General features: G+C 59.2%; 51 protein-coding genes (2 of these 51 only partly in view). 20 read left to right on the top strand and 31 right to left on the bottom strand.

The features are described 5' to 3' along the window. A protein-coding gene (locus CFA77_RS14745; protein ID WP_034810507.1) for a 2-isopropylmalate synthase crosses the window boundary here: on the bottom strand, window positions 1-219 show its start. It extends 1323 nt beyond the left edge of the window; 219 of the gene's 1542 nt are visible here — the first part of the coding sequence; the start codon lies at window positions 217-219; the stop codon falls past the left edge of the window. A gap of 153 nt (window positions 220-372) precedes the next feature. Then, window positions 373-1116, bottom strand: coding sequence for a TVP38/TMEM64 family protein (locus CFA77_RS14740; RefSeq protein ID WP_206991336.1), 744 nt, complete (start codon window positions 1114-1116; stop codon window positions 373-375). A 140-nt stretch (window positions 1117-1256) separates the two neighbouring features. Here CFA77_RS14740 and bioB point away from each other — a divergent pair, with 140 nt between their 5' ends. Beyond that, window positions 1257-2258, top strand: a complete 1002-nt coding sequence (bioB, locus tag CFA77_RS14735) for a biotin synthase BioB (protein ID WP_034810509.1) — start codon at window positions 1257-1259, stop codon at window positions 2256-2258. A gap of 3 nt (window positions 2259-2261) precedes the next feature. Here bioB and CFA77_RS14730 read toward each other — a convergent pair whose 3' ends face one another. From CFA77_RS14730 to CFA77_RS14720, 3 genes are all read right to left on the bottom strand, one after another. Beyond that, window positions 2262-3035, bottom strand: coding sequence for an SDR family NAD(P)-dependent oxidoreductase (locus CFA77_RS14730; protein WP_206991335.1), 774 nt, complete (start codon window positions 3033-3035; stop codon window positions 2262-2264). Window positions 3036-3141: 106 nt separating this feature from the next. Then, entirely contained in the window at window positions 3142-3732 is a 591-nt protein-coding gene (locus tag CFA77_RS14725) for a fatty acid desaturase CarF family protein (protein WP_206991334.1), read from the bottom strand. 140 nt (window positions 3733-3872) lie between these two features. Continuing rightward, window positions 3873-4235, bottom strand: coding sequence for a YbaN family protein (locus tag CFA77_RS14720; RefSeq protein WP_206991333.1), 363 nt, complete (start codon window positions 4233-4235; stop codon window positions 3873-3875). A 170-nt stretch (window positions 4236-4405) separates the two neighbouring features. Between CFA77_RS14720 and CFA77_RS14715 the strand changes: the two genes are divergently transcribed. From CFA77_RS14715 to msrA, 3 genes are all read left to right on the top strand, one after another. Continuing rightward, complete coding sequence (locus CFA77_RS14715; RefSeq protein WP_206991332.1) at window positions 4406-9379, top strand: alpha-2-macroglobulin; 4974 nt, start codon at window positions 4406-4408, stop codon at window positions 9377-9379. 3 nt (window positions 9380-9382) lie between these two features. Then, window positions 9383-11440 carry a penicillin-binding protein 1C gene (gene pbpC / locus CFA77_RS14710; protein ID WP_206991331.1) on the top strand — a complete coding sequence of 686 codons (2058 nt, stop codon included), beginning with the start codon at window positions 9383-9385 and terminating at the stop codon, window positions 11438-11440. Between the two features lie 173 nt (window positions 11441-11613). Next, entirely contained in the window at window positions 11614-12264 is a 651-nt protein-coding gene (gene msrA, locus CFA77_RS14705) for a peptide-methionine (S)-S-oxide reductase MsrA (RefSeq protein ID WP_206991330.1), read from the top strand. Here the strand turns inward: msrA and CFA77_RS17155 are convergent. After that, entirely contained in the window at window positions 12258-13979 is a 1722-nt protein-coding gene (locus tag CFA77_RS17155; RefSeq protein ID WP_242517393.1) for a glycosyltransferase family 39 protein, read from the bottom strand. The two genes, msrA and CFA77_RS17155, sit on opposite strands and share 7 nt — an antisense overlap. 263 nt (window positions 13980-14242) lie before the next feature. On the opposite strand from CFA77_RS17155, the gene CFA77_RS14695 reads away from it, so the two are divergent. The 3 genes from CFA77_RS14695 to aguB all read left to right on the top strand — a co-directional run bounded on the left by CFA77_RS14695 (window position 14243) and on the right by aguB (window position 19249). Further along, on the top strand, window positions 14243-17314 hold the full coding sequence (locus CFA77_RS14695) for a TonB-dependent receptor (RefSeq protein WP_206991329.1): 3072 nt from the start codon (window positions 14243-14245) through the stop codon (window positions 17312-17314). A gap of 101 nt (window positions 17315-17415) precedes the next feature. Next, the gene (locus CFA77_RS14690; RefSeq protein WP_242517392.1) at window positions 17416-18390 is read left to right on the top strand and encodes an agmatine deiminase family protein; all 975 of its coding nucleotides are present in this window, start codon (window positions 17416-17418) and stop codon (window positions 18388-18390) included. A gap of 16 nt (window positions 18391-18406) precedes the next feature. Continuing rightward, window positions 18407-19249, top strand: coding sequence for an N-carbamoylputrescine amidase (aguB, locus tag CFA77_RS14685; RefSeq protein ID WP_206991327.1), 843 nt, complete (start codon window positions 18407-18409; stop codon window positions 19247-19249). Here the strand turns inward: aguB and CFA77_RS14680 are convergent. Beyond that, window positions 19246-19797, bottom strand: a complete 552-nt coding sequence (locus tag CFA77_RS14680; protein ID WP_206991326.1) for an EF-hand domain-containing protein — start codon at window positions 19795-19797, stop codon at window positions 19246-19248. The two genes, aguB and CFA77_RS14680, sit on opposite strands and share 4 nt — an antisense overlap. Before the next feature lie 199 nt (window positions 19798-19996). Here CFA77_RS14680 and CFA77_RS14675 point away from each other — a divergent pair, with 199 nt between their 5' ends. Further along, complete coding sequence (locus CFA77_RS14675) at window positions 19997-22447, top strand: PAS domain-containing sensor histidine kinase (protein ID WP_242517391.1); 2451 nt, start codon at window positions 19997-19999, stop codon at window positions 22445-22447. A 104-nt stretch (window positions 22448-22551) separates the two neighbouring features. Beyond that, a complete protein-coding gene (gene yghU, locus CFA77_RS14670; RefSeq protein WP_206991325.1) occupies window positions 22552-23430 on the top strand; it encodes a glutathione-dependent disulfide-bond oxidoreductase in 879 nt (292 codons plus the stop codon). 12 nt (window positions 23431-23442) lie between these two features. Here yghU and CFA77_RS14665 read toward each other — a convergent pair whose 3' ends face one another. Together CFA77_RS14665 and CFA77_RS14660 are read right to left on the bottom strand one after the other, a co-directional pair. After that, window positions 23443-24153 carry a class I SAM-dependent methyltransferase gene (locus CFA77_RS14665; protein WP_206991324.1) on the bottom strand — a complete coding sequence of 237 codons (711 nt, stop codon included), beginning with the start codon at window positions 24151-24153 and terminating at the stop codon, window positions 23443-23445. A gap of 100 nt (window positions 24154-24253) precedes the next feature. Next, window positions 24254-25225, bottom strand: a complete 972-nt coding sequence (locus CFA77_RS14660) for an oxidoreductase (RefSeq protein WP_206991323.1) — start codon at window positions 25223-25225, stop codon at window positions 24254-24256. A 154-nt stretch (window positions 25226-25379) separates the two neighbouring features. Between CFA77_RS14660 and CFA77_RS14655 the strand changes: the two genes are divergently transcribed. Continuing rightward, the gene (locus CFA77_RS14655) at window positions 25380-25979 is read left to right on the top strand and encodes a tetratricopeptide repeat protein (RefSeq protein ID WP_206991322.1); all 600 of its coding nucleotides are present in this window, start codon (window positions 25380-25382) and stop codon (window positions 25977-25979) included. Here CFA77_RS14655 and CFA77_RS14650 read toward each other — a convergent pair. Further along, window positions 25973-26488, bottom strand: a complete 516-nt coding sequence (locus CFA77_RS14650) for a polymer-forming cytoskeletal protein (RefSeq protein ID WP_034810523.1) — start codon at window positions 26486-26488, stop codon at window positions 25973-25975. The two genes, CFA77_RS14655 and CFA77_RS14650, sit on opposite strands and share 7 nt — an antisense overlap. Window positions 26489-26670: 182 nt before the next feature. Between CFA77_RS14650 and CFA77_RS14645 the strand changes: the two genes are divergently transcribed. Continuing rightward, window positions 26671-27372: a GH25 family lysozyme gene (locus CFA77_RS14645; protein ID WP_206991321.1), complete on the top strand. Its 702-nt coding sequence runs from the start codon at window positions 26671-26673 to the stop codon at window positions 27370-27372. 3 nt (window positions 27373-27375) lie between these two features. Here CFA77_RS14645 and ilvC read toward each other — a convergent pair whose 3' ends face one another. From ilvC to miaA, 6 genes are all read right to left on the bottom strand, one after another. Beyond that, entirely contained in the window at window positions 27376-28395 is a 1020-nt protein-coding gene (gene ilvC / locus CFA77_RS14640; RefSeq protein ID WP_034810525.1) for a ketol-acid reductoisomerase, read from the bottom strand. A 53-nt stretch (window positions 28396-28448) separates the two neighbouring features. Further along, complete coding sequence (locus CFA77_RS14635) at window positions 28449-29102, bottom strand: hypothetical protein (RefSeq protein WP_206991320.1); 654 nt, start codon at window positions 29100-29102, stop codon at window positions 28449-28451. Then, the gene (gene ilvN, locus CFA77_RS14630; protein ID WP_051607411.1) at window positions 29099-29671 is read right to left on the bottom strand and encodes an acetolactate synthase small subunit; all 573 of its coding nucleotides are present in this window, start codon (window positions 29669-29671) and stop codon (window positions 29099-29101) included. Before ilvN ends, CFA77_RS14635 begins: the two co-directional genes overlap by 4 nt. Then, window positions 29668-30366, bottom strand: a complete 699-nt coding sequence (locus CFA77_RS14625) for a hypothetical protein (RefSeq protein WP_206991319.1) — start codon at window positions 30364-30366, stop codon at window positions 29668-29670. Before CFA77_RS14625 ends, ilvN begins: the two co-directional genes overlap by 4 nt. A 38-nt stretch (window positions 30367-30404) precedes the next feature. Beyond that, entirely contained in the window at window positions 30405-32183 is a 1779-nt protein-coding gene (locus CFA77_RS14620; RefSeq protein WP_206991318.1) for an acetolactate synthase 3 large subunit, read from the bottom strand. A gap of 169 nt (window positions 32184-32352) precedes the next feature. Continuing rightward, window positions 32353-33303 carry a tRNA (adenosine(37)-N6)-dimethylallyltransferase MiaA gene (gene miaA, locus CFA77_RS14615; RefSeq protein ID WP_206991317.1) on the bottom strand — a complete coding sequence of 317 codons (951 nt, stop codon included), beginning with the start codon at window positions 33301-33303 and terminating at the stop codon, window positions 32353-32355. 53 nt (window positions 33304-33356) lie between these two features. Here miaA and serB point away from each other — a divergent pair, with 53 nt between their 5' ends. Further along, a complete protein-coding gene (serB, locus tag CFA77_RS14610) occupies window positions 33357-34277 on the top strand; it encodes a phosphoserine phosphatase SerB (RefSeq protein WP_242517390.1) in 921 nt (306 codons plus the stop codon). A gap of 9 nt (window positions 34278-34286) precedes the next feature. On the opposite strand, the gene CFA77_RS14605 is transcribed toward serB, so the two are convergent. The 4 genes from CFA77_RS14605 to hflK form a co-directional block, all read right to left on the bottom strand. Then, window positions 34287-35744, bottom strand: a complete 1458-nt coding sequence (locus tag CFA77_RS14605; protein ID WP_206991316.1) for a Do family serine endopeptidase — start codon at window positions 35742-35744, stop codon at window positions 34287-34289. 81 nt (window positions 35745-35825) lie between these two features. After that, window positions 35826-36023 carry a DUF2065 domain-containing protein gene (locus CFA77_RS14600; protein WP_206991315.1) on the bottom strand — a complete coding sequence of 66 codons (198 nt, stop codon included), beginning with the start codon at window positions 36021-36023 and terminating at the stop codon, window positions 35826-35828. 12 nt (window positions 36024-36035) lie between these two features. After that, a complete protein-coding gene (hflC, locus tag CFA77_RS14595; RefSeq protein WP_206991314.1) occupies window positions 36036-36932 on the bottom strand; it encodes a protease modulator HflC in 897 nt (298 codons plus the stop codon). After that, entirely contained in the window at window positions 36932-38065 is a 1134-nt protein-coding gene (gene hflK / locus CFA77_RS14590; RefSeq protein ID WP_206991313.1) for an FtsH protease activity modulator HflK, read from the bottom strand. Before hflK ends, hflC begins: the two co-directional genes overlap by 1 nt. A gap of 98 nt (window positions 38066-38163) precedes the next feature. Between hflK and CFA77_RS14585 the strand changes: the two genes are divergently transcribed. After that, on the top strand, window positions 38164-39339 hold the full coding sequence (locus CFA77_RS14585; protein WP_206991312.1) for an Mrp/NBP35 family ATP-binding protein: 1176 nt from the start codon (window positions 38164-38166) through the stop codon (window positions 39337-39339). Here CFA77_RS14585 and CFA77_RS14580 read toward each other — a convergent pair. From CFA77_RS14580 to CFA77_RS14565, 4 genes are all read right to left on the bottom strand, one after another. Then, window positions 39336-40430, bottom strand: a complete 1095-nt coding sequence (locus CFA77_RS14580) for a serine hydrolase (RefSeq protein WP_206991311.1) — start codon at window positions 40428-40430, stop codon at window positions 39336-39338. The genes CFA77_RS14585 and CFA77_RS14580 overlap by 4 nt on opposite strands. Window positions 40431-40533: 103 nt before the next feature. Further along, complete coding sequence (locus CFA77_RS14575) at window positions 40534-41610, bottom strand: MBL fold metallo-hydrolase (RefSeq protein ID WP_206991310.1); 1077 nt, start codon at window positions 41608-41610, stop codon at window positions 40534-40536. A 23-nt stretch (window positions 41611-41633) separates the two neighbouring features. Continuing rightward, window positions 41634-42542: an SMP-30/gluconolactonase/LRE family protein gene (locus tag CFA77_RS14570; RefSeq protein ID WP_206991309.1), complete on the bottom strand. Its 909-nt coding sequence runs from the start codon at window positions 42540-42542 to the stop codon at window positions 41634-41636. A gap of 70 nt (window positions 42543-42612) precedes the next feature. Continuing rightward, the gene (locus tag CFA77_RS14565; RefSeq protein ID WP_206991308.1) at window positions 42613-43149 is read right to left on the bottom strand and encodes a dihydrofolate reductase; all 537 of its coding nucleotides are present in this window, start codon (window positions 43147-43149) and stop codon (window positions 42613-42615) included. 159 nt (window positions 43150-43308) lie between these two features. Here CFA77_RS14565 and CFA77_RS14560 point away from each other — a divergent pair, with 159 nt between their 5' ends. Both CFA77_RS14560 and CFA77_RS14555 read left to right on the top strand, forming a co-directional pair. Then, on the top strand, window positions 43309-43977 hold the full coding sequence (locus CFA77_RS14560) for a hypothetical protein (RefSeq protein WP_034810545.1): 669 nt from the start codon (window positions 43309-43311) through the stop codon (window positions 43975-43977). 81 nt (window positions 43978-44058) lie between these two features. After that, on the top strand, window positions 44059-44415 hold the full coding sequence (locus tag CFA77_RS14555) for a carboxymuconolactone decarboxylase family protein (protein ID WP_206991307.1): 357 nt from the start codon (window positions 44059-44061) through the stop codon (window positions 44413-44415). On the opposite strand, the gene CFA77_RS14550 is transcribed toward CFA77_RS14555, so the two are convergent. Then, window positions 44412-45206, bottom strand: coding sequence for a thymidylate synthase (locus tag CFA77_RS14550; RefSeq protein WP_206991306.1), 795 nt, complete (start codon window positions 45204-45206; stop codon window positions 44412-44414). The genes CFA77_RS14555 and CFA77_RS14550 overlap by 4 nt on opposite strands. A gap of 226 nt (window positions 45207-45432) precedes the next feature. Between CFA77_RS14550 and CFA77_RS14545 the strand changes: the two genes are divergently transcribed. Next, a complete protein-coding gene (locus CFA77_RS14545; protein ID WP_206991305.1) occupies window positions 45433-46974 on the top strand; it encodes a pilus assembly protein in 1542 nt (513 codons plus the stop codon). Here the strand turns inward: CFA77_RS14545 and recF are convergent. The 6 genes from recF to CFA77_RS14515 form a co-directional block, all read right to left on the bottom strand. Then, window positions 46971-48083 (bottom strand): DNA replication/repair protein RecF, encoded by a 1113-nt coding sequence (gene recF, locus CFA77_RS14540; RefSeq protein WP_206991304.1) that lies wholly within the window; start codon window positions 48081-48083, stop codon window positions 46971-46973. The two genes, CFA77_RS14545 and recF, sit on opposite strands and share 4 nt — an antisense overlap. Before the next feature lie 25 nt (window positions 48084-48108). Continuing rightward, entirely contained in the window at window positions 48109-48498 is a 390-nt protein-coding gene (locus CFA77_RS14535) for a putative quinol monooxygenase (RefSeq protein ID WP_242517388.1), read from the bottom strand. 7 nt (window positions 48499-48505) lie between these two features. Next, window positions 48506-49627, bottom strand: coding sequence for a DNA polymerase III subunit beta (gene dnaN / locus CFA77_RS14530; protein WP_206991303.1), 1122 nt, complete (start codon window positions 49625-49627; stop codon window positions 48506-48508). 192 nt (window positions 49628-49819) lie between these two features. After that, window positions 49820-51277 (bottom strand): DnaA ATPase domain-containing protein, encoded by a 1458-nt coding sequence (locus tag CFA77_RS14525; RefSeq protein WP_206991302.1) that lies wholly within the window; start codon window positions 51275-51277, stop codon window positions 49820-49822. Window positions 51278-51821: 544 nt separating this feature from the next. Next, entirely contained in the window at window positions 51822-52085 is a 264-nt protein-coding gene (rpsT, locus tag CFA77_RS14520) for a 30S ribosomal protein S20 (RefSeq protein ID WP_034810557.1), read from the bottom strand. Between the two features lie 129 nt (window positions 52086-52214). Continuing rightward, window positions 52215-52997, bottom strand: coding sequence for an enoyl-CoA hydratase-related protein (locus CFA77_RS14515; RefSeq protein WP_206991301.1), 783 nt, complete (start codon window positions 52995-52997; stop codon window positions 52215-52217). A gap of 260 nt (window positions 52998-53257) precedes the next feature. Here CFA77_RS14515 and CFA77_RS14510 point away from each other — a divergent pair, with 260 nt between their 5' ends. The 4 genes from CFA77_RS14510 to CFA77_RS14495 all read left to right on the top strand — a co-directional run. Further along, a complete protein-coding gene (locus CFA77_RS14510) occupies window positions 53258-54622 on the top strand; it encodes an AarF/ABC1/UbiB kinase family protein (protein ID WP_206991300.1) in 1365 nt (454 codons plus the stop codon). A 60-nt stretch (window positions 54623-54682) separates the two neighbouring features. Continuing rightward, entirely contained in the window at window positions 54683-55156 is a 474-nt protein-coding gene (locus CFA77_RS14505; RefSeq protein WP_206991299.1) for a PaaI family thioesterase, read from the top strand. 262 nt (window positions 55157-55418) lie between these two features. Further along, the gene (hisS, locus tag CFA77_RS14500) at window positions 55419-56903 is read left to right on the top strand and encodes a histidine--tRNA ligase (protein WP_371822993.1); all 1485 of its coding nucleotides are present in this window, start codon (window positions 55419-55421) and stop codon (window positions 56901-56903) included. Next, a protein-coding gene (locus CFA77_RS14495) for an ATP phosphoribosyltransferase regulatory subunit (protein ID WP_206991297.1) crosses the window boundary here: on the top strand, window positions 56900-57522 show its 5' portion. It continues 508 nt past the right edge of the window; 623 of the gene's 1131 nt are visible here — the first part of the coding sequence; the start codon lies at window positions 56900-56902; its stop codon lies off the right edge, out of view. The genes hisS and CFA77_RS14495 overlap by 4 nt, the downstream gene beginning before the upstream one ends.

Genomic DNA, 57522 nt, shown 5'->3' with positions numbered 1-57522 from the left:
GATGGCTGACTTCGACTGTTCGGCAATGGCGCTGACGGCGGCAAAGTCGCCTTCGGAGGCGGCAGGAAAACCGGCTTCGATCACATCAACGCCCATCGTCTCCATCAACTCGGCGAGTTCGAGCTTTTCATTATGGGTCATGGATGCGCCGGGTGATTGCTCACCGTCGCGCAGGGTCGTGTCGAAAATACGGATATGAGGATTGGATGACGTGGACATTTTGGAGCTACCGGGTCTGGGAATGGGAAATAAGGCTGGTGATCACCCCTGACCGCGCGGCTGCCCTGGCTGACCTAGGCAGACATCACCGGCCAGGGGCCGGTAAGCAGTAGCTGAAGAGGCATTTTATTCCACATGGGGTGTTACATCGGCCTATGGGGCGGCGGTGTCAACCTCGTTTTGCGGGATCAGGGCAACAGATTGCCCGGTTTTGCGCATCCGGGCACGGGCATAGGCGGCGATGGCAATATAAACGCCGACGGCGGCAGCGGCCGCTGCAATAGCAACCAGTGGATTCCCCGTGAAGGCGGCGAACAGGCTTTGACCGGCGAAGGCGATCAGGGCGATCTTGGGAATGATCCCCACCCCCATGCCGGCCCAGTAATGGAGAAATTTCGCATGACTCACGCCGAAAGCCATATTGACCAGCAGGGCAGGGCCCGCAGGCACATTGCGTACGATCGCGCTCGTCATCATGGCATTGCGACCAACGAACGTGGATAGCTTGTTGGCGGTTTCACCCGCATACCGGCGAAACGCTTTTTCGCCTGCAAGGCGCCCGGCATAGAAGGTGGCGGCGCCTGCCACCATGTTGGCGATCCAACCAAACATCGCGCCGAGCCAGGGGCCAAACATGGCAATCGCGATGGCCAGCAATGCAAATTGGGGAATGCCGAGAAAGGCGCCGACCACAAATAGCAGGATCAAAGCTGGCAGGGCCCACGGGCTGGAGGCGATATCCTGCATGAGGGCCTGCAAGGTGGCGATGTCCAGCAGATTGGTCGTCTTGCCGATTGCGAACAGCAAGATGATTACAGCCAGCGCGATACCGCCAATAATGGCGCCGCGACGGGCATTGGCATCCAGGACTTTCTTGGGGGCGGGCCGAGTATCCATGACAGGGGGCTTTCAAGCTCGAGCCGATTTACGTCAATCCGCCGCCTGCCGCAAAGTTAATTTCAGCAGTGGTTGATCCCGTTGGTCCCCCCGGATACGTACTCCGCCGAACACTAGTGTCGCTTAAAAGGATTCCGCGCATGACAGACCTCTCCCCTCGCCATGACTGGACCCGAGACGATATCGCGAATCTCTACGCCTTGCCGTTGGACACGCTGATGGCGCACGCATTGACGGTGAAGCAGGCCAACTGGCCGGATGGGAAAGTTCAGAAGTCTCAACTGCTATCGATCAAGACGGGCGGCTGTGCTGAGGATTGCGGCTATTGCAGCCAGTCAGCCCATTTCGATACCGGGCTCGATGCCTCGAAACTGATGCCGCTGGATGAGGTGGTCACCGCCGCGCGCAGAGCCAAGGAAAATGGCGCGGACCGGTTCTGCATGGGAGCGGCCTGGCGCAGCCTGAAGGATCGCGATGTCCCCAAAGTTGCCGCCATGATCGAAGCCGTGAAGGCCGAAGGCCTGGAAACCTGCGTCACGCTGGGCATGCTGGATGACGGCCAAGCCGAAGCGCTGAAATCGGCCGGGCTCGATTACTATAATCACAACCTGGACACTTCACCGGAATATTACGGCAAGGTCGTCTCCACTCGCACCTATGATGATCGGCTTGAAACGCTGGGGCGTGCGCGAACGGCTGGCCTGAAGCTCTGTTGTGGTGGCATTCTGGGAATGGGTGAAAGCCGAGAGGACCGGATTGGCCTGATCCATGAATTATCCAAACTGACGCCGCACCCGGAAAGCGTTCCGGTGAACATGCTGGTGCCGATTGAAGGCACGCCGCTCGGCCACAGTCCGGCCATTTCGGTCATCGAGATGGCGCGGGCCATTGCCGTCTGCCGGGTCGTGTTCCCACAAAGCTGGGTACGTCTGTCCGCGGGCCGCGAAGGCATGACGGAAGAGGGGCAGGCACTTTGCCTGCTGGCGGGTGCGAACTCGATTTTTGTCGGCGACCGCCTTCTGACAACCGACAATCCGGAAATCGACGAGGATGATGCGCTGATGGGTCAGATGGGCCTGGAGGCCGCCGGCCGGGCAGAAATGGAAGCCCCGGCGCGGCGGACCACGCTGATCGGCAGCTGATCCCTATCGGGTCTGCCCACCGTCCACAGGCACGATGGCACCGGTGATGAAGCTGGCCACCGGGCTGAGCAGGAAGGCTGCCGCTGAGCCGATCTCTTCAGGCTTGCCGAAGCGCTGGAGCGGGACTTCGCGCTTGATCCAGCGGTTCCAGGCGTCTCCACGCTCACCATTGATGCGTTCTTCCCATTCTCCATCCGGGAAGATGATGTTTCCAGGGGCGATGGCGTTGATGCGCACATTGTTGCGGCCGGATACCCGGGCGAGTTCCTTGGTCAGATGGTTCATCGCGGCTTTTGACGTGCCATAGGTCAGCGGCGTGCCGAGGCCGGTAAGGCCTGCAATCGAAGAGATCATCAGGATGGCGCCTTCACCACGCGGGTCCATGCGACGCAAGGCTGACCGGGCAAGGAAGAAGGCGGAATCGAGGTTTTGCGAAATGCCGGCATCCCAGGTGGCATCGTCGACTTCAAATCCGGGCGGGCAAGGGTGCAGGCCGACATTGGCGACCGCGCCCCAAAGCTCGCCGAGTTCGTTCTCGATCGTGTCGATCATGGTCTCGACCGTGCGGGAATCGCGCAAGTCTCCGGCGCGGGCCCAGACATTCTCCTCGCCATACTGGGCGGCGAGCCGCGCACGTTCCTGTTCCAGCTTCTCTTCCCCACGAGCGGCGAGGGCGACTTTCGCGCCTTCTGCGAGGCAGGCCTCTACGATGCCAAGGCCAATGCCCCGGCTGGCGCCTGCAACGAAGATGGTTTTTCCCTTTAGGCCCAGATCCATGTGCGTTTCTCCCTTTTGGTTATGCCCAGCAGACTAGACGCCGCGTCGACAAAAGAAATCCCCGCCCTCAGGGAAGGCGGGGAAGGATGAGGTGCGTATCTCAGGATCAGGCCGCCTTGCGATAGCGTTCATTGACGCTTTCATCGAGACGTGGGGACCGGCCGGTAGCGATTTTGACAAGGCGTTCCAGGGCCGGGAAGAACCGGGCGCGTTCCAGGACCGGATTGGTGTAGTTGGTAATGACGCAATAATGGGTGTCCTTGCCCATGCGGTGATGGGCGGCGTGATGCTGGAAGGACTGGGCGAAGCCGGTTTTCTGCAGGGCGTTGATCAAACGGCCATTCTCCTTCGGGCTGCGATGGGCAGCGCGATGGAACTCATTGGCGAAGACGCCGAACAGGACAGCCGAACCGGTGAACAGGTTCAGCGTGCCCGTGGCCCAGAAGCCGGCGAGGAACAAGGCGCCAAGCACGAAGACTTCCTTGTTGCGCGACAGGAATGAGCCAGCCAGAAATGCACGCGGTTTGAAATGGTGTTCCTGATTGGCGCGGATCGTATGGCCCAGCACAGGCCATTTCGGATTTCCGTACCGGTCTTCAAACCAGTGGATGAGGCCTGAAATGAAATCGGCCAGAAACAAGCCTCCGAAAACGGACGCGGCGGTTTTAAGGGCAGTCGCGACAATCGTGACCGGCATGGGGTCATCTCCTTCTTGCTGTCGAACACTCTTGTGAGGTTAGTATGTGATCATTTGCTCGCAAAAGAGGGCGAAATTGTGGCAAGTGAGAGATCAATCACTCGATTCCTGTGCGGGTCTGAGAGCAGCAGGAGAGGGATCTATTCGTCGCGCAGGGGTTTGCGCGTGATCACATAGACAGCACCGACGGCGATGAGACCGAGGCCTGAGCCCAGTACCCACGGCTTATGATAAGCAAACGCGGTGACAATCAATGCGGCCAGGCCCATACCGCAAACAGCGGCGATTTTCGCTTCACGCGCCATGGCGCCCGTTTCGAGGAAGGCCTTGATTGCCGGGCCGACGCCCGGCTGACGATAGATCCAATCCGCCCAGCTGGGATTGGATTTGGCAAAGGCCAAAGCGGCGACAATCCAGAAAATGGTCGTGGGCCACACCGGTAAGGCAAGGCCTATCGCGCCGAGCGCGAATGCCACAACTCCGACTGCTCGCCAAAACCACATGAGAAACCCATTCCGCGCTGTGGGGTGGCTGGCAACCCCCAAAGCAGGCCACCTCAGCTGAATGCGGCTGAAATTTGCAAGAATTTCTTTGATTTGACCCATTCACGCCCTGTTCGCGCCGTGGCGAAGATGTGTAAGGGTTGTAAGAAAGCTCAAAGGAGAGGGTTTCCATGTCGCACTTCATATCGGGCACGCGGGGAATTGGTCGGACACTGGTCACAGCCATGATGATCGCCGTGCTCGCGGCGTGTGGAGGCAACAAGGAAGACCGACAATCTGATACTGCCAGTGATGAAGGCACGATTGTCACGCGCTCCGCCGCTGACAATGTGGCTGCTCGCCAGCGCGAACGCCGTCGTCAGGCCGCGATTGACGAGGTTGAGCAGGATTTCTCCTATTTCCGCTACCGTATCGATACCGCCACCGAACAGCCGCTGGCGTGTTTCGTCTTTTCTGCGCCGCTTGATCCGGAAGCGGATTACTCGCCGTATCTCGAATTCCGTCCCGCTTTCCGACCTGCGCTCAGTGTTGAGGGACGCGAGCTGTGTGTTGGCGGTCTGACTTTTGGGTCGGAACGGTCTGCAACACTGCTTTCCGGCCTGCCTTCGGCTGATGGCCGCACATTGAAGAATGAGGAAGTTGTTCCGATCGATTTCGCCGACCGGCCACCTTATGTCGGCTTCAAGGGAGCAGGCGTGATCCTGCCGCGCGAAGATGCAGATGGCCTTCCGATTGAAACGGTGAATGTCGACGAAGTTGAAGTAACCGTGTCGCGCGTCAATGATCGCGCGCTGGCCTTCAAGTCCATTACTGAAGGCCAAACCAATGCCCAAGGCCGCTATGCCTATACATGGGGTGAAGACAATCCTGAGGATGTTCAGGAAATTCTCTTCAAGGGACGGATGGACGTGGCCAGCGAGCAGAATGCGCCCGTAGTGTCGGTCTTCCCCTTGCAGGACGTCGTCGGCCCGCTGGAGCCGGGCGCGTATTATGTTTCGGTCAAGGACGCCGCAGACCTGGATAGCGCCGAGCAGCCGCCAGCCTCTTCCAGCCGGTGGATCATGATGACCGATCTGGCCATCACCGCCTATGAAGGTGGCAATGGACTCGATGTCACGCTGCGCTCACTGCAGGACGGTCGCCCAGTGCCCGATACAACCGTGCAGCTGGTCGCGCGCAACAATGACATTCTTGCCGAAGGCCGCACAAATGAAGTTGGCCGGGTGGCCTTTGATGCGCCAATCACGAATGGCCAGGGCAACATGGAGCCCAAATTGATCATGGCCTACAGCGCCAAGGGCGAACTCGCTGTGCTGGACCTGACCCGTGCGCCGGTGGACCTCTCAGAATATGCCGTAGGTGGCCGCCGGGTCTCCGGGGACATCGATGCCTTCATGTATACAGAGCGTGGCATCTACCGCCCCGGCGAAACGGTACAATTGACCGCGCTGCTGCGTGATCATACCGGCAAGGCTATTGAAGACCGTGCCGGCAATATCGTCATCTATCGTCCGAATGGGCTGGTGGCCGGGAAGATACGGTTCGATGATCCTGAAGCATCTGCAGTTGTTGAGGGCTATGAACTTACCAAGGGTGCATCTCGTGGCCAGTGGCGTGCGACGGTGGAAGTGGACGGTGTGTCGGGCGCATCCGGATCAGTCAACTTCGCAGTCGAGGATTTCGTGCCGCAGCGGATTGCTGTTGACCTCGACACCGACAAGGACACGCCCGTCTTGTTGGGTGAGAGCCGCAGTGTCGAAGTTGCCTCGCGTTTCCTTTATGGCGCACCAGGCGCGGGTCTGACGGTGAAATCCGAAGCCCGCATTGAGGCGGCGCCGACCCCATTCCCGCAATACAAGGGATTCAAGTTCGGCAGGCATGATGAGAGTTTTCGTGAACGCATCCTTGAAATGGATGATACGACTACGGACGGAGCCGGGATCGCGACGGTCACGCTCGCGCCGGGAAATGCCGGCAGTAATGCTGGGCGGCCACTGCGCATCAATGCTGTGGTTAGCGTACTTGAACCCGGCGGACGCGCGGTCACAGAAAGCGTGCGCATCCCGTATCGTCCGGAACGCCTTTATGTCGGTCTGAAACCCGGTTTCGAATATTCGGTCGAAGAAGGCCAGGATGCGGCCTACGAAGTCGTGGCCATGAACGAGAAGGGCCAGGCGATCGCGCAGCGGCTCAACTGGAAACTGCTTGCCATCGACTATCATTACGACTGGTACCGGGACGGTGACCAATGGCGTTGGCGCCGGTCTCGCACGGTGACCAAGGTCAATGAAGGCATCGTGACGACGCCGGAAGGCGGCAGCACCGAGATTCGCGTTTCCGGTCTGGATTGGGGCAGCCATGAACTGGTTGTCGAAGGCAGCGATGCGAATGCGTCCGCCGCGTCCAGTGACGATTTCTATGTCGGCTGGGGCGGAGGTGTCTCAGAGGATGGTGCCGAAGCGCCAGACCGTGTCCGCATCATCGGACCTGAGAAAGCCCCCTCTGCAGGTCAGAGCGCCGATATCACCATTGTGCCGCCTTATGAGGGCCAGGCGCAGATCGTTGTGGCTACCGATCGCATTCTGTCGGTCCAGAATTTGTCCGTTAGTGCACAGGGCACCAATGTGACCCTGCCGGTAACCGATGAATGGGGAGAGGGCGCCTATGTGATGGTGTCGGTCTATACAGAGCGCGACCCGATTCTGCGGGCAAAGCCGCGCCGTGCGGTTGGTGTGACACATGTGCCCGTCGATATGGGTTCGCGGACGTTCGAGTTGACGCTCAATGCGCCCGATATTGCCCGACCCGTTGGGGAGCAGGTGATTGAGGTCGAGTTTGATGGCGGCCCACGTGAGCCGGTCTTCCTGACACTGGCCGCTGTCGATGAAGGCATCTTGCGCCTCACCAAATTCGAGAGCCCTGACCCTGTCAGCTACTATTATGGCAAGAAGGCGCTCGGTGTTGAAATGTACGACGATTACGGTCGGTTGCTTGACCCGAATATGGGATTGCCAGCCGAAGTCCGCTCAGGGGGAGACCAACTTGGCGGTGAAGGGCTGTCGGTCGTCCCGGTGAAATCGGTCGCGCTCTTCTCTGGCTTGGTTGATGTCGGCCGGTCGGGTAAGGCAAAAGTTCGCCTTGAACTGCCGGAATTCAATGGTGAGCTGCGCTTGATGGCCGTGGCCTGGTCGCGATCTGGTCTGGGGTCAGCGGAGTCCAGCATGATCGTGCGCGAGAAAGCACCGTCGGATCTGATCATGCCGCGCTTCATGGCGCCTGGCGATGAAGCTCAAATTACTGCCAGTATCGACAATGTCGAAGTCGGGCCTGGAGCGTTCACAGCCGAGATTTCAGCGGACGGCCCGATTGATGTTGCGGATGGCAAGCTGACGCGTTCGCTTGCAACGGGCGCGCGCGCGGATGTGCCAGTTCGGATTGGTGCGGATTCAGAAGGTATCGCAACGGTCAGGTTGGCGGTGACGGGGCCAAATGATTTCGAAACGGACCGGACTTACCAGATACAGACCCGTTCGCCCTATCTGCCGGTAACAAAGATCAGTCGGCAATTGATGGAACCGGGCGAAAGCTATTCTGTTGACGCTGATCTGCTGGAGGGCCTTGTGCCGGGGTCTGCTGCGATCAGTGTCGGCTATTCGACGCTGCCAATGGATCCGGCGACGCTCTATGCTTCGCTCGACCGCTACCCTTATGGATGCACCGAGCAGACCACTAGCCGGGCCTTGCCATTGCTCTACTCCGAACAGCTGATTGCAATGGGGGCTCCAGAACGTCGCGATGATCCGAAGATGCGGATTCAGACTGCGGTGAACACGCTGCTCAACCGTCAGGGATCTGACGGAGCGTTCGGCCTGTGGCGGGAAGGGGATGGCTACGCATCCCCCTGGCTTGGTGCCTATGTGACGGACTTTGTCTATCGCGCGAAACAGGCTGGCTTCTCTGTGCCGGACGAATCGTTGGAGCGGGCCTATGGCGCTCTGCGGCAGGTTTCGACTGGCGATGCATGGCGCGTTTATGGGTACGACACGGATGTCTATGAGAGCCGCTATTCCAACGATACGGCAGAGAAGCTGATGCAGCGCTCGTCGGCCTATGCACTTTACGTGCTCGCAAAGGCGGGCAAGGCCGACATTTCTCGCCTGCGCTACCTGCATGACCGCGAACTCGATTCCATCGATAGCCCGTTGGCACGCGCCCATATCGGCGCAGGCCTTGCCATGCTGGGTGATCGGGCGCGGGCTGCCTCGGCCTTCAAGGCAGCGGAAGACGCGCTCGGTTATGAGAATACCGGCGATTACTACCAGACCCCGCTTCGCGATGAGGCGGCCATCCTGGCCCTCGCATCCGAAGCGGACATGCTGGATGTGGTAGAGCGTCTTGCCGCCAAGCTGGGCGAGGATGCGCCAGACCCGACCGGATTGACAACGCAGGAAAAGGCTTTCGCGCTGCTGGCTGTGGACTCCCTGAACAAGGGGGCTGAAGGCTTCCGGCTCACCGTCGAAGGGCTTGGCCGTGGTAATAATAATGACCGGCAATATGCCCTGACCGAAGCGCAGGCCACGGAAGGTGTGACGTTCACGCTGGAAGGCAAGGCGCCGATGTTCCGGACAGTTATGGTCAGCGGTTCGCCAGAAACGGCGCCGCCCGCTGCGACATCCAAGATGGGCGTCGACAAGACATTCTTTACACTGACCGGTGGTCGTGTGAATCTGTCCCGGGTCAGCCAGGGGGACCAGCTGATCGTGCGCTTGACGGTGTCGCCACATGAGCGCCGCCTGAACCCTGTGATCGTGGCGGACCTGCTGCCCGCCGGCTTCGAGATTGAATCGGTGCTGCGCCCTGCAGATGGCAGGCGTGAATATGGCGGATCGGGCGCGTTTGCCTATCTCGGCCAGATTGCGAATGCACAGACTGCCGAGGCACAGGATGATCGGTTTGTGGCCGCCGTCGATGTCCATGCGCAGCCGGTCACGCTTGCCTATGTCGTCAGAGCGGTAACGCCGGGCGATTTCGCAATGCCGGGTGTGGTGGCCGAGGATATGTATCGTCCGGAAGTGTTCGCCCGGTCCAAGCCTGGCCGCGTCACGATCAGCGCAGCGCCCGGAACGATGGGAGGCGGTCAGTAAGCCATGCTGACGCCTCGGCGTATCGTCATCGGGATAGCCGCAGTGTTTGCTGCGGTTATCCTGATGGACTGGGTACTGCCGCCGCCAATTGACCGCGCGGGAGAAATCTCCGCGCTGGTGACCGACCGGGAGGGCAAGCCCCTGAGGGCCTTTCCGACCGAAGACGGACGGTGGCGGTTCCGCGGAGATCTCGACAAGATCGATCCAGAGTTCATCGAGGCGCTGCTTCGGGTCGAAGACAAACGTTTCTATAGCCATCGCGGGACAGATTGGACGGGGCTGGGCCGGGCTGTGGCAGACTCGGCGCGGGCCGGGCGGATCGTATCTGGGGGCTCCACGATCACGATGCAGACTGCGCGCCTGCTGGAACCTCGGGACCGCAATGTCGGGTCCAAGCTGATCGAGATCGCGCGCGCCTGGCAGATCGAACGTCGCTTGTCGAAAGATGAGATCCTCGAACTCTACCTTACGCTGACGCCCTATGGCGGCAACCTTGAAGGCGTGCGGGCAGCGAGCTGGAGTTATTTCGGGCACGAGGCTGACCGCTTGTCCGCTGACGAGATCGCACTGCTGATCGCCCTGCCGCAATCGCCCGAAGTGCGCCGCCCGGATCGTCGGCCACACCAGGCGCAAAAGGCGCGCGATTGGGTTGCAACCAAGCTCGGTTGGTATGGTGTTTTCAGCAAGGCTGATGTGGAGGATGTAGCTACATCGCCGGTCCCGACGCGGCGGCGTGATTTTCCGATGCGTGCCTGGCACGGCACAGAGAAAGCGCTGGCGAGCGGATCGCGCGAGGATGTGCGAGCCACGCTGGATGCGGGTCTTCAGGCTGAACTCGAATCCATGGCCTTGCGCAAGGCTGAGGCGGAAGGCCCTGACGTTCAGGTCTCGGCGATTGTGGTTCACATTCCGACACGTGGTGTGCGCGCTCTGGTCGGATCTGCCTCGCGCGACCGGGCAGGGGGCTGGCTCGACCTGACCGCGCAAGCCCGCTCGCCGGGCTCCACCTTGAAACCGTTCATTTACGCCATGGCGTTCGATGACGGGCAGGCCGCACCGGATACGCGCATTTCCGATCTGCCCAAACGGTTTGCGTCCTATCAGCCGGAAAATTTCGACCGGATGTTTCGCGGTGATGTGCGGGTTTCGGATGCTTTGCAGCATTCGCTCAATGTGCCGGCGGTGCTTATGCTGGATCGGGTCGGGCCAGAGCGGTTTGCGGCGCAGTTGGCGCTGGCGGGCGCGCGACCACGCATTGGCGGCGGCGCAAATCACGACGCTGGCCTTGCCCTCGCGCTGGGCGGTGCAGGCCTGACAGCGCGCGAATTGGCTGTCCTCTATGCTGCACTGGGCGATGAGGGTGTGGCCAAGCCTCTGGTCTGGCGCGCCAGTCAAGAAGCTGCAAGTTATGAACGGATGGGACGGCGGCTGGTCAGCGCCGAGAGTGCGTCAGATATCGTCCGTATCCTGCAAAATGGTCCCATGCCGGAAGGCCGCATGCCAGGGCGCCTGACTGCGGGCGCGCCACAAGTTGCTTTCAAGACCGGCACGTCGTACGGCTTCCGCGACAGCTGGGCAGCCGCAGTTTCCGGCGAACATGCCATTGTCGTCTGGGTTGGCAGGGCCGATGGCGCGCCGCGGCCTGGCAAGACCGGCCGGGTGACCGCATTGCCCTTCCTGTTCGAGATTGCTGATCGAACTGCCCATCATTTACGAGATGAAGGCGAAGCTCGCACACGCCTGACCACGCAGCGCAAAATCGAAACACGCGGCGCGCTACATGACTTTTCGCCTGAAGCGCCGCCCGTAATCCTGTTTCCACCCGCGAGCGCGGAATTGTGGGCCGGCAGTGTTGATGGCAAGTCGGCCCGGCCCTTTGTATTGGCTGGACGCGGGGAGGGGCGCGTCTCTTGGTATATCGACGGAAAGCCCAGCCAGATCGATGATGCCGGTGCGCCGGTCTGGCAGCCGACGCAGGCGGGATTTTACACGATTACGGCCGTCGATCAGAGCGGGCGGTCCAGCCGGGTCAGGGTCCGTGTGCTGATGGGGCCGTCCTGACATACTTCCCGCCATGCCAATCAGCCTCATTGCTGACGCAGTTTGGCAACACGCAGGCAACACATTTATGTTAGGACTGACTTTCTGGACTTCACGGCGGACGGGAGACCGCCATATGACGGACAGAACGCAGCGTGTGTTTGCTGCGACTGTATAGAGTATCGGGAACTGCCATGCGTATGCCATCCGCCCCCACCTTCACCATCGCCGCTGGCTTGGCCGCCATGGCGCTTGCGTTCTTCTCGAATGCGGGCGCGCAGGACCAAACCCTGGCAGAAACGGCCCCCAAGCGGCTGTCTTCGGCCATTTTTGCGGGCGGGTGTTTCTGGTGCGTTGAGTCTGATTTCGACAAGGTTGATGGCGTGATCGAAACCGTGTCCGGCTATACGGGCGGTGAAATCGCCAATCCGACTTACAAGCAGGTCTCCAAGGAGAACACCGGCCATTACGAGGCCGTAAAGGTTACCTACGACCCGGATCTGGTCAGCTATGACACATTGGTCGAGTATTTTTTCCGGCACGTGGATCCCACAGATCCCTATGGTCAGTTCTGCGACAAGGGCGACAGTTATCGTACCGCGATCTTCGTCAACACTGATGACGAGCGCGCGGTGGCTGAAGCCGAGATTGCCGAGATCGAGACGTCAGGCGTGCTGAAGGACCCCGTCGTGACGCGGGTGATTCAGGCCGAAACATTCTGGCCCGCTGAAGATTATCATCAGAATTATTACAAGAAGAACCCGCTCAAATATCGCTACTATCGCGCTTCATGTGGCCGGGATGGCCGGGTCGAAGATCTTTGGGACGAGTCAGTCGGTCATTGATCGGTTGGTGATGGGCAGGGCTCAGGCTTGAATTCCGTCTGTCCATCAAAACGTTCCTCCCATTCGGGTGTCCGGTCCTGACGGTCATATCCGGTACCCAGATAAAGTTGGAATTCCCGCACGATCGGGCATCCATTGCTGCGAGTTCCAAGCGGAATTGAGATCACGCCCACATGGTCGAAGGACTGGAAATCGCTTCGCAGTTTCGGGCGCATGCCGGGATGTAGCGACGCGATGAGTACGCGATCAGCCAAACCGCCCTCAAGTGGCTGGGCCTCTGAAAAACTCTTCGGTCCGGCATAGCGGCGCCATGAAATCATCGGCGTGGTGCGCTCGCGTGCGTAATAGTCCAGGCCGTGCCAGGCTTCTCGCTCATCCACGAGCACTGAGGTTGCGCCAAGTGCATCGGCGCGCGCAAACAATTGCTCAGCGGCGCTATCCCAGCCACGAGTGCGTTTGAGGGCGTTGTCGAAACCAAGCGAGGTCGACAGGGAGGCGGGCAGTAGCGCGAGGGTCAGCAGGGCCAGCATCAGAGCAGCGTGCAGAGACAAACTGGTCCAGAGCAGGCCGGACGGGGAATGGCGCACAAAATGGCCGTAACTCAGAATGGCTGCTGCGACTAAGGCACCAATCAACAGGCGCGTGGCGAATGACACATCCGGCGCGAGCAGGAAAGCGACGAAGCTGACCGCTGCAATGATGTACCAAAGATTGCGATTTGGCTTTGCGCGGGCGAGCCATGAGGCCACCAGCACGCTCGCGGCCGGATAGGCAGTTGCAGCCCAATTGGCATTGGCGCGCGACAGGACCGCTTGTGCCATGATGATCAGCAAGACCGGTAGGATAAAGCAGAGCAGCCAGCGGTCCCGGCCCATGATGCCGTCATCCTCGCTACGCATCACAAAGATGCCGAAGACGAGCGCCAGGAAACTGATTGGCCCGAACACGCCAAGCTGATCGACCAGGAAGGTGAGGGCGTTCTCAGGATTGATAAGGTCGCCGCCAAGATTGGCATTGTCGACCGTGTGGCTCACCGTCTTGAAATCATTCGCGGCATTCCAGGCAAGATGTGGCGCAAAGATCGCTGCTGCCACGGCCAAGGCTGCGAGGCCTTTCCAACTCAGCAGGGCACGGCGACTCTGTGCGTCAATCAACAGGACCAGCACGACGCCGATCGCGAAATATAGCATTGCGTATTTCGACAGGAAGCCGAGTCCGACCGCGACGCCGAGACCCAGCGCGCTGACCCATGCGCCTTGCCCACTGCGCAGGCGCCACAGAGCCCAAAGGGCGGCGCACCAGAAGGGGATGAGTACGCCATCTGTGGAGATCACGACAGAAGACAGTATGACAGCCGGCATCAGTGCATAGCCAAGGCTGGCAAACATGCCGACACGTGCACCATACATGTCTCGCGCAAGGAAATAGATGAAGGTGGCACCGGCCGTGTGCAGGAAGGCCGCGGGAAGCCGTACGGCCCATTCTGCATCACCCAATACAGCTGTCACAGCATGGATGACCCACGCAATCATGGGAGGCTTGGAATAATAGCCCCATTCCAGCGTATCGCCCCATCGCCAGTACTGCGCTTCATCTGCATATAGGTTCAGAGGCGAAATGCCTGTGAATACAACCCTCAGTACAAGCAGCATTGCCAGCGCGGTGAGTGTGATGGTCTGCCAGCGGCCAGGCGATTCGGATTCCTCGACGGTCATGGGGTGCTATTCCTTCTCAACTTGAGACTTATGCCGCCCCACCGAGGCAGAATATACCCTGAACCGCACGCAATCTGCGCATGTCCGCCTCCAAACCGTGTCTTTTTTGCATCGCAACATATCGATCCACCGTGATCGCAGCCTTATGTGCTGAACCTTCAAGATCTTGTCACTAATCTGTCATCCGGTGTCGTTATCCGACCCGCAGTACCGGCGACCCGCAAGGGGCGGTTGTCGGCGCATCACCGACTAGGGGAATAGTCATGACAAATTGGACCACTTTCGGGCGTGGGGCAGCAGTATCTGCCATTGCGCTGAGCATGGCCGGCGTCGCTATGGCGCAGGTTACAACTTCAGCCGTCCGCGGCGCAGTGACCGATGATGACGGCCAGGCCGTATCCGGTGCGCTGGTTACCATCACCGATCCTTCCACAGGGCTGACACGGACTGCGACGACCAACCAGACCGGTCTGTACAGCATCCGCAACCTGCCTGTTTCCAGCGGCTATGTCGTTACGGTGACTTCGTCAGAGTTCCAGGGCCAGTTCATCGAAGATGTGGGCCTGAACCTCGGCGATGCGACCCAGGTCGACTTCACGCTCACCAATGATGGTGAAGCGCGTCAGGAAACGATCGTTGTTACGGCTTCCGTCTCCGATCTCGCACCGACTGCTGCTGGTCCTTCGGCGACCTTCGGCCTGGAGACGCTGCAGAGGGCCCCGGCCATCAACCGCAACATCACGGATGTCCTGCGCCTCGACCCACGCATCTATGTTGACGAATCCCGTGGTGATATCAACGCAGTCCAGTGTGGCGGTAAGAACTCCCGCTTCAACTCGCTGACCGTTGACGGCATTCGCATGAATGACAATTTCGGCCTGAATTCGAATGGTTACCCAACCGAGCGCATCCCATTTTCTTATGATGCCATTGAGCAGGTTGCGGTCGAACTGGCTCCCTTCGATGTGCAGTATGGTGGCTTCTCCGCCTGTAACATCAACGCGGTCACGAAATCCGGTACGAATGAATTCCACGGCTACCTCTTCGGCGACTACACAAATGACGGCCTGCGCGCCGACAGCCTCGAAGGCGACGACATCACGACGGGTGAGTACGACGAAACCCGCTACGGCTTCGGCGTCGGTGGTCCGATCATCAAGGACAAGCTGTTCTTCTTCGCGGCCTACGAGAAACTTGACGGCGTGAACCTGTTTGACCGCGGCGCGATCGGCTCCGGCGCTGTCAACGAAGTGAACATCACTCAGGCCGAAGTCGATGAGATCCGCAACATCGCCATGGAACTCTATGGCTATGATCCGGGCACGATCCCGAGCAGCGCTGATAACTCCGACGAGAAGATCCTGGTCAAGCTCGACTGGAACATCAGCAACGATCACCGCGCATCCTTCACCTATAACTGGAATGATGGTTTCAACATCGCCCAGTCGGACGGTGACTCCGATGAGCTGGAATTCTCCAACCACCTCTATGAGCGTGGCGCGGAACTGACGTCCTATGCCGGTTCGCTCTATTCTGACTGGACGGACAATTTCTCCACTGAAGTCCGTCTTGCCTATTCCGAACTGGACAATCGTCAGATTTCTGTCGGCGGTACCGATTTCGGTGAGATCACGATCGAGACCGACGATGTTGATGTCTACCTCGGTGGCGACGACTCCCGCCAAGCAAACAAGCTGTACTACGAGACCCTCAGCCTCGCGCTGAAAGGTTACTACACGACGGGCAACCACAATTTCAGCTTCGGCTATGAGCGTGAAGCCCTCGACGTGTTCAACATGTTCGTCCAGCACGTCGAAACCGAAATCGACTTCGATGGCAATCCGTCCTCTGGCGGAGCATTCGACGATGCGATTGAGAACTTCCGTCTCGGCATCGCCGACAACGTGAACTACAACAACTCCCCAACAGGCGATCCGAACAATGCGGCTGCTGACTGGGGATATGAGATCAACACGCTGTACGCCCAGGACGAAATTGACTTCGGCAACGGTATCGTGGTGATCGGTGGCCTGCGCTACGACTGGTACACAACCGACGACGCACCTGAAACCAATGCAGACTTCCTGGCTGACTATGGCTTCACAAATGGTGAGACGCTGGATGGTGAAGGTCTGCTTCAGCCACGTCTCGGCTTCGAGTGGGACTTCTCCGACAATCTCGACCTGCGTGGTGGTGTCGGCCTCTACTCCGGTGGCAACCCGAACGTGTGGCTGTCCAACACCTACTCAGCAAACAACGTGCTGCAGTTCGGTTCGGACGGTGGTGCATTCGGTCTTGAAAATGGCGTGACATCGCTCTTCGACATTGACTACGGTCTTTGTGAAGACGGCGTGCCGACGGGACCGGGCTACTGTGTGCCACAAGACATGATCGACGCTGTCGCAGCTGGCGAAGGCTCGAACTTCGAGATCAACTACCTTGATCCGAACTTCGAAATTCCATCTGAGCTGAAATTTGCTTTCGGCGGTACATACTATGCTGACGCGCCTGGGCTCGGCGGCGAGTATGTCCTCTCGGGCGACATTCTGTACACCGTTGCTCAAGATAGCGCTGTCTGGATCCGCGGTGATCTCGAGCAGACTGGCACAACCACAGTCGATGGTCGCGAATACCCGACCTACAGCAGCGTTCGTGAGGCAGCCTTCGTGCTGACCAATGCGAAAGAAGACGCCAAGTCTCTGCTGGTTTCCGGCTCGATCTCGAAGTCCTATGACTTCGGTCTCGACTGGGCCCTGGGTTACGCCTACACGGATGCAGAAGACGTGCACCCGATGACGTCCTCGGTGGCCTTCTCGAACTACGTCAACCGCGCATTCGGCGACCCGCAGGATGTCAGCGCTTCGACGTCTGACTACAACACCAAGCACCGCTTCACGGCACTTACCAATTATGAGCGCGCTTTCTTCGGCGACAACATGACCACGTTCTCGGCCTTCGGCCAGGCTGTGTCGGGTCGTCCATACAGCGTGGTTTACGGTGGTAGCGCGAACGGTATCAGTGGCTTCAACCCTTACCTCGAAGGCAACCCGTACCTGGCTGCTGGTGCAGAGCGTAACGGCGAAGAAGGTTCCTGGTGGGGCAAGGTCGACATCAAGCTTGAGCAGGAATTCCCTGGCTTCCTTGATCACAAGGCTTCCGGCTTCATTGTTGTCGACAACTTCACAAATCTGCTGAACGACGAGTGGGGCGTACTGCGTGAGCCTGGCTTCCCAGCGGTTTGTGCGGTTGACGACTTCCAGGCTGGTGATTGTGAATCTCGTCAGGGCGACGCGTCGCGCTACGAAATTCGCTTCGGCCTGCGCTACGAGTTCTAGTCACTCGGAACTCCGAAACTGAAAATCGGGAAGGGCGGCTCTGAGAAGAGCCGCCCTTTTCCTTTGGAACAAGGTGTGGCATGGCGCGCTCAATGTCTGACATGAAACCTCATCTCCTGCCCGAATGGGCCCCTCATGCTGCTCTCTGGGTTGGCTGGCCGCGTCTTCTTGAAGAGTGGGGCGGCAACCTTGAAGGTCCACGCAAAGATATCTCCGGATTCATCCGCGCTGCATCAGACTATGTGCCGATCCGGGTCGCGGTAGGGTCAGATGAAGCCGAGGCAACGGCGGGTGCAGCCGTAGGTGATTGCGCTGAGGTCTGCCGAATTCCGACCGGTGACATCTGGATGCGCGACACCGGGCCAATCATTACAGGAACGGGCGATGCGCGCCGCGCGCAGGCCTTCCGCTTCAATGGCTGGGGCGGAAAATACCTGATGCCAGGCGACACGGAAACGGCGACGGCCATTGCGCAGCACGAAGGCATTCCGGTTTCGCAGCACGAGATGGTTCTGGAAGGCGGGGGCATTGATGCGGACGGCACAGGCCGCCTGCTGACAACCGGACAATGCCTGCTCAATCCAAACCGAAATCCGGGTATGGATCAGGCCGAGATCGAGATGGCGATTGCCGAGGCGCTCGGCGTACTGGAATTCATTTGGCTCGGCGACGGCTTGCTCAATGACCATACAGATGGCCATGTCGACAATATCGCTCGTTTCATCGCGCCGGGACATGCGATCTGCCAGCATCCATCGGGCGCAGACGACCCGAATGCTGATACGCTGCAGGAGATTGAAACAACGCTCCGCAGGGCTGGGCTCGAGGTTACCACCATTCCCTCACCCGGGCTTGTGAAGGACGAGGATGGAATTCCAATTCCGGCAAGCCATATGAATTTTACAATCACGAACGGCGCGGTCCTCGTGCCCGTTTACGAAGACCGTTACAGCCTTGTGGCGCAGGCCGAACTGAGCGCTCTGTTCGAAGGTCGCAAGGTGATCGGCCTGCCGGCACGCAATATTCTCAATGGCGGGGGCAGCTTCCACTGCATGACCCGCGAAATTCCAGCTTGATTTCCAGGAGCGAGCCATGCCCCGTACCCTAACGCTTGCCTGCATCCAGTTTACGCCATCAGACGATGTGCAGGACAATATCGACCGCGTGGCGGAGCGTGTGCGCGAGGCCGCAGAGCAGGGGGCCGACGTTGTGCTGCCGCCGGAACTCTTCACGGGGTACTATTTCTGCAAGACACAGGAAGAAGAGCATTTCGCGCGCGCCTATCCCTGGCGCGAGCATCCGGCTGTCGAGCAACTGTCGGCGCTGGCCGAGGAACTTGGCGTCGTCATCCCCGTCTCAATCTATGAGAAGGACGGTCCGCTCTATTACAATTCTCTGGTCATGATCGACGCGGATGGGTCGCCTCTGGGCGTATATCGCAAGAGCCACATTCCGGACGGGCCGGGCTATCAGGAAAAATACTATTTCCGCCCAGGCGATACCGGGTTTCGCGTATGGGACACAATGAAAGGCCGGATTGGTGTGGGAATCTGCTGGGACCAATGGTTCCCGGAAGCTGCGCGCGCCATGGCGCTAATGGGCGCGGATGCGTTGCTGTACCCCACAGCGATTGGCGCTGAGCCGCAGGATGCGGGCCTTGATACGGCCGCCCGCTGGCGCCGCGCGATGCAGGGCCATGCTGTCTCAAACACCATCCCGGTCGTCGCGGCAAACCGTGTGGGCGACGAGGAAGGGCAGGTCTTCTACGGAACCAGCTTCATCGCGGACCCAACCGGCGAGATCGTGATTGATTTCGGTCGTACCGAACAGGGCGTGCTGGTGGCAGAATTCGATCTGGATGAAATTGAACGCGAACGGGCCGCCTGGGGGTTTTTCCGGGATCGGCGGACCGACCTCTACAATATTCTCACCTAATTTCGACGAAGCGGCGGGTCATTGCGGACAAAGCGGGTCTCTTCCCGTTTTTCAGGCTTGGGCGCTTTCAGGTCGGCCACGTGAATGATGCCGGAATCCGAGGCGTAGTCTGCGGCGAGGCTGGTGAGAACCGTGTCGAATTCGTCGAAACTGGCGCGCCGATCCAGATTTGGGTCGAAGCGAGCCGGATTTCCCAGCGTGTCGTCGCGGGTCGGCTGGCTTTCGGCCCATGAGAGCTGTTCGAGCGGGCTGAGATAGCCGTCCTTATTGGAATCGGCCTCAAGGAAGGCAGCCTCAATGCCCGTGGCGAGTTCTTCCGGGGTGACATTGCCATCCAGGTTGGCATCGAAACTGACAATCAATCCACCTCCCGCCACAAGGCGTTCTGGGACATGTCCATTCGCTTTGGCACCGCGTCTTGTCGGGCCGGGATAAGACTGCCCCGGCAGGCGCACAAGATCGTCGCCCTCATCTTCGGCACCGGCAGATGCAGGTGCACCAAGACAAACGAGTGCCGCCGCGGAAAGGGCAAGGGCCAGATTACGCATGAAGAGACTCCCAGAAGGTTCGAGGGATCAGACTATGTCGGTGTGGCGTTTTTGCAACATGACGTTTCAGTTATCTTGTCTGGACATCGGTCTGGCATTAGCGTCTCGTTAACGCCGCCTTAACGCAAAGGGAGCAATCCGTTAACCAGTTGCGGCCGCCGACCGGTGGTCGATTCGTGCGATTTGGATTGAAGACACTATGGCAATCACGGCGGACCAGGTCCCTATCATCATGTCTGCTGGTGCGACCGCGCTGGGCCTAGCCGCCTTGCTATGGGCGCTGCGCGTGTCGGATGGGGCACGTGGCGCGGCGCGCAAATACAAAGACCGGTCGTCCGATCTCGAGACTCTTCTGGCAGAGCACCGCTCAATCCTTGGTGCTCACCCGGGCGTGATCCTGGTCTGGCAGGGTGAGGCGCTTGAGCCCGATAGTGAAGAAATGACCCCGCCGGAGCTTTACGGTTCGCCGGTGGCATTGGCTGGCCTGCTCAGCTTCACCGACGATGCGATTTCGCCCGATCCGGCAGTGCGCATCATCGAAGGCCTTGCCGACCTCGAAGCGCGTGACAGTTCCGGACAGGACACGACGCTGCGGATTCGCATGCGCGAGCTGCGCGATACTGGACAGGCTTTCTCGCTCACCATCATCGGGCCGTCTGGCCGCTTCCTTGAGGCGGACGGGCGGACGGCTGGCGCGCGGGCGGTCGTCTGGGTCACCGACACCACCATCAAGGGACTGGAAGAAAGCTCCGCCCGCGGCAAGCTGGAAGAGGCGCGCCAGGTTATCGCGCGCGATCCGACAGCCTTCCTTGACATGCTGGGTAAGGCGCCGTTCCCGGCCTGGCGCGTATCCGGCATGGGCAAGCTGCAGTGGGTGAACCCATCTTACATTGAGGCAGTCGATGGGGTGAACCTCGACCGCGTCCTGGATCGCCAAATCATGCTGGACCAAGCTTCAGCTGACCAAGCCCGCAAGACTATTTCTGAAGGTGCCGATATCGACGAGACGCGCCACATGGTCGTGAATGGAGAGCGGCGCGCCATGCGTGTGCTGACCTTCCCTCTATCCGGCGGGGCAGGGGCGATGGCGTTCGATGTGACCGCCCAGGAAAATGCGCGCGAGGAACTGAACCGCCATGTTCGCGCGCATGACGAGACACTGAACCATGTTGCCGATGCTGTCGCGATCTTCGGGGCGGATCGCAAACTGACCTTCTACAACAAGGCCTTCCGCGACATGTGGGATCTCGATGAGAGCTTCCTGCTGGACCGCCCGAACCACGGGCAGTTGCTGGACCGCCTGCGCGAGCGCCGCAAGTTGCCGGCCCGTACAAATTACGCCGAATGGCGGGCGGAGGAGCTGTCCTACTACCTCGATATTGATGGGGTAAAGGAAGATACATGGTCACTGCCGGATGACCGGACTCTGTCCGTCACACGCCAGCGCCATCCGATGGGTGGCCTGTTGCTGTTGTTCAAGGACATCACAGGGGAACTGAACCTTCAGACCAAGTTCAATGCCATTGTGAAGACGCAGGCGTCCACGCTCGACAATCTGCACGAGGCAGTTGTCGTGTTCGGCGGCGACGGGCGGCTGAAACTGTTCAACAAGGCTTTTGAACGGCTCTGGTCCCTGGACCATGACGAGTTGAAAGACCATCCGGACTATAGCGATGTGATCGAGGACTGCGTTCCGCTGTTCCATGACCTGGACGTCTGGGACGCGATCAAGGGCCATATTACGGACCCGTCCGCCCGCGCGCGCCAGTCCACCACCGGAGAGATGCGCCGGTCTGATGGATCTATCCTGACATATCTGACCCATCCGCTGCCGGATGGAAACACGCTGATCGCCTTTGCGGATGTGACGGCCACACGCAGGGTTGAGTCCGCGCTGAGAGATCGGGCTGAAGCATTTGAGGCTGCGGACCGTCTGAAAACGGAGTTCGTGCGCAATGTGTCCTACCAGCTGCGGTCGCCGCTGACGGTCATCTTTGGCTATGCTGAACTGCTGGAAACAAAGCGCAATGGCGATCTGACCGAGCGCCAGACAGACTATGTCAGCGCAATCCTGTCAGCTTCCGACCACCTCTCGAAACTGATCGAGAATATTCTCGACCTCGCCATGATCGAAGCAGGCCGTATGGATCTCGATCTGAAAGATGTGGATCTCAGCCATGTCATCGAGGAAAGCATCGACATGGTCGTGTCAAAGGCAGAGGACACGCAGATTGCCGTTCGCGCCGACATCAAGGGCAAGCTTGGAGTCATTCGGGCAGATGAGCGCCGCATCAGGCAGGTCTTGTTCAACCTCATTTCCAATTCGCTCCGCTTTACCGAATCCGGTGGTGAGATCGTCGTCTCGTCCCAGCGCGTAGGCGACATGGTGACCCTGTCTGTGCGCGACAATGGCCGCGGGCTAGCAGCCGATAAACGGGCCACCAGCTTCGACAGTTTCGTTTCGGGCGACCAGCGCGGGGCCGGCCTCGGTCTTGCGCTCGTGAAGCATTTCATCGATCTGCATGGCGGAACGGTCGGTATGAAACCGGTCGATGGCGGCGGTCTGGAAGTGACCTGCTGGCTGCCGGTGAAGGTCACGAAAGTTGTGCAGAACCAGGAAATGTTGCTGACTGAGAGCCTGCCAGCCTGATTACCTGAGGGCCTGTTTAGGACGTCTCACAAACAAGTTTACTGACTTTCTGCGCGCCATGCCTACATGTTGGTTTGACAAAACCAAGCAAGAAGGCACGCTACATGGCTGACGATACTTATATCCCACCGAAGGTCTGGAAATGGGATGCTGAGAGCGGCGGGCGTTTCGCCAGCATCAACCGGCCGATTTCGGGCGCGACCCATGACAAGGATTTGCAGGTTGGGAAACATCCGCTGCAACTCTATTCGCTGGGCACACCGAACGGCGTCAAAGTCACTGTAATGCTCGAAGAACTGCTCGCGGCGGGCCATTCCGGCGCTGAGTATGATGCCTGGCTGGTCAACATCATGGAGGGCGACCAGTTTTCCAGCGGATTTGTTTCCGCCAACCCGAACTCCAAGATCCCGGCCCTGATGGACCATTCGACCAATCCGCCCACCCGCGTGTTCGAATCCGGATCGATCCTTCTGTACCTGTCAGAGAAGTTTGACGCTTTCCTGCCCAAGGATCCGCGCAAGCGCACGGAAGCGCTTTCCTGGCTGTTCTGGCAGATGGGATCGGCGCCTTATCTTGGCGGTGGCTTTGGCCATTTCTACGCATATGCGCCAATCAAGATCGAATACGCGATCGATCGGTTTGCGATGGAGGTGAAGCGGGAACTGGACGTGCTGGACAAGCGGCTCGCCGATAATGAATTCATGGCTGGCGACGAGTACTCGATTGCAGATATGGCAATCTGGCCATGGTACGGCGCTCTGGCGACAGGTGTCGTGTATGATGCGGGGGAATTCCTGCAGGTTCATGAGTACGAAAATGTTCAGCGCTGGACCAAACAGATCGCCGAGCGTCCGGCAGTCAAGCGTGGCCGCATGGTGAACCGCACTTTTGGCAAGCCGGAGACCCAACTGCGCGAACGCCACGACGCCAGCGATTTTGATACCAGGACCCAGGACAAGCTGGATCCCGAAGGCTCCAGCTGATCCTGTCTTTGGTCAGGATTTCTCGAATTTGAGAATGTAGCGATCCGTCTGTCTCCGGATAGACGGATCGAATACGTTCAGCGTGCCATCGTCGTCGGGATTCGCGAGTAGGTCACTCTCCTCGACAAGGACGAGGCCGACATCGCCCATCATATCCATCAAGGTGTCTTGCGCCAGCCGATGTGTCACGCCGCCAGTTGTTGCGGGCGCACCGTCAGGCGCGCGGTGATCAATCACGACGAAATGCCCGCCGGGTTTCAGGACGCGCGCAATTTCGGAAAAGGCGACATCCGGATCTCCGAGTGCACCCGGCTCCGCGCCTTCCGGCGTGTACCAGAGCTCATGTGGACCGAGAAACCAGGTTACGAGATCCACCTCCATATCGCCAATGGGTTCGAAATCATCGAACGATGTCTGGATGTGAGTCACGTTGATCAGCCGGCCATCCATGCGTTTCTCGACCGCATCGCCGAGGAAGGTTTCAAACTCTGGTGGGTTCTGAAGGTAGACTTTTCCCTCTTCGCCCACGACCAGTGAGAAGAGTTCGGTATAGATGCCGCCGCCAGCTTCCATATCCAGCACTGTCATGCCCGGCATTACTCCGGTGAATGCAAGGATCTGCCGCGAATTGCGAAGCTCATACTGCTCGAAATCATCTTTCGGTCGACCATCATGCACGAAGACGGAATCGTAATCGAACGCAGGGACGGTAGTTTCCGGCATTGTTGGCATGCTCTCGGGAATCGGAGCAGCACATGCGGCCAAGCTCAAGCAAGCAGCTGCGAAACTTAGTGAATGTCTCATAAGAGTGTCCTCTGTCCGCTCAGGCCTTGCTGAGCATGGTCTCGCTGATATCCCAAAGCCGCTCGGCTTTTTCGTCATCACAGATCCAGGGTCGGGCGTGCTCCCAGCGTTGACTCTCTTCGGTGGCAAGCTTGGCAATATCGCAATCTTCGCAATAAACGCCGCCCTTGTCCGCCAGGGCAGGGGAAGTAGCGGCCCAGACGCTGGTGGATGCGCCTTGCTCTGGTGTCTTGAACATGGCCTGAACTTGAGGCGGGATTGTTCCGTCGGGGTTTTTCCAACCGAGTTCGGCCATTTCCTCATCTGTGAGGTGGCGTTGCAGAGGCGTGAAAATCCCACCCGGATGCACCGAGAATGCCCGCACACCGATTTCCTTGCCGCGATGGTCCACGCCCAGAGCAAACAGGGCGCACGCTGATTTGGACTGGCCGTAGGCTTCCCATTTGTCATAGGGATGGGATTCGTAATTGGGATCGTCCCAGATCACGTCGGAGCGCACATGCGCTGTTGATGAAAGGGCGACCAAGCGCGCGCCGTCCGCGCGTTCAAGAGCGGGGGCGAGCGCGAGGCTCATCGCCATATGCGCGAGATGGTTCACGCCCAACTGGCGTTCCCAGCCGGGCCCAACCCGCGTTTCAGGGCAGGCCATGACACCCGCATTGTTAACAAGGATATCAAGTGCGCGGCCTGTGTCCTCAAAATCAGCGGTGAATTTTCGCACAGTGGCGAGGTCTTCCAAGTCCATCGCCGCAATCTCGATATCGCCGGGAATGTCAGCGAGCGCAGCCTCGGCGGCGTCGACGCGTCGCGCAGGAACCGTCACGCGCGCGCCTGCGCCCGCCAGGGCGCGAACGGTTTCCAGGCCAATCCCCGAATAGCCGCCAGTGACGATTACGTTGCGTCCGGTCAGGTCGATGCCGTCGATAACTTCCTGTGCCGTCGACTTTGCATGAAAGCCTGATCCGATCGGCGTCTGGTCTGTTGCGGCCATGTGTTTCCCCTTTGGTCGTTTGGTTTCTTATGCTGAGCCAGCCGGTACGACGGCAAGCGATCATGCGTGATGTTACCAATCTGTAAGCAGCGGTTTACATGGACGCACTCCGTATCGCCACTTATATCCCGAATATAACCAAGGGAGAAATTGCATGCGTATTCTTGCCGCCGCGATATCTGTTGTCGCCATGTCAGTCGCTGTTCTTCCTGCCGCTGCGCAGTATGGTCAGGTTGAGCCGACCCAAGCGGAAATTGCGCTCGAGGAAGCTACGGCTAACCTTGAGACCAATCGCGTCACACGCACCGAAGCCAGTCAGGCCTGTGACACCAGGGATTATCAAGCCTGCTTCGAGCTGGCCGATATGTATCGCAAGGGGCTTGGCGGCGACCAGGATTACAAGAGCGCTGCGGACAATTATCGCAAGGCGTGCGATGGAAAAGTCGCAGAGGCCTGTTCAGGACTTGCCTATCTGACTGTTCAAGGGCGCGGCATGGATGCCGATACCGCTCGGGCGCGCCAGCTTTATGATAAAGCGTGTGATTATGGCGACGTGAGCGGATGTGCAGCCTATGGCAACATGATCTATACCGGCCAAGGTGGTTCCAAGAACGTTGCGGAAGGCACGCGCCTTCTCCAGGAATCCTGCGATAAGGCGTATGAATGGGCCTGCGAACGCCTGTCGACGCTGGGGGCCTATCAGCCCGATGACTCGACTTGGGAGCGTCTTGAAGACGTCAGGCGCCGCTACTGATTTTCGCTCAAGGTCGACAGTTTGCGCGCAAGGCTTGAGCCTGGCAGCGGGCTGGCGGGTCGGTTCGGGTCGATAGCGGGGGTCTCGGAAACTGTATCAGCAGTGATATGCTCAGGTGTGTCCACAGCCTCATGCGTCGGTATGGGACCGTCGGTTGCGACGTTGAGGTCAGCGGTCATCAGCGACCCTGCGTCAACGCGGATGCTGCGGGTGAACACCTTTCCGGTGACAACAGCTTCATTCCATATCTCGAGGCTCTCATGAGCTGTCACATTGCCCGTCAGCTTGCCATGTACGACGATGATTGCCGCCTCCAGCGATCCTTCGATATGACCGGTCGCTTCGATCAATACCAGCCCGTCCGATTTGACTGGGCCTTTCATATGACCTGCTACGGTAAGCGGGCCAGAGAAATTGAAGCTGCCTTCCAGCGCGCATTCCGTGCCGATGAAGCTGCCCTGACCTGAGCGGCCCTTGCCGGCAGCATTGTCCGTTTCGAATTTGGCCATCACCCATACTTTCCCATGTTCTGACCTGGTGCGCCTGTTGTCGGCGTTGGGGTTTTCATCCGGGCCAGAGAATTGATTTCATTGCTCTTATAGCGCGCAATTGGCCGCGCGCACAGTTCCAAGCAGAGATTACCTTGCAAGATACGGGCAAGTTTTCCTCGCCATAAGGCCATATTCCCGTGTTGAAACAGCTCATGAGCCTGTTTCGGTCCGTTTCATTTACCTTGATGCTGGTTGCAGCGGCGTGTTCACAATCGTCTGAACCGGTTGCAGGCGGTGTTATCCCGTTGCAATCCGGTTTCACCGGCATTGACCTGTCGCACCATAATGGTCGCATCCGCTGGGACGAGTTCGAGGCCGCACCCGTCGATTTTCTTTACCTCAAGGCTACCGAAGGTCGGGACTGGAAAGATCCACGTTTCCTGGAAAACTGGCGCGAAGCGACAACGCGCGGCTGGACGGTCGGCGCTTATCATTTCTACCGACTCTGCCGGCCGGGAGCCGAGCAGGCCCAGAATTTCATTCAGTCGGTGGAAGTGCGGACAGGGGTGCTGCCGCCCGCAGTCGATCTGGAATATGCGCACAATTGCGAGCCGCGCGGCAGCACGACTGAGACTTTGGGAGAATTGGACACATTCCTGACAGCGCTAGAGGCCGAATATGGCGTGCGGCCGGTGATCTACACGACGCCAGAGTTTCACACCGACTGGTTGGCCGGCAATTATGATGACTATCCGCTCTGGTTGCGCGGCCTTGGCGAGACGATGCCGCGGACCATCAACGGCCGCGTACCGGACATCTGGCAATATACCATGTCCGGCCGCGTACCGGGAATTGACGGCCGGGTGGACATGAACCGGGTTCCGGACCATCCACCCGGATAAGGTTTAGTTGCGGGATTTGTCGACCAGGCGATCGTTCTGGGCCCAGTGCATCATGCCGCGAAGTTTCTCGCCGACTTCTTCGATTTCGTGGCTGTTCATGCGCTGGCGCATGGCGTTGAAGCCCGGTGCGCCGGCCTGGTTTTCGAGGACCCAGTTGCGGGCAAAGGTGCCGTTCTGGATGTCTTCGAGAACCTTTTTCATGTTGGCCTTGGCTTCGGAATTGATCACGCGCGGGCCGGAGACGTATTCACCATATTCGGCCGTGTTCGAGATCGAGTAGTTCATGTTGGCGATGCCGCCTTCATAAATAAGGTCAACGATCAGTTTGGTCTCGTGAAGGCATTCGAAATAGGCCATTTCCGGCGCGTAGCCAGCCTCGACCAGGGTTTCATAGCCAGCCTTGATCAACTCAACGATGCCGCCACAGAGCACAGCCTGTTCGCCAAAGAGGTCTGTTTCGGTCTCTTCGCGGAATGAGGTCTCGATGACACCAGCGCGCGTATTGCCGATGGCCTTGGAATAGGACAGGGCAACATCCTGTGCCGTGCCGGTCGCGTCCTGATGGATTGCGATCAGACCCGGCAAGCCGAAGCCCATCTGGTACTGGGCGCGCAGCGTGTGGCCGGGGCCTTTCGGGGCGGACAGCGAGACATCAACATCGGGGCGTGGACGGATGAGGTTGTAGTGCACGTTGAAGCCGTGGCCGAACATGACATGCTGGCCAGCGCGCAGATGCGGTTCGATCTCGTTTGCATAGAGCACGGCCTGCTTTTCGTCCGGGATAAGGATCATCAGCACGTCGGCCCACTGGGCGGCCTCGGCGGGCGTGACCACTTCAAGGCCCTCGGCTTCTGCTTTGGCGCGGCTGGCCGACCCCTCATAGAGGCCAACCTTCAGCTGCTTCACGCCGCTGTCGCGCATGTTCAGAACGTGGGCGTGGCCCTGGCTGCCATAGCCGATCACGGCGACTTTCTTGCTCTGGATGAGGGAAAGGTCTGCATCCTGTTCGTAATAGATTTTCATGGGCCTCTACTTGCTCCGCTGGAGGATTGATTGTTGGGGTAAGGGTCTTCAGATCAGTTGGACTTGCACACCCAGCCATCTGAAAAATTGGCGACGCCGATAACGCTACGGTTCAATTCGGCAATTATGTCTGTGGCCTCCGAATGGCGCGAAAACTGTTTCAGGCCATTGGTGGTTTCAATTGAGGTGATGATGTCGTGCGACGCCAGCAGCAGCTCATAGCTGCGCGATCCGTCGGCATTGACCACCATTTTTTCCCGCGCGCCATAGGCGGGCAGTCCTGCTTCGCTGGTGGTCAGGAGAGACAAGGCGACCTTGCTTGCGACGGGGGCAGGCAGTTGGGTCTGCAGGCGACAGAGCGGAATATGTGTGTTGGTGTCGGAATCGACCGGTACCGTTCGCGCATCCAGCATCATTGTGCCGTCCGCATCGACGATATCGTAGACATAAGCGGCCCCGCTGGGCGCTGCGGTGTCCACGATGCGCAGGATGGGGTCATTGGAGGAATCAAACGTTGCATCGGCCCGGTCGGCAATCAGGGCCGCACGGTCGATATCGCATTGCAGCTGAGCCTGATCGGCATCATCTGCAAGCGCCAGGGCCGAGCCGGCCACTTTCGGGCGGCAGCTTTCGGGCTGTTCTTCTATGGCGTGCGCATTGCCAGCGAGAAAAAGGACGCCGAGCGCAATCAGGCTGGTGCGTGTCATCCCTTCTCCTTTCCCCTCTTGATCGACAGAACACCTGTCCGGCTTACCTCAACCAAGCCGAGCGGTCGCATCAGATCCACAAACTGGGTGATCTTTTCAGAGGCGCCTGTCAGCTCGAAAATGAAGCTCTCATTTGTCGTGTCTATCACATTCGCGCGGAAAATCTGAGATATGCGCAGCGCTTCAACGCGGGCTTCGCCTTTGCCGGCGACCTTAATCAATGCCAGTTCGCGCTCGATGCCGCGCTTGGACTTGGTGATGTCGATCACCTGTTCCACGGGCACGATGCGCAAGAGCTGGGCTTCGATCTGCTCCAGAATATGCGGTGTGCCCTGGGTCACGATGGTGATCCGCGAGCGGCGCTCATTCACGTCGACCTCGGCCACGGTCAGGCTGTCGATATTGTAACCCCGGCCAGAGAACAGTCCTACAACTCGGGCCAGAACGCCCGGCTCGTTATCGACCATGACAGCCAGTGTGCGGCGTTCGACGGCCTCGTCCTCATGAGACAGGAAATAGGCCGATTTCGGATTGCCAGCGGGGGGCGTAGCTGTTGATCCATCGCTCATGGCTGTGTCTCCGGTTTCGGGGTGTCACGATTCCAGAAGTCGATGGAGAGGTCGGGACGGCGAGTCAATAGCTCGTCCCGCAGCGCTCCAGACCGGCTGATCGCGTCGTCCTGGTGTTTCTGCTTTTGTTTGGTGTAGCGGCCCAATAGCTGGTCCATGCGCCGTGGATCGAGATGGGCTTGCAGTTCAGAGACCAGCAATTTGCGGCAAGCATCGATGAAAGCCGCACTGTCCTCGCTTGTCGGGCCGCCTTCGCGGGTCAGGGCATGAACCTCTTCATGGGCCCAGACGAGGCTGTCCAGGATCGGCGCGCGGAAGCCTTGATATGCGCCATCCTTGTTGAGGCCGTGACGGTCAGGCGCAAGGTTTGGAAAGAACATCCGCCCACGGTCAATCAGGGTCGACAGGTTAGTCAGACTGTCTGCGCGCGCCTCCTGGAAGGCGCGGTCGGAGTCCATCACGTGGCGGTTGCGCGCCAGCATGGCAGCAGAGGCCAGCGTTTCGATGGCGGTATTGCCCCAGTCGAGGCTGGCGCTGTCGATGCTCTGGCGCAGCTGTTCGGTGCGCAGCTGGTGTTGTTTGCGGGTTTCGGCGCGGCTTGCGAGCGCGCCAAGTACAGCCGCAATGGCGGAGACCACGGTCACGATCGTGCCGATATTTTCCATTCCCCACTGCCACAGATCACTCGCAGCCATCACATTCGTCCTATCAAGCTCCCGCCGGGTCTGGTCGGTCAGACCAGTCCCTTGCCAGCTTCGCCAATCTCATCGCCCTTGATTTCTCCAAGGATCATCTCGTTGTGCGCTGAACCCGACGGTATCATAGGCAGGCAGTTCTCGGCCTTTTCGACACGGCAATCGAACAAAACCGGCCCGGGATGGTCAATCATCTCGCGGATCTTGTCGTCCAGCTCCGCTGGATTGTCACAACGGATGCCATGTCCGCCCATTGCTTCGGCAAGTTTCACGAAGTCGGGCAGGGTTTCCGAATAGGAGTGAGAATAGCGCTCGCCATGCAGCAATTCCTGCCACTGGCGCACCATACCCATCCATTCATTGTTGAGGATGAAGACTTTGACCGGCAGCCTGTGTTGAACGGCGGTGGAGAGTTCCTGCGTCATCATCTGGATTGACGCTTCGCCCGCAATGTCGATCACGAGGGCGTCCGGATGCGCTGCCTGAACGCCCACTGCGGCGGGTAGGCCATAGCCCATCGTGCCGAGCCCACCGGAGGTCATCCACCGGTTCGGCTCGTCGAAATGATAGAATTGCGCCGCCCACATCTGGTGTTGGCCAACTTCGGTCGTGATGTAGGTCTCGCGATCACGGGTCAGCTCATACAGGCGCTCAACGGCATGTTGGGGTTTGATGACCGTGTCGGAGTTTGCGTAGGTGAAGCATTTCCGGGCGCGCCAGATGGCGATTTCCTGACGCCAGGGTTTCAGGTCCGGCTTCTTCGCCTTGCGGGAGTTGAACTCTTTCAGGATTGCGGCCAGCGCCTCTGCGCAGTCGGCAATCACGGGGATATCGACTCGGACGATCTTGTTCACCGAAGAAGGATCGATGTCGATATGCACCTTCTTGGAGTTGGGTGAGAAGGCGTCGATACGGCCGGTCACCCGGTCATCGAAGCGCGCGCCCACGCAGATCATCAGATCGCAATCGTGCATCGCATTATTGGCTTCGAAGCTGCCATGCATGCCGACCATGCCCAGCCAGTCCGGATGGGAGGCAGGGAAGGCGCCAAGCCCCATCAGTGTAGAGGTCACCGGATACCCAGTGACGTTCTGGAGCTCGCGCAGCAGATCGGACGCCTTCGGACCGGAATTGATGACACCGCCGCCAGTGTAGAAGACTGGCCGCCGCGCGTGCATCATCAGATCCACTGTCGCCGAAATCGCATCCGGGTGCGGTTTGGTAGTGGGGTGATAGCTCGGCTTGTGAACGCCCTCCTTGCCGACATAGGTGCCGGTGGCGAACTGGATGTCCTTGGGAATGTCGACCACGACCGGTCCGGGTCGACCGGATTTGGCGATCAGGAAGGCTTCGTGGATCGTGCGTGCGAGCTGGTTCACATCGGTAACCAGGTAATTGTGCTTGGCACAGGTGCGGGTGATGCCGGTTGTGTCGCATTCCTGGAACGCGTCGGTGCCGATCAGGTGTGTCGGAACCTGTCCGGTCAGGACCACCATCGGAATGGAATCCATCATCGCGTCTGCAATCGGGGTGACCATATTGGTCGCGCCGGGGCCGGAGGTGACGAGGCACACGCCGGGTTTGCCTGTTGTGCGGGCATAGCCCTCGGCCGCGTGGCCAGCGCCTTGCTCGTGGCGCACCAGAATGTGGCGAATTCCATCGGAATTGTAGAGCGCATCATAGATCGGAAGAACCGCCCCACCCGGATAGCCGAACATGACTTCCACGCCCTGTTCCTTGAGCGCCGTGATGACGATTTCGGCGCCTGTCATGGTCAAGGTTTCAGCTGCGGGCTTGGTCTTGGTGTCGGTTGTCATGGGGAGATCTCTGATGGAACTGAGTTTGGACTGTATCGGAAAAGAAAAAGGGCTCCAATGGAGCCCCGTTTTGTGCGCGCATCCGCAACTGGCTACTTAAAGCCAGCTACGGATGCTTAATAACGAGTACCACGTATTTGCGCACGGTGCGTTTCCTCCAACGTCGGGATTAGGAATAATCTGCCTCAACCGGCCTGTCAATCTCCCTATACAAGGCAAGAATAACCCTCAATCGATCTTCTGGCTCCGGTGAAGGAATGCGCGGCCAGAAGGGAAATTGGCGACCGATCCACGTGAATTGCCGTTTTGCGTAGCGTCTTGTGTCGCGTTTTGCGTTTTCTGCGGCAAATTCTGCCGTTATCTCTCCGCGTGCGAAGGCTGCGAGCCACGGCATTCCATGTGCTTTCATGGCAGGAAGTTCCGGGTCGAGATCGCGTTTTATCAGTTGGCGGGCTTCTTCCATCGCGCCCTGCATCAGCATGCCTTCAAAACGGCGGTCGATCTTCTGATAGAGTTTTGCGCGAGGTGGGGTCAACGCAACGCCCATCCATTCATTCTCCTGCAGGACCGGCGGCTGGCGGTTGCGCTGGAAGTCGGTCAGCGGTTTGCCGGTCGCCAGATAAACCTCATAGGCGCGTGCGAGGCGCTGGCGGTCGCCGGTGCCCAGTCGGTCAGCGATTTCCGGATCGACCGGGGCCAGTCGGGCACGCAGGCCGTCCGCGCCCTCGGCATCGGCAATGGCGCGCACGTCGGCGCGGACATCGTCGGGTACAGGGGGAATATTCGACAGGCCTTGAGTCATTGCGAGCAGGTAAAGGCCGGTGCCGCCGACCAGGACAGCGCGCTTGCCGCGCAGTTCAAGCGTGCGAATGGTCGCGCGGACCTCTTCCAGCCACTCGCCAGTGGAGTAGCGCTCGGCCGCGTTCACATGGCCGAAGAGATGGTGCTTCACACCGTCCATCTCTTCTTCGGTCGGGCGAGCTGAAATCACTTGCAAGTCGCGATAGACCTGCATGGAATCGGCATTGATGACCTCACCGCCCAGACGGCGCGCCACTTCGATGGCGAGCGCGGTCTTGCCGCTGGCCGTGGGTCCGTGAATGAGTATTGCCGGTGTCATCCATATAGACGTAAGGGCTTGTCAGCGACGAGGAAACCCGTGAAGAGGCGGGAATGATTGAGAAAGCAGTTAATTCCATGATCCTGATCGCCGCCGCCAATGCCCCGGAAGACAATATTGCCTCGCGCCTCGGCATGATCCTCGGAGATCTCGGCATTGCCCAGACCTTGCCTCAGATAACAAGGCTGGGGCAGGTCGGAGATGTCAGCGCTGTGGAGATTCCGCTTGCACCGATGGATGCCGATTTCCAGCACGCAGCGCTGGTTGCGCTGGAAGCGGAAGAAATGGACGTGGCCCTGGTGCCCGCAGGAAATCGTCGCAAACGGTTGCTGATCTCCGACATGGATTCCACGATTATCGGACAGGAATGCCTCGATGAATTGGCGGATTTCGCTGGTCTGAAAGCGGAAGTGTCCGCGATCACAGAACGTGCCATGCGGGGCGAGCTGGATTTCGAGGGCGCGCTGACAACCCGCGTGGCCATGCTGAAGGGGCTCGACCTCAAAGCGCTGCAAGACGCCTATGATGCGCGCATTTCGCTGAATACCGGCGCGAAGACACTGGTGGAGACGATGAAGGCGCAAGGCGCGATGACCGTGCTGGTCTCCGGCGGGTTCACCTTCTTCACGGGCCGGGTCGCCGATGAAGCCGGGTTTGCTGCCCACCGCGGCAATACGCTGATCGATGATGGCGCAGTGCTGACCGGGGAGGTGGGCATGCCTATCCTCGGACGCGAAGCGAAACTCTCGGCGCTGGATGAGTTTTCAGCGGAAGCGGGCCTCAGCCGGGCAGATTCACTTGCACTCGGCGATGGGGCGAATGATCTTGCCATGATCCAAGCGGCGGGCCTCGGCATTGCCTACAAGGCCAAGCCCATTGTCGCGGCTGAAGCGCATGCTGCGATCAATCATACCGATTTGCACACAGCGCTGTTCTTCCAAGGCTATCACGCGGACGAATTCGTCACTGAATAGACTGCCGGATCAGGAATTGGTCAGGTCGACCGAGATGAACTGATCGAACCAGCCCGCTTCGCCGCGACGTTTGACGCGGAGCAATAGTGGCTGGCGCGGTGTGGTCATCGCGGCTTCGACCTTGCTGATCGTGTCGGTAACGGTGGTGACGCGCTCGAAATTCACTTCAACCAAGACGTCGCCGCGTTGGAGTTTTCCAAAGGAGCGCCCACGCGCAGAGACCGTTGTAACCACAACGCCGTCAACATCCTTTGGGATGCCATAGCGGCGGCGGATATCATCGTCGAGGCTGGTCAGTTCTGCGCCAAGATCGTTGGAACTCGCCGGCGCATCCAGCGTGGCATCGGCGGCGGGCGTATCGGCCTCGTCTTCCAGTTCACCGAGCGTGACATTGACAGTGCGTCCCTTCCCATCTCGCACAATCGCGATGGGAACGGTGCGGCCGATCTCGGTATCGGAAATCAGGCGTGTCAGTTCGCGTACGCTGGTCACGGTCTGGCCATCGAAGCGGAGCACAAGGTCGCCGACTTCCATATCGGATTTTGCCGCCGGTCCTTCATCCGAGATACGGGTGATGATCACGCCGCCCTTGCCCGTCGCCTTGTACGCGCGCACGAGTGCTTCATCCGCATCCTGTACATTGACGCCCAGCCAGGCGCGACGCACGCGGCCTTCCTTGATGAGCTGGTCGGAAATGCGTTTCACGAGATTTGCCGGCACGGAGAAGCCGATGCCGACCGAGCCGCCCGTAGGGGAGATGATCGCGGTGTTCACGCCGACGACTTCGCCGCCGAGATTGAACAAGGGCCCGCCGGAATTGCCGCGGTTGATGGCGGCATCGGTCTGGATGAAGTCATCTGAGCGACCCGCATTCAGGTCGCGATTGCGCGCCGAGATAATGCCAGCCGAGACAGAGCCCCCGAAGCCGAATGGGTTGCCGATGGCGATAACCCAGTCACCGACTTCTGCTTTGTCGCTGTCGGCGAGGTCCACATAGGGCAGGGCAGTCGAGGATTTCACCTTGAGCACGGCGAGATCGGTGTCGCGATCACGACCGACGAGTTCCGCCTTCAGGACGCGGCCGTTCGAGAAATTGACGTCAATCTCGTCGGCATTCTCGATGACATGATTATTGGTGATGATGATGCCGTCAGCCGAGATGACAAAGCCGGAGCCCAGTGATCCTTCACGCCGGAAACCGTCTTCATCCCGACCGAAGAATTCGTTGAAGCGCTCCATGGGTGAGCCTTCCGGAAAGGTCGGCATGCCATCGGGCGCAATTGTTTGCGATGTTGAAATATTGACCACGGCCGGCATCAGGCGCTTGGACAAGTCACGGAAGCTTTGCGGTTGGACCTTCTGATCGATTCCATCGACTGCCGTCGACAGGCTGTCCTGAGCATGGGCAGGCAGAACGGCGGTTGCCGAACTCATCAGGAACAGGGCAGCAAGGGCCGGGATACGCATAGGCCGCTGAGCCTCCTTTCGAAGCATAATATACACTAATGTCTGTAAACTATGGCGCTTTGCAGGCGTCTTGCAACAGCTTCAACAGAACCGAACTGCAATGACGATGAAGATTGCGCCGATTGCCGCGGACCCGATCCCGGCAAGCGCAATCTCGCGTCCCGGCATACGCGCTAGATACTCTGCCATACGCCGCATGAATTCGGGGGCGACCGCATAGATCGCCCCCTCAATGAATAGCCACATGCCGATCCCGATCAGGATCAGTTGTATGGACATGCCAAACCCGTCCTAGCGTGAGCCGCCATTGGCCCGTGCGCGATTGATAAACTCATCACACAGGCCCAGGGAATCCGGCGCCACGACAATGCGTGTGCCTTCCTGGATGGAGTTTTCACACGCGATGAGCGCGCGCTGGAAGCGGAAGAATTCCGGATCCTTGTTATAGGCACTGGCGTATATCTCGGTGGAGCGAGCATCGCCTTCACCGCGAATGACTTCTGACTGTTCCCGGGCCTGGGCCTCAAGTACGGTCTTCTCACGTTCGGCTTGCGCGCGAATCAGTCGGGCGCGTTCTTCACCTTCGGCACGGATGCGCTCGGCTTCCTGCTTACGGGCTGTCTGCATCCGACTGTAGACACCATCGGCCACTTCGCGCGGCAGGTCTGCCTGACGAATACGGACATCGATGATCGAAATCCCCGCATCTGCCAGTTCATTGGCAACCTTTTCGCGGATATTTTCCATCAGTTCGGACCGCTGGCCTGAAATGATCTCAGGCACGGGCACATCGCCCATGACTTCCCGAATGGACGCCTTGGTCACATCATTCAGCTGGTTGGCGGCGCCCGGAATGGTCCGGAGGCTCTGATAGAATTGCAGCGGGTCGCTGATTCGCCAGCGTACGAACGCGTCCACAGCGAGGCGACGCTGGTCGGATGCGAGAACCTGAATATTCTCGATGTCGAGTCCCAGATTCTTGCGGTCGAGTTTTTCAACCGTCTGGATGACCGGAATCTTGAAATAAAGACCGGCTTCATCCGTGCCCGGCGCGTTGATCACCGCGCGTGGTTCCCCAACTTGCAGGATCAGAGCCTGCTCGTCCTGGCGAACAACATAGAAAGAATTGAAGATAGCGACCAGTACGATCGCGACGATGGCAAGGGCAAACCAGCTCAGATTGCGCATCAGTTCTCTCCTCCGCGGTTGGCAGGTTGCACCCGGTCAAGCGGCAGATAGGGAACCGCGCCGGAATTGCTATCAAGAATGGTCTTGTCAGTGCGTTCAAGCACGCGCTCCATGGTTTCGAGATACATACGCTCCCGCGTGACGCGTGGCGCCTTGCGGTACTCCTCATAGATTTGCTCAAAACGGGACGCTTCACCTTGGGCGTCGGCGACGATCTGGTCACGATACCCTTCAGCTTCCTGCAGCAGTCTCTGAGCCGTACCACGGGCCTGAGGCACGATCTGGTTGGCGTACTGGGTGGCCCGGTTGATATTGGTTTCGGCGTCCTGTTCGGCGACGTTCACATCATTGAAGGCCTCGATGACCTGCTGAGGCGGGTCGGCCTTGTCGATCTGAATACTCACGATCTGGATGCCTGCGCGATAATCGTTCAGCAGGGTCTGGACCTGATTGGCCACTTCGGTCTGAACGACGTCGCGTTCAGTCGTGATGACACTTTGAAGGCGCGTTTTGCCGACAACTTCGCGCATCACGGACTCTGCCACCATTTCGACAGCGATATCGGGCTGTTTCACATTCAGGATGTAATCCTGTGGTGCTTCGGGCTTCACGCGCCAGAAGACGGAGAACTGAATGTCGACGATATTTTCGTCTTCAGTCAGCATCAGGCTCTCGTCCATGGTCTGGCCGATCTGAGTCTTTCGGCGGGCTTCGACCTCGACCAGTTCATGCTCCTCGAAGGGGGCAGGCAGGTGGAAGTGGAGGCCGGGGCCAAAATTGGTCTGCCATTTGCCGAAGCGGAAGACGGAGGCCTGTTGGCCCGGATCTACCATAACGACGCTGGTGGACAGCCAGGCAAGCAGGGCGATACCTGCGATGACCAGAAAGCCGAGCGGACCGAAATTGGTTCCGCCGCTGCCGCCACCGCCGCCACGTTTGCGACCACCGCCGCCGCCGCGCTGCCGGAAACGTTCCTGCATGCGCCGCATCTGGTCTTCGAGGTCATTACCCCCATTGCCGCCCGAGCCGCCGGGACGGTTCCAAGGAGAGCCGCCATCCTTGCCGCCTCCATTGTCATTTCCGCCCTCGCCGCCCCAAGGGCCGCTGGATTTAGTTTTGTCATCCCAGGGCATGAGCCCTCCCTGTATTACTGTGCATGGGTTCTATATAGGCGCTTTGGTGATAAGTGCATGCCTGTTTGCAGGCATCAAGAGCAGCGGAGTCGCAGATTTTGTTCGGATCTAGGGATAAATCACGCCGGAAACTCGAAGAAAAGATCATCGAAGCCCTCGGTCGGCCCGATTGGCTCGAATCGGTTTCGGTGGGTGAAGACGGTCGCGCGGTACTTGTGATCGAGGCAGACCCAGCCGCGCCAGAGGCCGCTGAGGCGCGCCGGATCGAGGCTGAAGGCAAGGTCGAACTGGTCTCCGGGGTCAAATCCGTGAGCAGCGTCCTGACCGCCGAACGCGCTGCGGTCGCTCCGGCGAAGGAGGTTCATCTGTCTCATGCGCCCGCCTCAAAACGTGTGCGCAAGGGCGCCCGCCTATCGGATGAGGCGATGCAGCAAGGCAATGTTCCGGCCAGCACACCAAAGTCCTCAATCCCCGGTATTTCCAGGATTCTAGTCGTGGCGAGCGCCAAGGGCGGCGTCGGCAAGTCTACAGTCGCGGTCAATCTGGCTGCGGCGATGGCAAAAGCCGGTATGAAAGTCGGCCTCATGGATGCCGACATTTATGGCCCCTCTATCCCGACCATGCTGGGGACAGTGTCGGCTGAGCCGGTGACGTCCCCGGAGAGCGGCAAGCTGCAACCCGTTGAAGCCTTCGGCATGAAGACGCTATCGATTGGATATTTGTCCGATCCGGACTCGCCGATGATCTGGCGCGGACCCATTGTGATGTCAGCAATCACACAGATGTTGAACGATGCGGAATGGGGTGCAGTGGATGATCCGCTGGACGTGCTGATCATCGATACGCCGCCGGGAACGGGGGATGCACAGCTGACGATAGCCCAGCGCGTGCCCGTAACGGCGGCGCTGATCGTCACCACGCCCCAGGAAGTCGCGCTGGCGGATGTGCGTCGCGGCGCGGCCATGTTTGCCAAGACAGAAGTGCCGGTCCTTGGCATAGTCGAGACAATGAGCTGGTTCGAAGATCCGGCGGGCAATCGCCATTATCTGATGGGGCAGGGCGGGGGCACCGCCACGGCGAATGCTCTTGGCCTGCCAGTGCTGGCTGAGCTTCCGATGCTGCAAGCGATCCGCGAAGGTGGCGATTCAGGCAAGCCGGCGGCGCTGTCAGATGAAACAACGGGCCAGCTCTTTCATGAACTGGCCCGCCGCGTTGCGATGGGGCTGGATACGCTTCAATCGAAGCCCGCGCCGCAGATTATCTTCGAGGACTAGGTCGGCTCACTGAAGTATTCTTCAGCGAGCGTGCTCGCTATGGTCAACAGATTCTCATAGCCGACCGTATTGTTGTTGAGGACGACGATGACACCGTCTTGTTCCGGAAGGAGCAAAACAAGGCTGAGATAGCCGATCAGACGTCCATTATAGAAGATGACCTCGGTCGGTTCTCCACTGCCAATGGTCATTTGAGTCACCGTCCAGGCCATCGGCGCTTCCGGATTGAAGGCCTCCTTCCGGCCAGTTTCGGACAGGAGGTCTCCGTTAAGAACGGCCTGTCCCCAGGCAGACAGGTCATCAACCGTTGAGTACATTGAGGCGGTTCCGCGGAACAGGACGGGGTTGGTGATCGGGATGATTTCGTAGCCGCCATCTTCGGAGCGCAAATAGTTGGCCGCCAGATCAATTTCGTCCTGATAGATTTGCCCGGTACGGTCGAGGCCGAGCGGATCGAGAATCTGCGATCGCAAATAGTCTTCGTATCCGGTGCCTGCATGGCGGTCGATGATGCGCGCGAGCAGGTAATAATTCACGTTTGAATAGAGGTAGTCGCTGCCGGGCCGGAATCTCAGCTCGAGCGCCTCAAGAGTGTCCATAAAGGACTCATCGGTGAAGGACCGCTTTACCTCATTGTCGAACCAACCGGGAATGTCGACATAGTGCGGAATGCCGGATCTGTTCTGGAGCAGGTGGCGCAGGGTGACGTCACGCGCATAGGGCGCCTCAAAATCGGGCAGGAGTTCTTCCAGTGACTGGTCCAGATCGAGTTTTCCCTCATCGACCAGTTGCAGGACAAGCGAAGCGGTGAAACTCTTTGTCATCGACGCAATTGGGAAACGGGTGTCGGAATTGACCGGTCGAACGTCTTCGATTGGCCATGCGTTCACAGCCTGACGCAGGATGATTTCTTCTTTTTTGCCAACAAGAATGCTGCCAGAGAACTCCAGCTCTTCCAGAACGCCCGTGATTTCCCGGAAGGGTTGGTCGTTGGTGTCTATCGCCGGTGCATCATAGGAGGCGGCGTGTTCCGGCGTGCAGCCGATGGTCAGGAGTGCAGCCATCATGGCCAAAATCGTCGCGTAGTTCATGGTTCGCTCCAAATCGTCAGCGCTCCGATCTAGCGGCGCTGGCCGGCATTGCATATCGAAAAGCTGAAAGTTTTTTTGAGGCCTTGGCCGAAGCGAACCGGGTCTAATCCAGCCGCTTGCGGACGATATTCTCGCTGCTTGCAGACAATTCGAATGCCATGCCGTCTTCGCCCATAATGATCGGGCCATCATAGGCGTCATCCGTTCCTTTCAGGAATGCCGGGTATAGAAGGCGGCTCGGCACCGCCGGAACGAAATGGCTGAAGACCAGCATGCGCGCACCTGCTTCGCTGGCGACTTCCGCGCCCTCGACCGGCGTCGTGTGGTAGTCGAGGATATCGTTCATGATGGCCGCGAGGCGGGCCTGTCCGTTCGCATTGAGTTGGTCGCGGATTTGGCTGACCATGTCGGCATTCAACGCTTCGTGAACGAGTATGTCCGTGTCCCGCGCCAAGGCGACCAAGCGTGGATCCTTGACCGTATCTCCGGAAATCGTGACGGACCGTCCTTTGTAGTCGAACCGGTAGGCTACAGCTGGCTCAATTGGATCATGATCCACTGAAACTGCGGTAACGCTCAGGCCATCGCGGTCATACACTTTGCGAGCTGTGCTCGCAGGCGTGAATGGAACAGCATCTGCGCCTTGTCCAGATGGGGACAGGACATCCGCTCCGTGATGGGCGACACGGTATGCAGAATCCAGAGCATAGGCAGCGTCGAAGCCAGCGACGACCTGGCCGACGCCATCCGGACCGTGGATCGGCATGGGTGCCTGTGCGCCACCGGCTGCCCAGTGTTGCAGCAACACCTCTCCAAGCCCATCAATGTGATCGGAATGGAAATGGGTCAGGAACACCGCCTCCACATTGGCCCACGGCAGACGCAGCTCTCCGAATCTTCGGCCTGATCCGGCCCCGGCATCAACGATAAAGACGCGGTCTCCCGCAACGACCACCGTCATGGGTCCCACACGTCCCGGATCGGGCAGCGGAGATCCCGTGCCGACAAGTACAACGGTCAGACCGTCTGGTGCGTCGGCAAGCGCATTTTGCCCCAAGGTCGATTTGACCGCAGCTTTGAACGCAAACTCGCCAATTTGTACGCCGAACAGGCTGCGTGCGCCAATCACGGCGAGCACCAAGACTGTGGCGGCGATCAGAATGATTTTGAGAACTCTCATCGCTTATCCTCCTGAATTGCAAACTAGGCGTTGAAGTTCAGTTTCAGGCCCGGCTCCGGCCACCGGCATTTGGCAAGCTGGCCGGTACTCGACAGGGTAACGTAGGCATCCTGCATGTCGTCGCCGCCAAAGGCGATATTGGTGACGATCAGGTCGGGAAAAGCCGTGTGGTGAAAATCTCCGCCCGGCGTGATCGTTGTGATGCCGCCATTCAGAATGGTTGCGACACAGACATTGCCCGCTGCCGTCATGGCCAGGCTGTCAAAATACTGCAGGCCCGGCATGGTTGCGACTACGCGCCCGCCATTGAAAGGGGAGGCAGGTTTGATGATGCCGGGGCTTTCCAAATCAAACGCCCACATGCGTCCGGTCATGGTGTCGGCCATGAAGACGGTCTGCTCATCAGGAGCAAGGCCGACACCATTTGGACTACTATAATGGAAGTCCAGTTCCTTGGCTTCGCTGGCACCATTGGCGAGGAAAAAGAGCCCGCCGAAATCGCGGTGGCGCGAGTAGGTTTTGCCATGATCGGTGAAGTAGAGATTGCCTGCCTTGTCGAAGACGAGATCGTTGGGGCCTTTCAGGGGGTGGCCACCGACTGTGTCCAGTACCCGGTCAACCTTGCCTGTAGAAAGATCAACCCGTTCGATGCGGCCACCATCATAATCGTCCGGACAGTTTCCGGGGATGAGCAAACCGTCCATGTCAGTATAGATGAAGCCGCCATTATTGCAGACCCAGAGTGCGCCGTCCGGACCGATCGCAAGGCCGTTGGGGCCGCCGCCGGGCGTCGCGATCACTTCGGTCTTGCCGTCACCCCAGCAGCGCGTGATGCATTTCTTCTCGATCTCGACAACGATAATGCTGCCATCGGCCATGACGACCGGGCCCTCCGGAAAGCGCAGACCGCTCGTGATGATTTCGAATTCCATGTGGCTGTTTCCTCCTCGCCCTTTTTTGGGAGGAGGTTAGGCGTCGCGATGGGGAAGGACAACGCGTATCCTAGGGGGAAGTGAACGCGCTGATCCGGTCGAGCTGGCGGATGGAGAAGGCGAAATCATTGCCTTCGCCGGCCTCGAACTGTTCTGCGCCGGTTTCTTTCCACTGGTTCGCGTCTAGTTCCGGGAAGTAAGCGTCTCCATCGGGTGCGGCATCGACTTCCGTAAGATAGAGGCGATCTGCAATCGGCAGGGCCAGTTTGTAGATGGCTTCGCCACCGATCACGAAAACCTTGTCGGCGGCGGTTCTGGCGGCCACGGCGCGGGCGGAGTTCGTTGCCGCCGCAAAGCTGGAATAGACACGGGCGCCTTCGGCATTGTAGGCCCAGTCGCGGGTCATCACGATGTTCTCTCGACCTTTGAGCGGGCGCACGGGCAAACTTTCCCAGGTCTTTCGGCCCATGATGATTGGGCACCCAAGCGTCGCTTTCTTGAAGAATGCGAGGTCACTTTTCAGGCGCCAGGGCAGATCACCTCCAGAACCAATCACATTGTTGCTGGCCCTGGCGGCAATCAGGCAAAGTTTTACATGTGCCGACATAGTGACCGGTTCCAATCTACTTGCATCCAATTTCGCGCGCGGCCCTTGTGACCAGAAGCGTCTGCGTGAATACATGCAGAGCCGAGTTTGTATGGTGAATGCAACCTTCTTTCATCAGTTTTCACAAGCCCAAAGACAGTTCCGTGGGGGATAATCAGAATGAAATCGATTGTAGCGATTCTGACCAATGGAAACCCGGAACAAATCGGACTGGCAATTCCTGCTCTTCTGTTGTCGTTCTTGGCAATTTGGCTGCTCAGAGGGCGCGGATGGGCGCTCATTTATGTCGCACTCATTCCCTTTTTGAACTGGTCGTTCGGGATCATCCCGGAGTTTCAGATTCTTGCCCCGACAGGCACCGGACTGACCGCTCAAGGCGTGTCTCTCCATCCGATGACAATGGTAACTGGAATGGTGTTCGTGGTCCGCGATTTCGTGCAACGCGAAATGGGCCACCGGGTGTTGCTTGTGATGGCCATGGCGATCGCCTGGTCGTTTTACTATGCGTGGCCCGTGATTGCGCTGGCCAGCGGCATCGCATTTGCCATTTCCGAGGGGGTGGATTGGCTGATGTTCACCTTCACCAAATATCGGCTATCGACCCGGATTCTGCTCTCCAGCGCGCTGGCAGCGCCGGTCGATACGACTGTGTTTCTGTATGGCGCTGATCTCGCCAAGCAGATGGAACTTGGCATGGACCCCGGAAACTCGCTGCATGTGTGGAACTGGATCGTGTTCGTGATCGGCAAGATGGTCGGCGCGGTTATCGTTTCGGCAGTCATTCGGCGGCGGGAAAACCTCGGTCTCGTGGATCCGGCGGCCGCCTGACTGCACTATCCGGGAATACCCATATTGCTGATGTCATAGAAACATGCATATTTGCGCAAATATGCAAATAAGGAGTCGATCATGGCGGACGGCAAGAAGGACTATGGCGTGATAACGGGTGCGATCAGCGAGGGAATATCCGGGCTTCGCGGCACCGGGGCCAAGGAGACGCTGACGCAGTTCAACGCGATGGCGAAGGCCGCTCTCGCGGATGGGGCGCTCGACACGAAGACCAAGGAACTGATCGCGCTCGCCATCGGCGTTGCCAAGCAGTGCGATGGATGTATCGGCTTTCACACCAAGGCGCTCAAGAGGCTGGGCGCGACGGATGAGGAAGTGGCCGAGACGCTCGGCATGACCGTTTACATGGGCGGTGGCCCAAGCCTGATGTATGCGGGCGACGCCTGGACGGCTTGGCAGAGCCTCAATGATTCCTAGACGGCCACCGGCGCCTTGATGTGAGCGTGCGGTTCGTAGCCTTCGACCGTGAAGTCTGAATACTCCCAGCCGAACAGGTCGGTCTTGTCGGGATTCAGGATCATGCGGGGCAGGGCACGCGGCTCACGGGTCAGCTGGAGCCGGGTCTGCTCCATATGGTTCAAGTAGAGGTGCGCATCGCCGAATGTGTGGACGAACTCGCCGGCTTCCAGCCCGGTCGCGCGCGCCATCATCAGGGTGAGTAGCGCATAGGATGCGATGTTGAACGGTACGCCGAGGAAGACATCGGCCGAACGCTGGTAGAGCTGGCAGTTTAGCTTGCCGTCCATGACATTGAACTGGAACAGGCAGTGACAAGGGGGCAGGGCCATGTCGTTCACATCGGCCGGGTTCCAGGCGGACACAATCAAGCGGCGGGAATTGGGATTGGTGCGGATTTCGTCCAGAACCCACTGGATCTGGTCAATCACCCGGCCGTCCGGCGCGGCCCAACTGCGCCACTGCTTGCCATAGACGGGGCCAAGGTCGCCATTCTCATCGGCCCACTCATCCCAGATCGAAACGCCGTTCTCCTTCAGATACGCGATGTTCGTATCGCCTTTCAGGAACCAGAGCAGTTCGATGATGATTGAGCGCAAATGCAGTTTCTTGGTGGTCACCATTGGAAAGCCGTCGGCAAGGTCGAACCGCATCTGACGGCCAAACACAGCGCGCGTGCCCGTGCCGGTCCGATCTCCGCGTTCATGGCCATTGTCCAAAATGTCCTGCAGGAGGTTGAGATATTGCTGCATGTCGGCCTCGGTCGGGAATCGATTTTCAGAGTTCAGGATACCACGGAAACAGGCTGTGGAGGCAAGGCCCGACAGCGGGTTTTAACCAGATGGTCCAGGCCCAATCAGGGTAAATGCTGTCTTTCCCCACTGCACAAATTTTGAGGCCATATCTGAAGACGCAGGAAATCAGTCTGAGCGAAACTCAGGATTCGCAGACAGGTGCTGACGATCGATGGGGCAAGTGATGGATATGTATCCTGCAAACAGGCAATCGCACTCACTCGCGCGCGATGATCGCGGCAATCTGACTGTGCTCACTGCGTTCATTCTGGCCTCCATGGTGGCGCTGGTTGGTTTGGCTGTCGATCTCGAGTTTATCTTCAGGCAACAGGCGCGCGTTCAATATGCGATGGACTCGGCGGTGCTGGCTGGGGCGTTGTCGCGCCAGGCGGGCGCGACAGATGAGGAAGTGACCGCAGACATTCGCGAATACATGAGCCCGCTGATTGCGAGCGCTGGCGGCGGTATGACATGTACACCCGTCACTGTGGTCTTCACCGATGACAGCGAAGACATTCTCGGGAAAATGAATTGCACCCAACCGACCTTCATTTCCAACATCATGGGAAATGACGACATGAGCTTCAACGTCGCTTCGACCTCGACCTTCTCGGTCGGAAAGATCGATGTCTCGTTTGTGTTCGACGTATCGGGCTCCATGAACAGCAACAATCGGCTAACCCTGTTGAAAGAGGCTGCGGTCATCGCGTTTGATGAATTGCTGCCAGATGATCAGGTGCGGGATGGCACGGTCAGGCTGGGCATTGTGACCTACAATAATGCGGTCAATGCGGGGGCTTATTTTGATGAGGTGACGCGCGCGGTCACCATTCCGGCCGACACTTCTAACAGCAATGGGTTGAGCAATTACAATTCCTACAATAGCGCGCGGATGTATGACGACGCGACCGGCAAGCGTTTCATGTACTACGAAAACGGCACGTGCACCGAAAGCGATCCGGATGAGTGTGATCAGCATGGTGACTATGACTGGGACGTTGCCCGATGGTTCTGGGAAGACTCGTCAGCCACCGACACGTGTGTGTACGAGCGGACAGGCACCTATGCTGATAGCGATGCAGCGCCGGGCAGCTTCGCCTGGATCGGGGCAGGCAATCCACGCTGGAACTTCTATGATAGCGATCGCGACAAGTATCGCGGCGAAAACGAGATCGAAAATGGCGGCGCAAATGGCTCTACCGGCGCACTCGATTTCTACTATGCGACGTGCCGCGCCACCGGGCCGGTCCCATTGACCGAAGACAAGGCAGCGCTGACCGCCCATGTGAACAGCATGACGGCGAATGGCGGCACCGCCGGACATCTGGGAGTGGCGTGGGGGTGGTACCTGCTGTCGCCGAACTGGCAGAATGTCTGGCCGGAGACGGCCAAGCCCTGGGACTATGACGAGGTCAATGTGACCAAGGCCGTGATCCTGATGACAGATGGCGATTTCAATACAAACCATCCCAGCGCCAGCAAGAACTCCTTCAGGCAGGCCATGGATTTATGCGACGCCATGAAGGCCGAGCCGTCCAAGGTCCAGATTTACACGGTCGGTTTTCAGGTGCCATCCTATGTGCAGACCACGTCTGATGGGCAAACCATTCTGGAATATTGCGCGACAAGCCCGTCTTATGCTTTTGATGCGTCGAGTGGGGACGAGTTGAAGGAAGTCTATCGCGAGATCGCCCAGTCGATTTCAGATCTGCGCATCAAGAGCTAGGTTTCGGGGACTGCCATTCCGTCATCTACGCGCACGGTTTGCGCCCGGTCCCCAAATGCTTCGAACAGGAAGGCTTCGGTGCCGGTCAGCCAAGCTTGCCCTCCCAGCGCTGCCAGCTCATCAAACAGTGCGGCGCGCCTGTCCGCATCAAGGTGGGCGGCTGCCTCGTCCAACAGCAGCAGGGGAGAGGGGCCATCGCCGCCAGCGCGGAGCGCCGCAGCCGATGCGAGGATCAAGCCGATGAGCAGGGCCTTCTGCTGGCCGGTCGAGGCGTCCTTGGCGGGCGCACCGGTTGGCCGGTGAATGACCGTGAGGTCTGAGCGATGCGGACCATCAATGGTGCGTCCGGCGGCGATATCGCGGCGACGGGTCGTTCGGAAGGTTTCGGTTAGCGCTTCGAAGATCGTCTTGAAGTCATCGCCGCGAATGGCGGCTTGTTCGGCCTTGCCTTCCAGTGCGAGGTCAGCCTTCGGGAAATAGCCTTCGGGTCTTGCATCAATCGCCACCTGCAGGGATTCCAGCACATGGGCGCGGTTGATGGCCATTTCTGCTCCGGACTCCGCCATGCGGGCCTCGATGGCATCGGCCCAGGCCGGATCCACATGACCGCGTTCCAGCAGGGCATTGCGTTCGCGCATCGCTTTCTCATAACGGCCCGCAGCGGTGCCATGGGTCGGCATATGTGCCATGACCTGACGGTCAAAGAAGCGCCGCCGGTCGGACGTGCTGCCACGAAACACACCGTCCATTGTGGGCGTGAGCCAGACGATGCGCACAAGATCTGCGAGGTCGGATGCGGTTGCTGGCGCGCCATCAATACGTACCGTACGTTTCGTACTGGGGCCGGTATCGACACCTACGCCGATCCGCTGATCGTTTGCGAGTGCGGCGGAAACAGTCCAACCGCCCAGCGCGTCTTTTCGTATCATTTCCGGCAGGGTGGCCGAACGCAGACCTCGGCCCGGCCCTAATTGGCTGACGGCTTCCAGCAAATTCGTCTTGCCTGCGCCATTCGACCCATAGAGACAGACATGCCGGCCATCGAGTGGCAGGCTGAGCGACTCGTAATTTCGAAAGTCAGTCAGGGTCAGGCGGGTCAGGGCGGTCATTCAGGCTGTATGGAGGGGCCAGAGGTCAGGTGTCGAGACCATGGCCGCCTTCGGGCCGGGTCTCTGCGATGCGTTCCATGCCGGCGATCATTGGGCGGCCCTTGGTGATGGCATCCTGTACGATTGGCATCGACAGGCTCGCCGAGTGGCTTTCCTGACTATCCCAGGCTTCGGTTATCCAGATGGCGTTCGCGTCGGTTGGATCGCTGGCCACGATATAGCTGAGGCAGCCGGGCATGCCCGAGACGCCATCGATAAGGATGCGCATCAGCGCGTCGCGGTTGCCATCCGTTGCCGTGAACTTTCCGATGAGGCCGTACATGCTTGTTTCCTTCCGGGTCTGGATACCACAGGCCGCCAAGCCGGTCGCTGCGGTTGCGCTGGCAAGAAGGGTCCGGCGATCCAGCGGCTCCACAGACAAACTACACCCGCAGCGGCATCAACACATAACGCGCGCTATCATCTGATGGGTCCAGCACGAGCGCAGGCGACGCAGGATCACTGAACATGAACTCGGCTTCGACAGCCTCGATCTGGCCGGCAATGTCGAGCAGGTATTTCGCGTTGAATCCGATTTCCATCGCTTCGGAGCCATACTCGGCTTCGAGTTCTTCATTGCCCACACCCGTTTCAGCGTGATTGACAGCCAGCACCAGCTTGCCATCAGACAGGGACATTTTTACCGAGCGTGAGCGCTCGGCCGACACGGTCGAAACGCGGTCGACAGCGGCTTCGAAGGCCTTGTTGTCGATGGTCAGCTTCCGGTCATTCCCTTTCGGGATGACGCGGCCATAATCCGGGAAGGAGCCGTCGATCAGTTTAGAAGTCAGGACGGCGCGACCTGCACGCACGACGATCTTCGTGTCGGAGACTTCGATTTCGATGTCGTCATCCACCCCGTCGACGAGGCGGCGCGCTTCCGCGACCGCCTTGCGGGGCACGATGATGCCTTCGAGATTTTCCGCGCCGGCGGGAGCCGGAAGTTCTGCCAGGGCAAGACGATGGCCGTCTGTGGCAACGGTGCGGAGCACGGCCGTACCGTCTTCGGTCTTGGCTCCGTGAAGATAAACGCCGTTCAGATAGTAGCGGGTTTCTTCAGTGGAGATCGCGAAGCGGGTCTTGTCGATCAAACGGGCGAATTCCTTGGCGCCAAGTGAGAATTTGGTCGGCGTGTCGTCAGAGCTCATGGTCTGGAAGTCGGATGCTGGCAGGGTCGGCAGTTCAAAGTGCGAGCGGCCTGCGGTGATCGCGAGGCGCTGGCCTTCGGGTTGGACTTCCAGTTCGACTTCGGAGCCCGCAGGCAGTTTGCGGACGACGTCAAACAGCGTACCGGCCGGGGCCGTGACCGCACCTTCGCGCGTGACGGTTGCATCCGCGCTGTCCACGGCCTCGATGTCGAGATCGGTCGCAGTGAGTTTCAGCTCGCCATTGCTTGCTTGAAGCAAGACATTGGAGAGGATCGGAATTGTGTTCCGGCGCTCCACCACATTCTGCACGTGAGAGAGTGCGTTCAGCAGGTCGCCGCGTTCAATCGTCAGTTTCATCGTCCGTTCCGTTCATCGGGGGGCCTTGGAAAAGGCCCGGAATTCTTCACCAGTCCTGCCGCTTCCGCCCGGAACCGGCGGTCCGGAATGGAATCGGCCCGCTCTGTGGGGAGAGCGGGCCGAGCACACTTACTCAAACAAAGGCAAAAGCCAAGCGCCGATCGTAGATTCGCCGCTCTCAGCTGGGTTTGCCTAATTCATGCCTGCCGCCTGTAGCTCCAGGATGGTCTCGTTCACGGCTTTGATGTGCGCGCCCAATTCATTGTTCTCGGGCAAGGCCTTGGACACTTTGCGGTGCGCGTACAGGATCGTGGTATGGTCACGCTTGCCGAAACTGTAGCCGATCTGCGGGAAGGATTTCCCGGTCAGTTCGCGGCAGAGATACATGGCAATCTGGCGTGGATACACCACGGCGCGTGCCTTGCTCGGGCTCTCCATGTCAGCCTTGGAAACCTCGAACACTTTCATGGCAGCCTTCTTGACCAGTTCGATGGAGGGCTGGCGGACATCGCCTTCGGTCCGGCGGATGATCTTGTGAACCATTTCCATTGTGGGCGTGCGGATGCCAAAGGCCGCTTCGGTGTAGAGGTTCCAGATCGCCCCCGTCATCTCGCGGGCCTGACCACGGATGCCGGCATTGAACTCGGCGATCATCTCGTCGGTGACCGCAAAGTTCGGGTGACCGGCCTCGATGTGGTCAGCGAGGTGGCGCATGATTTGGTGCCGCATGCCTGCATCCGGTGCGCCAACCTCAACAGTGGTCGCGCCTTTCAGCTCACTGATCATGCGCGGGCTGAACCCGGTGACATCGCCGGGGGCCTTGTCACCCGCCAGCACGACATGGCCGCCATTGGCCGTGACTTCGCGAATGTTCTGAAACAGTTCCGTCTCGGTGCCGGGCTTGCCGCTGATCCGGTGAAGATCGTCGATCATCAGGATCGTCGCCGCGCGCAGCCGCTTCTTGAGGGCGCTCGTATCCTTCACCTTCACGCCATCAGTGTAGGATGAGAGGAACTCCTCGGCCGTCAGATAGACAATGTGACAATCCTCGCCGCGCTGCTCTACAGCGGTCTTCAATGCGTGCAGGATGTGTGTCTTGCCAGTGCCTTGCAGGCCGTAGAACAAGGTTGTCAGCGTTCCGACCGGCAACCCGCCTGCAATGCGTTTGGCCATCTGGACAGCCAGCTCGTTCGCCTCACCCGTGACGAGCGTCTCAAAGCTCATAACAGGCGCGCCGGAGCCGGAACCGGCAGGTTTCGCCTGCTCGGGCGCGGCCTCGGCGATCTCCGCCTTGGCCCATGGGTCCTCGACAATGTCGAGCAGCTCAGCGGGCGCGGTGCGCCAGCAGACGAGCTTGATCGCTCGGCCTGCCGGGTCATGCTCGCGCCAGATGCGCTGGATCGCATGGCGGTGTGCGCCATACACGCGGTCAAAAGACAGCGGGTCGCGCGCCGCGATCACCATTTCGCCATTGAACTCAGCGACCAAGCGCAGGCCATCGATCCAACGATCATAGTCGGCGGTGTTGAGGATTGTCGCAAGATGGGCTTTGACAGTCAGCCAAATCTCCTTGCCCGGAGCATTCTTGCCTTTATTCATCTTCTTGAAGTCTACGCCAGTTTTTGAATCAAAGAGTTTGTTCCCGTCCATGCCGAGCCCCATTTTCTAGTTATAATTTCACCCTGACCAACTGGCACGCAGTTTCCCTTCCGAACCGAAATTCGGTCACACTCAATACTCCGTGTCGGGAGAACTTTTCTGTTGGTAAATTGAAATTACTCACTGGGGGTTTTGCTGACAAGTGCTACTTTTATGCGACAACAGGATTTGATGAGTTGACTCTTCGTACTGTACCTCAAACCGCAATCAAATCAGGTGCTTGAGCACTGATCTTTTTTTGTGAGTGAGTCGCTCCACACATTTGTTCGCACCTGTTCTGTCAACAGGGGGCGCGGGTATAAGGCTGTGGATATCTGCAGAAAATCGACGTGTTTCTCAGGATCGCTGACGAGTCCCTACATTACCGCAACCCGGACCCCGTCAGTCAGCCCAAATTCGCAATCCTACCATGAAACATCCAGTAGAAATGATGTTGAAACTCGAAAGGTCCAATTTGTTGTATTAGGAGATTGACATGAAAAAACCCGCCTGAACCATCAGGCGGGTTTCAAATTTCCAATCGGGAAAAGTCCGATCAGCCCATCGCTTTGACGCGAGCTGACAGACGCGAAACTTTCCGCGATGATGTATTCTTGTGCATGACGCCTTTGGTCACGGCGCGCATCAGTTCAGGCTGAGCAGAGCGCAGCGCTTCCTGGGCAGCAGACTTGTCGCCAGCTTCGATTGCTTCTTCGACCTTGCGAACAAAAGTACGCACGCGCGAGCGGCGGGCTTTGTTCACTTCGGTGCGGTTCGCAATCTTGCGGACCATTTTCTTGGCGGAACGGGTATTAGCCATATTAAACTCCTGTGGCCCAAAGGGCTCCCTTCGGGCTGAAGGCGGGGGAATACATAAACGGTGCGAAGGCGTCAACCGCGCAATTGAGGCTGGTTGCAGGAAATAGCAGGTGGGCCGGGGCTTTCAGCATCATTTGTCTTTGAAATGAGCGGAGCGTTTCTCGACATAGGCGGCCATGCCCTCTTTCTGATCATCCGTGGAGAACAGGGACTGAAACATGCGGCGTTCAAACTGGATGCCTTGCGAAAGCGGAGTCTCATAGGCCACTTTGATGGCTTCCTTGGTCAGCATGGCGGCCGCCAGAGGCATGGATGCGATCGTGCGGGCGAGTTCCCGCGCAGCATCCATAAGGTCGTCGGCAGGGACGACCCGGCTGACAAGGCCACAACGCTCGGCTTCCTCAGCCTCCATCATGCGACCAGTCAGGCAGAGTTCCATCGTCTTGGATTTACCTATCACGCGGGCCAGACGCTGTGTGCCGCCGGCGCCCGGCATGACGCCGAGGCGCACTTCCGGCTGTCCGAACCTGGCGGTATCCGCTGCCAATATGATGTCGCACATCAGGGCCAGTTCGCATCCCCCGCCAATGGCATAGCCGGAAACGGCGGCCACAATGGGTTTGCGGGCGCGAGCTGCGCGTTCCCAGTTCCGGCTGATGAAATCTTCATAATAGGACTCAGGATAGGTTTTTTCCTGAATTTCCTTGATATCTGCGCCACCCGAAAAGGCTTTCTTGCCGCCCGTCAGGATGATGCAGCCAATGTCCGGATCGGCTTCAAATCGATCCAGCGCATCTGTCAGCTCATTCATCATCTCTTCGCAGAGGGCGTTCAGGCTCTCGGCGCGATTGAGCGTGATCACGGCGAAGCCGGCTTCCAGGTCAATCTCGGTGAGAAGCGTTTTGTAAGACATTCATTAAATCCTGCTCGTCGCGGTGTGGCGCTGGCAATTTGATCTGCAGCAGCCTTTAACTTTCGGGACACTCTACATTCGGCTGCCCGGGGCCGGCAAAATCTGGAGGGCGATGCGCTTTTTCTGTTGCGGATCAATTCGCGAAGGCGGGCCTATACCGCGAACATGACGCATTTGTCATCCATTGCGAGTCATATGGCGGGAAAGGGCGACAATATATGCGATTGGTTGTTTTCAAGGCAGCACCCTATATCCCACCCATGACGGACGACACACAAACACCCCGTGACCCGGAGCGCAACCGCTTGTCGGGCCGGATTGCGCGCAGCGCACGGGTTGGTGCCAACCTGTCTGGCGCGGGTCTAACCTTCGCCACGCAAAGCTTGTTCGGGGGGGATCAGGGAGATGAAAAGATTGCCCGTGCGCTGGCCGCTGCGCTCGGTAAGTCCAAAGGTCCGCTGATGAAGGTGGCCCAGATGGTGTCGACCATTCCGGATTTCCTGCCGCCCGAATATGCCGCCGAACTCAGCCAGCTGCAGGCTGAAGCCCCTGCCATGGGATGGCCTTTCGTGAAACGCCGGATGCGCGCTGAACTGGGCGCCGACTGGCAGGAAAAGTTCGGCGCGTTCGAAAAGGAGGCCTCGCATGCCGCCTCGCTTGGCCAGGTCCATGGCGCGACCCTGCATGACGGGCGCCGGGTCGCCTGCAAGCTGCAGTATCCTGATATGGCCAGCGCGGTGGAATCCGATATTGGCCAGCTCAAGACCATGCTTGGCCTGTTCAAGCGGATGGATGGCTCTATCGACCCGAGCGCGATGGTGGTCGAAATCACCGACCGCCTCCGTGAAGAGCTCGATTATGCGCGCGAGGCCAAGCATATGGCGCTCTATGCGAACATGCTGGCCGATCGTGATTTCGTCACTGTGCCGGATCCTGTGCCCGAACTGTCCACCGACCGGTTGCTGACCATGAGCTGGGTATCCGGCAAGCGGCTGGATGCGTTTGAGGATGCCCCGCAGGAGGTGCGCAACCGGATTGCGGAAATGTTGTTCTGGACATGGTGGGGGCCGTTCAACTCCCATGCCGTGATCCATGGGGACCCGCACCTCGGCAATTACCAGGTGACCGGGGAGGGGACCGGGCTGAATCTGCTCGATTTCGGCTGCATCCGTATCTTCCCGCCGGAGTTCGTTAGCGGCGTGGTCGATCTCTATCGCGCGATCCTGGCGGACGATTTCGATGCGGCCTATGCCGCCTATGAGAAATGGGGCTTCAGCGGCTTGTCCCGCGAGCTGGTCGAAGTGCTGAATATCTGGGCGCGCTTTATATATGGACCACTGTTGGACGACCGCGTGCGTTCAGTCGCAGACGGTGTGACGCCCGGCGAGTATGGCCGCAAGGAAGCCTTTGCCGTTCGCAAGCTGCTCAAGGAAAAGGGCCCCGTTAAGATCCCACGCGAATTCGTCTTCATGGACCGGGCCGCTATCGGATTGGGCGCAGCCTACCTCCGCCTTGGAGCAGAATTGAATTTCTATCGCCTCTTCAATGAAAGCCTCGAAGGCTTCGATATTGAGAAGGTCGCCGCGCGGCAGGCTGAGGCCAAGGCTGCTGTTGGGCTCGACTGACCCAAAGGAAGTTTGTCTCGCCTCTGGCACTCTCAGGCAGGAGGCGCTAATCCGACTCCCATGAGCGACGATCTTACCAGAAACCAGACTTTCGACACGCCTGAAGGCTATTCCATCCTGCCATGGCATCGCGGCTTTGGCCGCCAGATTGGGCCCCTCTTCGAGAAGCGGGACGAGACCGGCCTGACGCGTGCCTTCAGGGTCGAGGAATACCATACCAACGGCATGATGAACGCGCATGGCGGCATGATGATGACCTTTGCCGACATGGCCTGGGGCGCTGCGGTCGAAAAGGATGAAGACACGTGGTGGGTCACGGTCCGTCTGATGTGCGATTTCCTCTCCGGCGCGTCGATGGGCAGCTTCGTCGAGGGCAAGGCCGAAGTTGTCGGTCGTCAGGGCGACATCTTCACGGTCGAAGGCCGCATCTGGACGGGCGACAAATTGCTGATGCGGGGCACGGGCATCTTCAAGGTGATCGAGCGCCGCGACGGCCAGCAGAAGCCCTTCAAGCGTGCCAGCCAGGACGCCTGACCGCCTGGCCAATGGTTGACTCCGGCCGGGTGGCTGCGTATCCGGCGACGCAATGAACATCGCACTGCACCACCATCACCATCATTCGTGACGCGCCGACGAGGCGCGAACCGGTCCGGCTGCGCCTCCTGAAAGTGTTCATTCTTCCGAACCAGACCAGATGAGGCAGGCCGCGCCCGGTCCGCGCTGCGCCGACGTGTTGCCTTTCCAATCTGTGCGTCTCCGTCTATGCGGAGCGCGTCGGCAACCAGGACCTGAGACGATCATGAGCGACAAGGACACACCGCCCCTCACCGGCAAGGATATTGCCCGCAAGCCGCGCGGCTTTCCGGACAAGCGCGAGAGCCTGATCCATGCTCAGGCCGGGCTGGTCGAGACGATCACCGGCGTCTACCGCCAATGGGGCTTCGAGGCGTTGGAAACCAGCGCCTTTGAGTATGCCGACGCGCTTGGCAAGTTCTTGCCAGATGATGACCGACCGAATGCCGGCGTGTTTGCCATTCAGGATGATGACGAGCAGTGGATGTCGCTACGCTATGATTTGACCGCACCGCTGGCCCGGTTCGTGGCCGAGGCGGGTCAGTCGCTGGGCAAGCCGTTCCGTCGCTATGCCGCCGGTCCGGTCTGGCGGAATGAAAAGCCGGGTCCCGGCCGGTTCCGTGAATTCTGGCAGTGCGATGCCGACACGATTGGCGCGCCGGGCTATCATGCCGATGCCGAGATGATCGCCATGGGCGCCGAAGCGCTGCGCGCGGTTGGCATGGCACCGGGCGAGTTCGTGATCCGCGTGAACACGCGCCGCTTGCTCAATGGCGTGCTTGATGGAGTCGGCGCGACAAGCGCGGACACGCGCCTCGCGATCCTGCGCGCGCTGGATAAGCTGGACCGTCTTGGCGCCGAGGGCGTCGCGGACCTGCTCGGCGCAGGCCGTATGGATGAGAGCGGGGATTATACAAAAGGGGCGGGACTCGGCGCCTCAGAAGTAACCCGCGTACTCGCCTTCGCTCAGGCGGGGGCCGACACGCGCGCTGAAACGCTGGCCAATCTCGTCAAGGCGACGGGGGATACCGAAGAGGGCAAGGCTGGCCTCGTTGAACTCGAAGCCATCGCAAAAGCACTGGAAGCGCTCGGCGCGCCGGAAGGCGATGTCGTGATCGATCCATCCGTTGTGCGCGGCCTCGAATATTATACCGGTCCTGTCTATGAGGCGGAACTGCTCCGCGAGGTGACCGGCGAAGACGGCAAGACCTATCGCATCGGCTCCATCGGAGGCGGCGGTCGCTATGACGACCTGGTTGCGCGCTTTACCGGCGAAACAGTTCCGGCCACCGGTTTCTCTATTGGCATTTCCCGTCTCGCGGCGGCGATGCAGATCATGGGCGAGACCGAAAAGCTCGATGGGCCGGTCGTCGTGCTGAATTTCGACAAGGAAGACCCGACCAGCGCCTTGCAGCTCGCAACCGAACTGCGCCGGGCTGGTATCCGGGCCGAGGCCTATATGGGTGCATCCGGCATGCGGCCGCAGATGAAATATGCTGACCGCCGGTCATCGCCTGCTGTCGTCATGGTGGGAGAGGACGAGCTGGCCAAAGGCACGGTCACGATCAAGGACCTTGAAATGGGCGCGCTCAAGGCGAAAGCCATCAAGTCCAACGAAGAATACCGGGAAGCCCGTCCAGGTCAGTTCGAAGTGCCCCGCGCCGAAATGGTCGAAGCTATTCGCAAGATCACCGAGGCCCAGAAATGACGCACGAGACTCTCGCCGCTGCAGCACGCGGCGTTTTCGAGGCAACGGGCGCCGAACCGGTAGACCCGGCCTATATCCTGCCGTCTGATATCCCGCTGGAGCTCTCCGGCGAAGCGGTGCGGGCACGTCTCTGTGTGTTCTCCGATCATCGCGGCAATGAAATGGTCATGCGGCCAGACCTCACCCTGCCGGTGGCGGGGCAGGAGGCGGACAGGCGCGCTGCGGGTGGCGACGGAGCCAAGGCCTACACTTATGCCGCGCGGGCCTTCCGACTGCCGGCCTCTGCTGGCGACCCGATGGAATTCACCCAGGTCGGCTTTGAATGGTTCGGCAAGGAAAGCGGCGCAGATGCGGACGCTGAAGCTTTTGCGCTGGTACGCGAAGCCGTTGCCGCTTGCGATGTGTCGCCCACGGCGACTGAAATGGGCGACCTCTCGATTTTTCCAACCTTTGTGGACGCGCTTGGTCTTGCGCGTATCACGACAGACCTTTTGAAGCGGGCCTTCCGCCAGGAGGGCGGGGTCAGCGAGCTGCTCGATGCTGCGCCTCAACCGCCGGCGTCAGACCTTCAGCCCGTTCTGGATGCAGGCGGCGCGAAGGCGGCGGAAGACGCATTTTT

Source organism: Hyphomonas sp. KY3 (assembly GCF_017309975.1).
Taxonomy (GTDB): Bacteria; Pseudomonadota; Alphaproteobacteria; order Caulobacterales; family Hyphomonadaceae; genus Hyphomonas.
Note: the sequence above shows the minus strand (reverse complement) of the source record. Positions and strands in the feature narration are given on the sequence as shown.

Bases quoted from the DNA above. Each gene is read 5' to 3' on its own strand.
- CFA77_RS14690 (WP_242517392.1), top strand. From the start codon at position 17,416: ATGAAACCTCATCTCCTGCCCGAATGGGCCCCTCATGCTGCTCTCTGG.
- CFA77_RS14660 (WP_206991323.1), bottom strand. From the start codon at position 25,225: ATGGCCGCAACAGACCAGACGCCGATCGGATCAGGCTTTCATGCAAAG.
- CFA77_RS14605 (WP_206991316.1), bottom strand. From the start codon at position 35,744: ATGCGTATCCCGGCCCTTGCTGCCCTGTTCCTGATGAGTTCGGCAACC.
- CFA77_RS14580 (WP_206991311.1), bottom strand. From the start codon at position 40,430: ATGAACTACGCGACGATTTTGGCCATGATGGCTGCACTCCTGACCATC.
- bioB (WP_034810509.1), top strand. From the start codon at position 1,257: ATGACAGACCTCTCCCCTCGCCATGACTGGACCCGAGACGATATCGCG.
- CFA77_RS14570 (WP_206991309.1), bottom strand. From the start codon at position 42,542: ATGGAATTCGAAATCATCACGAGCGGTCTGCGCTTTCCGGAGGGCCCG.
- CFA77_RS14565 (WP_206991308.1), bottom strand. From the start codon at position 43,149: ATGTCGGCACATGTAAAACTTTGCCTGATTGCCGCCAGGGCCAGCAAC.
- CFA77_RS14575 (WP_206991310.1), bottom strand. From the start codon at position 41,610: ATGAGAGTTCTCAAAATCATTCTGATCGCCGCCACAGTCTTGGTGCTC.
- CFA77_RS14555 (WP_206991307.1), top strand. From the start codon at position 44,059: ATGGCGGACGGCAAGAAGGACTATGGCGTGATAACGGGTGCGATCAGC.
- aguB (WP_206991327.1), top strand. From the start codon at position 18,407: ATGCCCCGTACCCTAACGCTTGCCTGCATCCAGTTTACGCCATCAGAC.
- CFA77_RS14505 (WP_206991299.1), top strand. From the start codon at position 54,683: ATGAGCGACGATCTTACCAGAAACCAGACTTTCGACACGCCTGAAGGC.
- CFA77_RS14525 (WP_206991302.1), bottom strand. From the start codon at position 51,277: ATGGACGGGAACAAACTCTTTGATTCAAAAACTGGCGTAGACTTCAAG.
- CFA77_RS14680 (WP_206991326.1), bottom strand. From the start codon at position 19,797: ATGCGTAATCTGGCCCTTGCCCTTTCCGCGGCGGCACTCGTTTGTCTT.
- CFA77_RS14635 (WP_206991320.1), bottom strand. From the start codon at position 29,102: ATGACACGCACCAGCCTGATTGCGCTCGGCGTCCTTTTTCTCGCTGGC.
- CFA77_RS14550 (WP_206991306.1), bottom strand. From the start codon at position 45,206: ATGCAGCAATATCTCAACCTCCTGCAGGACATTTTGGACAATGGCCAT.
- serB (WP_242517390.1), top strand. From the start codon at position 33,357: ATGATTGAGAAAGCAGTTAATTCCATGATCCTGATCGCCGCCGCCAAT.
- CFA77_RS14695 (WP_206991329.1), top strand. From the start codon at position 14,243: ATGACAAATTGGACCACTTTCGGGCGTGGGGCAGCAGTATCTGCCATT.
- CFA77_RS14510 (WP_206991300.1), top strand. From the start codon at position 53,258: ATGACGGACGACACACAAACACCCCGTGACCCGGAGCGCAACCGCTTG.
- yghU (WP_206991325.1), top strand. From the start codon at position 22,552: ATGGCTGACGATACTTATATCCCACCGAAGGTCTGGAAATGGGATGCT.
- CFA77_RS14740 (WP_206991336.1), bottom strand. From the start codon at position 1,116: ATGGATACTCGGCCCGCCCCCAAGAAAGTCCTGGATGCCAATGCCCGT.
- hflC (WP_206991314.1), bottom strand. From the start codon at position 36,932: ATGCGCAATCTGAGCTGGTTTGCCCTTGCCATCGTCGCGATCGTACTG.
- pbpC (WP_206991331.1), top strand. From the start codon at position 9,383: ATGCTGACGCCTCGGCGTATCGTCATCGGGATAGCCGCAGTGTTTGCT.
- CFA77_RS14620 (WP_206991318.1), bottom strand. From the start codon at position 32,183: ATGACAACCGACACCAAGACCAAGCCCGCAGCTGAAACCTTGACCATG.
- CFA77_RS14665 (WP_206991324.1), bottom strand. From the start codon at position 24,153: ATGCCGGAAACTACCGTCCCTGCGTTCGATTACGATTCCGTCTTCGTG.
- CFA77_RS14655 (WP_206991322.1), top strand. From the start codon at position 25,380: ATGCGTATTCTTGCCGCCGCGATATCTGTTGTCGCCATGTCAGTCGCT.
- CFA77_RS14600 (WP_206991315.1), bottom strand. From the start codon at position 36,023: ATGTCCATACAACTGATCCTGATCGGGATCGGCATGTGGCTATTCATT.
- recF (WP_206991304.1), bottom strand. From the start codon at position 48,083: ATGACCGCCCTGACCCGCCTGACCCTGACTGACTTTCGAAATTACGAG.
- CFA77_RS14715 (WP_206991332.1), top strand. From the start codon at position 4,406: ATGTCGCACTTCATATCGGGCACGCGGGGAATTGGTCGGACACTGGTC.
- msrA (WP_206991330.1), top strand. From the start codon at position 11,614: ATGCGTATGCCATCCGCCCCCACCTTCACCATCGCCGCTGGCTTGGCC.
- CFA77_RS14625 (WP_206991319.1), bottom strand. From the start codon at position 30,366: ATGGCTGCGAGTGATCTGTGGCAGTGGGGAATGGAAAATATCGGCACG.
- CFA77_RS14730 (WP_206991335.1), bottom strand. From the start codon at position 3,035: ATGGATCTGGGCCTAAAGGGAAAAACCATCTTCGTTGCAGGCGCCAGC.
- CFA77_RS14725 (WP_206991334.1), bottom strand. From the start codon at position 3,732: ATGCCGGTCACGATTGTCGCGACTGCCCTTAAAACCGCCGCGTCCGTT.
- rpsT (WP_034810557.1), bottom strand. From the start codon at position 52,085: ATGGCTAATACCCGTTCCGCCAAGAAAATGGTCCGCAAGATTGCGAAC.
- ilvN (WP_051607411.1), bottom strand. From the start codon at position 29,671: ATGAGCGATGGATCAACAGCTACGCCCCCCGCTGGCAATCCGAAATCG.
- miaA (WP_206991317.1), bottom strand. From the start codon at position 33,303: ATGACACCGGCAATACTCATTCACGGACCCACGGCCAGCGGCAAGACC.
- CFA77_RS14560 (WP_034810545.1), top strand. From the start codon at position 43,309: ATGAAATCGATTGTAGCGATTCTGACCAATGGAAACCCGGAACAAATC.
- CFA77_RS14515 (WP_206991301.1), bottom strand. From the start codon at position 52,997: ATGTCTTACAAAACGCTTCTCACCGAGATTGACCTGGAAGCCGGCTTC.
- CFA77_RS14675 (WP_242517391.1), top strand. From the start codon at position 19,997: ATGGCAATCACGGCGGACCAGGTCCCTATCATCATGTCTGCTGGTGCG.
- CFA77_RS14545 (WP_206991305.1), top strand. From the start codon at position 45,433: ATGGATATGTATCCTGCAAACAGGCAATCGCACTCACTCGCGCGCGAT.
- dnaN (WP_206991303.1), bottom strand. From the start codon at position 49,627: ATGAAACTGACGATTGAACGCGGCGACCTGCTGAACGCACTCTCTCAC.
- hflK (WP_206991313.1), bottom strand. From the start codon at position 38,065: ATGCCCTGGGATGACAAAACTAAATCCAGCGGCCCTTGGGGCGGCGAG.
- ilvC (WP_034810525.1), bottom strand. From the start codon at position 28,395: ATGAAAATCTATTACGAACAGGATGCAGACCTTTCCCTCATCCAGAGC.
- CFA77_RS17155 (WP_242517393.1), bottom strand. From the start codon at position 13,979: ATGACCGTCGAGGAATCCGAATCGCCTGGCCGCTGGCAGACCATCACA.
- CFA77_RS14650 (WP_034810523.1), bottom strand. From the start codon at position 26,488: ATGGCCAAATTCGAAACGGACAATGCTGCCGGCAAGGGCCGCTCAGGT.
- CFA77_RS14720 (WP_206991333.1), bottom strand. From the start codon at position 4,235: ATGTGGTTTTGGCGAGCAGTCGGAGTTGTGGCATTCGCGCTCGGCGCG.